Origin of the sequence: Actinoplanes solisilvae, from assembly GCF_003999975.1 — a bacterium.
In the GTDB taxonomy this organism is placed as follows: domain Bacteria; phylum Actinomycetota; class Actinomycetes; order Mycobacteriales; family Micromonosporaceae; genus Actinoplanes; species Actinoplanes solisilvae.
In genome coordinates this window covers 1-57,671 of sequence record NZ_RJAC01000001.1, presented here as the reverse complement: position 1 = coordinate 57,671, position 57,671 = coordinate 1, and the positions used below count along the sequence as shown (strand labels likewise).

50 protein-coding genes (1 of these 50 running past the window's edge) are annotated in these 57,671 nt (G+C 70.4%); 33 read left to right on the top strand and 17 right to left on the bottom strand.

Annotated features, from left to right (window positions below; genetic code table 11):
* Positions 1-3,732, bottom strand: partial view of an ATP-dependent helicase gene (locus EER30_RS00250; protein ID WP_127497085.1) — the 5' portion only. Its footprint begins 810 nt before the window's first position; 3,732 of the gene's 4,542 nt are visible here — the first part of the coding sequence; the start codon lies at positions 3,730-3,732; its stop codon lies beyond the left edge, outside the window.
* 182 nt (positions 3,733-3,914) lie between these two features.
* On the opposite strand from EER30_RS00250, the gene EER30_RS00245 reads away from it, so the two are divergent.
* From EER30_RS00245 to EER30_RS00220, 6 genes are all read left to right on the top strand, one after another.
* Positions 3,915-4,763, top strand: coding sequence for a DUF4397 domain-containing protein (locus tag EER30_RS00245; RefSeq protein ID WP_240669685.1), 849 nt, complete (start codon positions 3,915-3,917; stop codon positions 4,761-4,763).
* A gap of 10 nt (positions 4,764-4,773) precedes the next feature.
* Entirely contained in the window at positions 4,774-5,784 is a 1,011-nt protein-coding gene (locus tag EER30_RS48345; protein WP_240669684.1) for a class F sortase, read from the top strand.
* 79 nt (positions 5,785-5,863) lie between these two features.
* Entirely contained in the window at positions 5,864-7,507 is a 1,644-nt protein-coding gene (locus EER30_RS00235; protein WP_240669683.1) for a serine/threonine-protein kinase, read from the top strand.
* Between the two features lie 98 nt (positions 7,508-7,605).
* Complete coding sequence (locus tag EER30_RS00230) at positions 7,606-8,898, top strand: hemolysin family protein (RefSeq protein WP_127497081.1); 1,293 nt, start codon at positions 7,606-7,608, stop codon at positions 8,896-8,898.
* Entirely contained in the window at positions 8,895-10,034 is a 1,140-nt protein-coding gene (locus EER30_RS00225) for a hemolysin family protein (protein ID WP_127497079.1), read from the top strand. The genes EER30_RS00230 and EER30_RS00225 overlap by 4 nt, the downstream gene beginning before the upstream one ends.
* A gap of 90 nt (positions 10,035-10,124) precedes the next feature.
* On the top strand, positions 10,125-11,141 hold the full coding sequence (locus EER30_RS00220; RefSeq protein ID WP_127497077.1) for a sporulation protein: 1,017 nt from the start codon (positions 10,125-10,127) through the stop codon (positions 11,139-11,141).
* A gap of 325 nt (positions 11,142-11,466) precedes the next feature.
* On the opposite strand, the gene EER30_RS00215 is transcribed toward EER30_RS00220, so the two are convergent.
* Complete coding sequence (locus EER30_RS00215) at positions 11,467-12,723, bottom strand: bifunctional pyridoxamine 5'-phosphate oxidase family protein/GNAT family N-acetyltransferase (RefSeq protein WP_127497075.1); 1,257 nt, start codon at positions 12,721-12,723, stop codon at positions 11,467-11,469.
* Positions 12,724-12,793: 70 nt separating this feature from the next.
* Here EER30_RS00215 and EER30_RS00210 point away from each other — a divergent pair, with 70 nt between their 5' ends.
* A complete protein-coding gene (locus tag EER30_RS00210) occupies positions 12,794-14,140 on the top strand; it encodes an aminotransferase class I/II-fold pyridoxal phosphate-dependent enzyme (RefSeq protein WP_127497073.1) in 1,347 nt (448 codons plus the stop codon).
* A gap of 74 nt (positions 14,141-14,214) precedes the next feature.
* Positions 14,215-14,877 (top strand): UdgX family uracil-DNA binding protein, encoded by a 663-nt coding sequence (locus EER30_RS00205; RefSeq protein ID WP_127497071.1) that lies wholly within the window; start codon positions 14,215-14,217, stop codon positions 14,875-14,877.
* Here EER30_RS00205 and EER30_RS00200 read toward each other — a convergent pair.
* A complete protein-coding gene (locus EER30_RS00200; protein WP_127497069.1) occupies positions 14,849-15,613 on the bottom strand; it encodes a TetR/AcrR family transcriptional regulator in 765 nt (254 codons plus the stop codon). The two genes, EER30_RS00205 and EER30_RS00200, sit on opposite strands and share 29 nt — an antisense overlap.
* Positions 15,614-15,690: 77 nt before the next feature.
* Between EER30_RS00200 and EER30_RS00195 the strand changes: the two genes are divergently transcribed.
* From EER30_RS00195 to rny, 7 genes are all read left to right on the top strand, one after another.
* Positions 15,691-16,629 carry an ATP-binding cassette domain-containing protein gene (locus EER30_RS00195; protein ID WP_127497067.1) on the top strand — a complete coding sequence of 313 codons (939 nt, stop codon included), beginning with the start codon at positions 15,691-15,693 and terminating at the stop codon, positions 16,627-16,629.
* Positions 16,626-17,408, top strand: coding sequence for an ABC transporter permease (locus EER30_RS00190; protein WP_127497065.1), 783 nt, complete (start codon positions 16,626-16,628; stop codon positions 17,406-17,408). Before EER30_RS00195 ends, EER30_RS00190 begins: the two co-directional genes overlap by 4 nt.
* 9 nt (positions 17,409-17,417) lie before the next feature.
* On the top strand, positions 17,418-17,618 hold the full coding sequence (locus tag EER30_RS00185; RefSeq protein WP_127497063.1) for a DUF3046 domain-containing protein: 201 nt from the start codon (positions 17,418-17,420) through the stop codon (positions 17,616-17,618).
* Positions 17,619-17,817: 199 nt separating this feature from the next.
* Positions 17,818-18,864 (top strand): recombinase RecA, encoded by a 1,047-nt coding sequence (recA, locus tag EER30_RS00180; protein WP_127497061.1) that lies wholly within the window; start codon positions 17,818-17,820, stop codon positions 18,862-18,864.
* Positions 18,865-18,866: 2 nt separating this feature from the next.
* A complete protein-coding gene (locus EER30_RS00175; protein WP_127497059.1) occupies positions 18,867-19,637 on the top strand; it encodes a regulatory protein RecX in 771 nt (256 codons plus the stop codon).
* 172 nt (positions 19,638-19,809) lie between these two features.
* A complete protein-coding gene (locus EER30_RS00170; RefSeq protein ID WP_127497057.1) occupies positions 19,810-21,009 on the top strand; it encodes a hypothetical protein in 1,200 nt (399 codons plus the stop codon).
* Positions 21,010-21,467: 458 nt separating this feature from the next.
* Entirely contained in the window at positions 21,468-23,189 is a 1,722-nt protein-coding gene (rny, locus tag EER30_RS00165; RefSeq protein WP_127497055.1) for a ribonuclease Y, read from the top strand.
* On the opposite strand, the gene EER30_RS00160 is transcribed toward rny, so the two are convergent.
* The 5 genes from EER30_RS00160 to EER30_RS00140 all read right to left on the bottom strand — a co-directional run bounded on the left by EER30_RS00160 (position 23,163) and on the right by EER30_RS00140 (position 27,144).
* Positions 23,163-23,663 carry a DinB family protein gene (locus EER30_RS00160; RefSeq protein WP_240669682.1) on the bottom strand — a complete coding sequence of 167 codons (501 nt, stop codon included), beginning with the start codon at positions 23,661-23,663 and terminating at the stop codon, positions 23,163-23,165. The genes rny and EER30_RS00160 overlap by 27 nt on opposite strands.
* A gap of 70 nt (positions 23,664-23,733) precedes the next feature.
* Complete coding sequence (locus EER30_RS00155; protein ID WP_127497053.1) at positions 23,734-24,708, bottom strand: amino acid ABC transporter permease; 975 nt, start codon at positions 24,706-24,708, stop codon at positions 23,734-23,736.
* Entirely contained in the window at positions 24,705-25,415 is a 711-nt protein-coding gene (locus tag EER30_RS00150) for an amino acid ABC transporter permease (RefSeq protein ID WP_127497051.1), read from the bottom strand. The genes EER30_RS00155 and EER30_RS00150 overlap by 4 nt, the downstream gene beginning before the upstream one ends.
* A 45-nt stretch (positions 25,416-25,460) precedes the next feature.
* The gene (locus EER30_RS00145) at positions 25,461-26,345 is read right to left on the bottom strand and encodes a glutamate ABC transporter substrate-binding protein (RefSeq protein ID WP_127497049.1); all 885 of its coding nucleotides are present in this window, start codon (positions 26,343-26,345) and stop codon (positions 25,461-25,463) included.
* A 55-nt stretch (positions 26,346-26,400) separates the two neighbouring features.
* The gene (locus EER30_RS00140) at positions 26,401-27,144 is read right to left on the bottom strand and encodes an amino acid ABC transporter ATP-binding protein (protein WP_127497047.1); all 744 of its coding nucleotides are present in this window, start codon (positions 27,142-27,144) and stop codon (positions 26,401-26,403) included.
* 138 nt (positions 27,145-27,282) lie between these two features.
* Between EER30_RS00140 and EER30_RS00135 the strand changes: the two genes are divergently transcribed.
* Positions 27,283-27,753 (top strand): hypothetical protein, encoded by a 471-nt coding sequence (locus tag EER30_RS00135; RefSeq protein WP_240669681.1) that lies wholly within the window; start codon positions 27,283-27,285, stop codon positions 27,751-27,753.
* Between the two features lie 26 nt (positions 27,754-27,779).
* Positions 27,780-29,264: a tRNA (N6-isopentenyl adenosine(37)-C2)-methylthiotransferase MiaB gene (gene miaB / locus EER30_RS00130; protein WP_127497043.1), complete on the top strand. Its 1,485-nt coding sequence runs from the start codon at positions 27,780-27,782 to the stop codon at positions 29,262-29,264.
* Here miaB and EER30_RS00125 read toward each other — a convergent pair.
* The gene (locus tag EER30_RS00125; RefSeq protein ID WP_127497041.1) at positions 29,188-30,105 is read right to left on the bottom strand and encodes a LysR family transcriptional regulator; all 918 of its coding nucleotides are present in this window, start codon (positions 30,103-30,105) and stop codon (positions 29,188-29,190) included. The two genes, miaB and EER30_RS00125, sit on opposite strands and share 77 nt — an antisense overlap.
* Positions 30,106-30,160: 55 nt before the next feature.
* Between EER30_RS00125 and EER30_RS00120 the strand changes: the two genes are divergently transcribed.
* The gene (locus EER30_RS00120; protein WP_240669680.1) at positions 30,161-31,132 is read left to right on the top strand and encodes a threonine ammonia-lyase; all 972 of its coding nucleotides are present in this window, start codon (positions 30,161-30,163) and stop codon (positions 31,130-31,132) included.
* 158 nt (positions 31,133-31,290) lie between these two features.
* Positions 31,291-31,818: a GrpB family protein gene (locus EER30_RS00115; protein WP_205650079.1), complete on the top strand. Its 528-nt coding sequence runs from the start codon at positions 31,291-31,293 to the stop codon at positions 31,816-31,818.
* A 70-nt stretch (positions 31,819-31,888) separates the two neighbouring features.
* Here EER30_RS00115 and EER30_RS00110 read toward each other — a convergent pair whose 3' ends face one another.
* The 3 genes from EER30_RS00110 to miaA are packed head-to-tail and all read right to left on the bottom strand — an operon-like array spanning position 31,889 to position 34,372.
* The gene (locus EER30_RS00110) at positions 31,889-32,611 is read right to left on the bottom strand and encodes a glycerophosphodiester phosphodiesterase (protein WP_127497038.1); all 723 of its coding nucleotides are present in this window, start codon (positions 32,609-32,611) and stop codon (positions 31,889-31,891) included.
* On the bottom strand, positions 32,611-33,441 hold the full coding sequence (dapF, locus tag EER30_RS00105; RefSeq protein ID WP_127497036.1) for a diaminopimelate epimerase: 831 nt from the start codon (positions 33,439-33,441) through the stop codon (positions 32,611-32,613). Before dapF ends, EER30_RS00110 begins: the two co-directional genes overlap by 1 nt.
* A gap of 7 nt (positions 33,442-33,448) precedes the next feature.
* Positions 33,449-34,372 (bottom strand): tRNA (adenosine(37)-N6)-dimethylallyltransferase MiaA, encoded by a 924-nt coding sequence (gene miaA / locus EER30_RS00100; RefSeq protein ID WP_432417489.1) that lies wholly within the window; start codon positions 34,370-34,372, stop codon positions 33,449-33,451.
* A gap of 160 nt (positions 34,373-34,532) precedes the next feature.
* Between miaA and EER30_RS00095 the strand changes: the two genes are divergently transcribed.
* From EER30_RS00095 to EER30_RS00085, 3 genes are all read left to right on the top strand, one after another.
* Positions 34,533-35,741, top strand: a complete 1,209-nt coding sequence (locus EER30_RS00095; RefSeq protein ID WP_127497034.1) for a DUF349 domain-containing protein — start codon at positions 34,533-34,535, stop codon at positions 35,739-35,741.
* A 231-nt stretch (positions 35,742-35,972) separates the two neighbouring features.
* Complete coding sequence (locus tag EER30_RS00090) at positions 35,973-36,284, top strand: PadR family transcriptional regulator (RefSeq protein ID WP_127499199.1); 312 nt, start codon at positions 35,973-35,975, stop codon at positions 36,282-36,284.
* 242 nt (positions 36,285-36,526) lie between these two features.
* On the top strand, positions 36,527-37,081 hold the full coding sequence (locus EER30_RS00085) for a hypothetical protein (protein WP_127497033.1): 555 nt from the start codon (positions 36,527-36,529) through the stop codon (positions 37,079-37,081).
* Positions 37,082-37,203: 122 nt separating this feature from the next.
* Here the strand turns inward: EER30_RS00085 and EER30_RS00080 are convergent, their stop codons facing one another.
* Positions 37,204-38,667, bottom strand: coding sequence for an NAD-dependent malic enzyme (locus tag EER30_RS00080; RefSeq protein ID WP_127497031.1), 1,464 nt, complete (start codon positions 38,665-38,667; stop codon positions 37,204-37,206).
* Positions 38,668-38,844: 177 nt separating this feature from the next.
* On the opposite strand from EER30_RS00080, the gene hflX reads away from it, so the two are divergent.
* Together hflX and EER30_RS00070 are read left to right on the top strand one after the other, a co-directional pair.
* A complete protein-coding gene (gene hflX / locus EER30_RS00075; protein WP_127497029.1) occupies positions 38,845-40,263 on the top strand; it encodes a GTPase HflX in 1,419 nt (472 codons plus the stop codon).
* A 57-nt stretch (positions 40,264-40,320) separates the two neighbouring features.
* Complete coding sequence (locus tag EER30_RS00070; protein ID WP_205650076.1) at positions 40,321-42,300, top strand: hypothetical protein; 1,980 nt, start codon at positions 40,321-40,323, stop codon at positions 42,298-42,300.
* Positions 42,301-42,365: 65 nt separating this feature from the next.
* Here EER30_RS00070 and lexA read toward each other — a convergent pair whose 3' ends face one another.
* Positions 42,366-43,088 (bottom strand): transcriptional repressor LexA, encoded by a 723-nt coding sequence (gene lexA / locus EER30_RS00065; RefSeq protein WP_240669828.1) that lies wholly within the window; start codon positions 43,086-43,088, stop codon positions 42,366-42,368.
* Positions 43,089-43,488: 400 nt separating this feature from the next.
* Here lexA and EER30_RS00060 point away from each other — a divergent pair, with 400 nt between their 5' ends.
* The 4 genes from EER30_RS00060 to EER30_RS46860 all read left to right on the top strand — a co-directional run bounded on the left by EER30_RS00060 (position 43,489) and on the right by EER30_RS46860 (position 48,977).
* The gene (locus tag EER30_RS00060) at positions 43,489-43,746 is read left to right on the top strand and encodes a LysM peptidoglycan-binding domain-containing protein (RefSeq protein ID WP_240669679.1); all 258 of its coding nucleotides are present in this window, start codon (positions 43,489-43,491) and stop codon (positions 43,744-43,746) included.
* Positions 43,747-44,022: 276 nt separating this feature from the next.
* Positions 44,023-44,535: a transcriptional regulator NrdR gene (nrdR, locus tag EER30_RS00055; protein WP_127497024.1), complete on the top strand. Its 513-nt coding sequence runs from the start codon at positions 44,023-44,025 to the stop codon at positions 44,533-44,535.
* 67 nt (positions 44,536-44,602) lie between these two features.
* The gene (locus EER30_RS00050) at positions 44,603-47,503 is read left to right on the top strand and encodes a vitamin B12-dependent ribonucleotide reductase (protein ID WP_127497023.1); all 2,901 of its coding nucleotides are present in this window, start codon (positions 44,603-44,605) and stop codon (positions 47,501-47,503) included.
* 286 nt (positions 47,504-47,789) lie between these two features.
* Positions 47,790-48,977: an MFS transporter gene (locus EER30_RS46860; protein ID WP_164842194.1), complete on the top strand. Its 1,188-nt coding sequence runs from the start codon at positions 47,790-47,792 to the stop codon at positions 48,975-48,977.
* 10 nt (positions 48,978-48,987) lie between these two features.
* Here EER30_RS46860 and EER30_RS00040 read toward each other — a convergent pair whose 3' ends face one another.
* A complete protein-coding gene (locus EER30_RS00040) occupies positions 48,988-49,884 on the bottom strand; it encodes an alpha/beta fold hydrolase (RefSeq protein ID WP_127497021.1) in 897 nt (298 codons plus the stop codon).
* Positions 49,885-49,928: 44 nt separating this feature from the next.
* On the opposite strand from EER30_RS00040, the gene EER30_RS00035 reads away from it, so the two are divergent.
* Both EER30_RS00035 and EER30_RS00030 read left to right on the top strand, forming a co-directional pair.
* The gene (locus EER30_RS00035; protein WP_432417488.1) at positions 49,929-50,162 is read left to right on the top strand and encodes a C1orf53 family protein; all 234 of its coding nucleotides are present in this window, start codon (positions 49,929-49,931) and stop codon (positions 50,160-50,162) included.
* Between the two features lie 65 nt (positions 50,163-50,227).
* Positions 50,228-50,785, top strand: coding sequence for a hypothetical protein (locus tag EER30_RS00030; protein WP_240669678.1), 558 nt, complete (start codon positions 50,228-50,230; stop codon positions 50,783-50,785).
* 9 nt (positions 50,786-50,794) lie between these two features.
* Here the strand turns inward: EER30_RS00030 and EER30_RS00025 are convergent, their stop codons facing one another.
* A complete protein-coding gene (locus tag EER30_RS00025; RefSeq protein ID WP_127497018.1) occupies positions 50,795-51,493 on the bottom strand; it encodes an iron-dependent transcriptional repressor DtxR in 699 nt (232 codons plus the stop codon).
* Between the two features lie 205 nt (positions 51,494-51,698).
* Here EER30_RS00025 and EER30_RS00020 point away from each other — a divergent pair, with 205 nt between their 5' ends.
* Both EER30_RS00020 and EER30_RS00015 read left to right on the top strand, forming a co-directional pair.
* Positions 51,699-52,883 carry an acetoin utilization protein AcuC gene (locus EER30_RS00020; RefSeq protein WP_127497016.1) on the top strand — a complete coding sequence of 395 codons (1,185 nt, stop codon included), beginning with the start codon at positions 51,699-51,701 and terminating at the stop codon, positions 52,881-52,883.
* Positions 52,884-52,905: 22 nt separating this feature from the next.
* The gene (locus EER30_RS00015; RefSeq protein ID WP_127497015.1) at positions 52,906-55,452 is read left to right on the top strand and encodes a bifunctional acetate--CoA ligase family protein/GNAT family N-acetyltransferase; all 2,547 of its coding nucleotides are present in this window, start codon (positions 52,906-52,908) and stop codon (positions 55,450-55,452) included.
* A gap of 83 nt (positions 55,453-55,535) precedes the next feature.
* Here EER30_RS00015 and sigB read toward each other — a convergent pair whose 3' ends face one another.
* Positions 55,536-56,519, bottom strand: a complete 984-nt coding sequence (gene sigB, locus EER30_RS00010) for an RNA polymerase sigma factor SigB (RefSeq protein ID WP_127497013.1) — start codon at positions 56,517-56,519, stop codon at positions 55,536-55,538.
* Positions 56,520-56,767: 248 nt separating this feature from the next.
* Between sigB and EER30_RS00005 the strand changes: the two genes are divergently transcribed.
* Positions 56,768-57,556, top strand: coding sequence for a sporulation protein (locus EER30_RS00005; RefSeq protein ID WP_127497011.1), 789 nt, complete (start codon positions 56,768-56,770; stop codon positions 57,554-57,556).
* Positions 57,557-57,671: the final 115 nt, after the last annotated feature.

Here is a 57,671-nt window from a genome sequence, read left to right as displayed (position 1 = left end):
AGGCGCCAGGGTGTCGTTGGTCAACTGCCCGGCCCAGACCAGGTCCCACACGACGGCGGCCAGCGCGGTGTCGTCGGTCGACCCGACGCGGTCGGAGAGCGACCGGAAGAACAGGGCCTGACCGTCGCCGAGCGCGTCAAGCACCGACTGGTGCAACGGCGTCGCCGCGAACTCGTCGTCGGCCGGTGGCAGCAGCAGGGGAGCACTGTCGGCGTAGGCCAGGGTGATCCACCCGTCGTTCGTGCCGATCGACCCCGAACCGGCCCACAGCACCTCGCCGCCGCCACTGAGCTCGTCGAGCATCGGCGGTTGATAGTCGGCCACCCGGGCCGGCAGCACCAGCCTCTCCCAGGCCGAGGCGGGCACGGCGATGCCCTGGAGCTGCTCGATCGAGGCGGCCAGCGCGTCGATGCCCCGGGCGTTGCCGCCGATCTGGTGCCAGCGCGGCAGGAACGCGGCCAGCACCCGCGGCGGCACCGGCTCGATCTCGCGGCGCAGCGCGGCCAGCGACCGGCGCCGCAGCATGCGCAGCACCTCGGCGTCGCACCACTCGTTGCCGGCGCCGCCGGGGGAGAACTCGCCCGACGCGACCCGCCCGGTCGCCGACAGGCGTTTGAGGGCCTGTTCGACGACGAAGACGCCGAGACCGAACCGCGCCGCGCAGGTCGCCGCCGCGAACGGGCCATGAGTGCGCGCATAGCGGGCGACCAGGTCACCGAGCGGGTCGGAGACCGGTTCGAGATAGGCCTCGGGGATGCCGACCGGCAGGGCCACACCGAGCGCGTCCCGATAGCGGCCGGCGTCGTCGATGCCGATCCAGCGTTCCTCGCCGGCCACCCGGATGCGGATCGCGCGACGCGTCGATTCCAGCGTGGACACCCACGATTCCTCGACCCCGCGGGCGGCCAGCTCCAGAGGGGCGAGGTCGCCGAGCAGGCGCAGCAACTCGGCCGCGTCCTCCGCGTCGCGCGGCTGCCGCTGGGTGGAGAGCCACTGGAGCTGGGCCTCGGTCTCGGCCACGACCGTGGGGTCGAGCAGTTCGCGCAGGTCGACCCGGCCCAGCAGTTCGCCGAGCAGCGTCGCGTCGAGCGCCAGGGCGGCGGCCCGCCGCTCGGCCAGGGGAGCGTCGCCCTCGTAGAGGAACGCGCCCACATAGCCGAACAGCAGGGACCGGGCGAACGGCGACGGCCGCGGCGTCTCGACCTCGACCAGGCGCACCTTTCGGCCGGCGATCTCGCGCATCAGGCCGGTGAGACCGGGCAGGTCGAACACGTCTTGCAGGCACTCGCGGGCCGCCTCGAGCGTGACCGGGAAGTCGGCGAATTCACGGGCCACGTCGAGGAGCTGGGCCGAGCGCTGCCGTTGCTGCCAGAGCGGCTGGCGGCGGCGCGGGTCGCGGCGGGGCAGCAGCAGCGAACGGGCCGCGCACTCGCGGAAGCGCGACGCGAACAGCGCCGAGGTGCCGACCGACTCCTCGACGAGCTGGGCGATCTCTTCGGGGTCGAAGGCGACCAGGTCGGCGCCGGGCGGTTCCTCGGCCGTGTCGGGCAGGCGCACGACGATGCCGTCGTCGGAGGGCATGACCTGGCCGTCGACGCCGTAGCGCTCGGACAGCCGCCGGGCGATCGCGAGTGCCCACGGCGCGTTGACCCGGGCGCCCAGCACGCAGTGCACGGTCATGCGCCAGTCGCCGAGCTCGTCGCGGAAACGCTCGACCAGCACCGTACGGTCGTCGGGGAGGTTGCGGGTCGCCTCGCGCTGCTCACGCAGGTAGGCCATCAGGTTGCCGGCGGCCCACTCGTCGAGACCCGATTCCCGCAGCGTGGCGGTCGCCTTGTCGTCGTCGGCGCGGGTCAGCGCGCGCAGCTGGGCGCCGATCGCCCGGCCCAGCTCGATCGGGCGGCCGGGGGAGTCGCCCTTCCAGAACGGCATGCGCGCGGGGGCGCCGGGCGCGGGGGTGACGAGCACCCGGTCGGGGGTGATGTCCTCGATGCGCCAGGACGTCGACCCGAGCAGGAACACGTCGCCCACGCGGGACTCGTACACCATCTCTTCGTCGAGCTCGCCGACGCGTGAACCTCGGTCGGAGCCGGCCAGGAAGACGCCGAACATGCCCCGGTCGGGGATGGTGCCGCCGCTGGTGACGGCGAGCCGCTGCGCGCCGGGACGGCCGGTCAGCTCGTCGGTGCCGCGGTCCCAGACGAGGCGGGGGCGCAGCTCGGCGAAGGCGGTGGACGGGTAGCGGCCGGATAGCATGTCGAGGACCGCGTGCAGTGCCGACTCGGGCAGCTCGGCGAAGGGTGCGGCCCGCCGTACGAGGGCCGAAAGCTCGTCGACCGGCCAGGCGTCGAGCGCCACCATCGCCACGATCTGCTGGGCCAGCACGTCGAGCGGGTTGCGCGGGTAGCGGAGTTCCTCGATCGCGCCGGCGCCCATGCGGTCGGCGACGACGGCGCAGGAGACCAGGTCGCCCCGGTGTTTGGGGAAGACGACCCCGCGCGAGACCGCGCCCACCTGGTGCCCGGCGCGACCGATGCGCTGCAGCCCGGCCGCGACCGACGGCGGCGCCTCGATCTGCACCACCAGGTCGACGGCGCCCATGTCGATGCCGAGCTCGAGGCTCGAGGTGGCGACGACGGCGGGCAGGAGGCCGGATTTCAGCGCCTCCTCGATCTGTTTGCGCTCCTCGCGCGACACGCTGCCGTGGTGGGCCCGGGCGACGACCGGCGGCGCCCCGCCGGCCTGCCCCGCCTGGGCCATGACCTCGGCCGGCGGCCGCGACGGCTGGACCAGCTCGACGCCGGCCCGCTCGGCGGCCAGCTCGTTGATGCGGGCGCAGAGCCGCTCGGCCCCGCGGCGCGAGTTGGTGAAGACGATCGTCGACCGGTGGCCCTCGATGAGGTCGAGCACCCTTTCCTCGACGGCCGGCCAGATGGACGGGGTGTGACGCCCGGCGCCGGGGTCGTCGGGGTCGACGTCGGGCACCTCGTCGAGGCGGGTCATGTCTTCGACCGGCACCTCGACGGTGACCTCGATGGTCTTGGCCGCCGGGGGCTGGACGATCTCGACGTCGTGCGCGCCGCCGAGGAAACGGGCGGTCTCGTCGATCGGGCGGACGGTGGCCGACAGGCCGATGCGCTGAGCGGGCCGCCCCAGCAGCGCGTCGAGCCGTTCGAGCGAGAGCGCGAGATGGGCGCCTCGTTTGGTGGCCGCGACGGCGTGCACCTCGTCGATGATCACCGTCTCGACGCCGCGCAGCGACTCGCGCGCGGCCGAGGTGAGGAGAAGGAACAGCGACTCGGGAGTGGTGATCAGGATGTCGGGTGGGGTGCGGGCGAACAGGCGGCGCTCGTCGGCCGGGGTGTCACCCGTTCGCATGGCCACGGTGATGTCGGGCGGGGTGAGCCCGAGCCGGCCGGCGGCCTGGCGGATGCCGGTGAGCGGGGCGCGCAGGTTGCGCTCGACGTCGACCGCGAGCGCCTTGAGCGGGCTCACGTAGAGCACGCGGCAGCGCAGCTTCGGATCTTTGGGCGCGGGCTCGCGCGCGAGCTGGTCGAGCGACCAGAGGAACGCGGCCAGCGTCTTGCCGGAGCCGGTCGGCGCGACGACCAGGGCGTTGCGCCCGGCGCCGACCGCCCGCCAGGCACCGGCCTGCGCGGCGGTCGGCGCCGCGAACGCCGCGGTGAACCACTCGCGCGTGGCCGGCCCGAACTGCTCCAAGACTTCTCCCACACCCTCATGTTCCCTCGGGGGTATGACAAAAACGGAACCCGGCGTAGTGGTCATCCGGGCACGGATGGGACGGCCGGGAAGCGGAACACCCTGACGTCCCGGACGATGGTGCTCGGACGTGACATGCGGATATATATGGACGCCACTACAAGAGCATGAGTGTCATCTATGAAGGAGGCACCGTGTCCCTCCCCGTACGAATGCTCCGGCGTCTCACGGCGGGCGCCGCCGCGCTCGCCCTCGCGACCCTCGGCGCGACGCCCGCCCACGCGGCGGCGGGGGACGGCTATGTGCGGCTCGCCCACCTCTCGCCGGACACGCCCGCGGTCGACGTCTATCTCAAGGCCGACCCGGGCGGTGGCGAGCCCCAGGTCTTCCGCGCGGTCGCCTACGGTGACATGTCCCGTTATCTGCGGCTGCCGGCCGGCACCTACCAGGTCGCGATGCGCAAGGCGGGCGCGCCCGCGACCGAACAGCCGGTGATCACCACCGAGGTCGGCGTCGAGAACAAGGGCGCCTACACGGTGGCCGGCGTCGGCCGCTTCGCCGACCTGGGCCTGCGCGTCCTCGAGGACGACCTGCGCCTTCCCGACCCCGGCAAGTCCAAGGTCCGCATCATCCAGGCCTCGGTGAAGGCGCCCGTGCTCGACGTCGCGGGCAAGAACGGCACCGAGATCGCCGACGGGGTCGCGTTCGCCACCACGACGGCCTATCGCGAGGTCAAGCCGGGCAAGTGGAGCGTACGGGTGGAGCCCACCGGCGGCGGCCGCATGAGCGAGTTGCCGTGCACACTGGGCGCGGGCAGCGTCTATTCGCTCGTGGTCCTCGACGACGAGGCGGGCGGCCTGAAGCCCGAGCTGCACGTCGACGCCGAACGGCAGGGGACGGTCCCGCTGGGCGGCGTGGCGACCGGAGCCGGCGGCACCAGCCCGGATTCCCCACTGCCCGGTGCGTTGCTGGCCGCGGTGGCGGCGGCTGCCGTGGCCGGCGGTCTGGTCCTCGTCCTGCGCCGCCGCGCCCGCGCCGTTTGAGGAGCCTCCGGTGACCGCCGAGGATCCCACCGACAACGCCCTGGTCGTCCGCGTCCCGAACGCCCAGCCGTCCCCTTATTTCGATCCTCCGGGCCCGAGATCGGGGAGTCCGTCCCGCGACGGGGTTGCCCGCGGCGTCGCCAAGATCATCAGGCCGCGTACGGTCCGGGCGCGCGCCGCCGTGCCGGGCGCGCTGTCGATTCCGCGCCGCAAACCCAGCCGCTCGCTCCGCCTCGGCCAGCCGGCGACGCCGTTCCCCCGGCGCGTCTTCCCCAAGCCGAGCCCTGCGCCCGCACCAACCCCGCCCAGCCCGGCCGCGACGATCTGCGCGCCCAGCCTGCGTCCCCCGATCGCGCCTGAGCCCGTACGCGGGAAGGCTCTTGATCGAAAACGTCGGTCGGCTCTGCCCGTTGCCGCTGCCGTCGTGGCCGCGGTCGTGGCCGGCGCCGGATATCTCGCGCTGGCCGACCGCCCACCCGGCGGTCCGGGCCCACCGGCAGCCGTCGGGGAAACCACCACCACCAGCACCGGCGTCGCCGAACGGCCCGTCGGCGACCCCTTCGGCAGCGTGGTCGCCGCCCCAGCCGGCCCGCCGACCAGGCTGCGCATCGGCGCGATCAAGGTTGACACTCCGCTGGAGACGCTGCGGATCGGTTCGGACGGCGCCCTGCAACCGCCGAAGGCCTTCGAAAAAGCCGGCTGGTACGCCGACGGCACCGCGCCCGGCGACACCGGCCCGGCTGTCCTCGCGGGGCACGTCGACTCCCGTTCCGGCCCCGCCGTCTTCTACCGCCTGCGAAACCTCGGCGCGGGGGACCGGGTCGACGTCGTGCGCGGCGGAGTGAGCCTTCAATTCAAGGTCACGGCAATCCGGTGGTACCCGAAGGCCGAATTCCCGACGGAGGAGGTGTACGGGCCGACCCCGGACCGTCAGCTCAGGCTCATCACCTGCGGCGGTGTGTTCGACCGGTCGCTGCGGTCCTACCGGGACAACCTCGTGGTCTACGCGGTGGCCGGGTGATCGCCGTTCCGTTGCCGGGCAGGCCGTGATTATGGTGGGAATCGAGTCGACGGGTGGGGGCGGGATGGCGGTCGCACGCATGCTCGTCGCTGGTCGGTATCGTCTGGGCGAGCCGGTCGGCTCCGGTGGCATGGGCCGGGTCTGGCTGGCCCGCGACGAGATGCTCGACCGCGACGTCGCGGTCAAGGAGTTCGTGCCGCCCGACTGGATGACCGACGAGGAACGCGCCCGGCTGCGTGACCGCACCCTGCGCGAGGCTCGCAGCGCCGGCCGCCTGAACCATCCGCACGTCGTGCGCATCTACGACGTCGTGCACGCCGACGGTCTGCCGTGGATCGTCATGGAATACGTACCTTCCCGCTCGCTGCACCAGGTCATCCAGCAGGACGGGCCGTTCTCGCCGGCCACCGCCGCCCGCATCGGCGTCGCCCTGCTCGACGCCCTGCGCGCCGCGCACACGGCCGGCGTGCTGCACCGCGACGTAAAGCCGCACAACGTCCTGATCGGTCACGACGGCCGCGTCGTGCTGACCGATTTCGGCCTGGCCACTTTTGTGGATGACGGCGCCGTCACCGGTCCCGGGCTGGTCGTCGGATCCCCGCAGTTCGTGTCGCCCGAACGCGCCCGCGACGGCACCTCGACGCCCGAGTCCGACCTGTGGTCGCTGGGCGCGACGCTCTACGCCGCCGTCGAGGGCCGCTCGCCCTACGCCCGCGAGAACGCCATGGCCACGCTGATGGCACTGGCCACCGAGGAGCCCGATCCGCCGTCGCGGGCCGGAATGCTGGGCCCGGTGCTGACCGGACTGCTGCGGCGCCACCCGGCCGAGAGGCTCACCGCGTTCGAGGTCGAGCGCCGCCTGCGCATGATCGTGGCGGCCACGCCGGCGCCGCCCCGGGTGCCCTCGCCGCGCCGCGTCCGCGCGGTGGTCGGGGCCGAGATCGATCAGTCGGCCGCGGTCCGGTCGATGACGCCCAGCGATCACGCTCTGTCGATGCCGTTCGAGGAGGAGGCGCCACGGCAGGCCCGCCACCGCGCGCGGCCGGCCTTGGTCGCGGCTGGTCTCGCGGTGGTCGCCGCGGTTGGCGTCGGCGGCATCCTCGCCGGTTACCTGGTGCGCGACTCGTCGGCCGCCCCGCTTCCCCCGGTGAGCGCGGCGGCCTCGCCGTCCGCCGTCGCCGCGGGCTTCTCCGCGCTGGCCTGCGAACGTTCCGAGCCGAGCGGGCTGCCGACGGCTCCGCAGCGGGGCGCCCAGCGCGGGGTGACCGGCTGGTCGCTGCTCCCGGGCTGGTCCTACTTCTCCGACGGCTCCGGTTTCCGCATGCCGGTCCCCGACGGCTGGACCTACCAGCGGATCGGCACGTCGCTCTGCTTCCGCGACCCGGCCTCGGCCACCGTGCTGAGCCTGGACACGGGGCGCGACCCGGCCGGCGACCCGGTCGCGGCGTGCCGCAAGGAGGAGGCACGGCTGCTGGGGGCGGGGGCCCTGCCCGGGTACGAGCTGGTGACCCTCGAGAGGAAGCCGTTGCTCAACAAGGCCGCCGACTGGGAGTACACGTACGACCGGGCCGGCGTCCGGATGCACGCGCAGACCCGGTGGTTCGTCAAGGACGGCCGGGGCTTCGCGATCACCTGGGCCACCCGCGACTTCGACTGGACCAGCGACCTGGCAAAGATCAACATGGTCCTGACCACGTTCTATGCGCGGCCGACACCCGGCTGACTCACAGCATCTTTACAGCCGGGCCTGCTAGCGTTCTGCGTCATGATCGGCAGTAGTCAGCCGGGCTCGGCCCGGCTCCCCGTCAGATCCTTCCGGCCGTGTTAATCGTTTACGGCCTTCTCCTGGTGCTCGTGGTGACAGCGGTCACCGGATATTTCGTCGCGCAGGAATTCGGTTACGTCGCCGCCGATCGCGGCCGCCTGCGCCGCGACGCCGAGCAGGGCGACGAAGCCGCCGCCCGAGCCCTCAAAATCACCGAACGCCTGTCCTTCGTCCTCTCCGGCGCCCAACTCGGCATCACCGTGACGGCGCTTCTCGTCGGTTACGTCGCCGAGCCGTTCATCGGTGAGGGCCTGTCCGCGCTGCTCGGCGGGGCCGGCGTGCCCACCGCGGTCAGCATGCCGGCCTCGGTCGTCGTCGCACTGCTCATCGCCACCGTCGTCCAGATGGTGCTCGGCGAGCTCGCCCCGAAGAACCTGGCCATCGCCCGCGCCGAGACTCTGGCCAAAGTGCTCAGCCGCTCCACGCTGATGTACCTGACCGTTTTCGGCCCGATCATCCGCCTCTTCGACCGCACGGCCGCCGGCCTGCTGCGGCGCCTCGGCATCGAGCCGATCGAGGAACTGCCCGAGGGCGCTACCTCGGAAGACCTCGAGCAGATCATCCGCGAGTCGCGGGCCAACGGCGGGCTCGACGCCGAGCTCTCCACGCTGCTCGACCGCGGCCTCGACTTCCGTGGCCGCACCTCGGCCGAGGCCATGATCCCCCGCGTCGACGTGCACACCGTGCCCGCCACCGCGACCGCGGCCGACGTCGTGGCCCTTCTCGACACCCACCGATCAAGATTTCCCGTACGAGGTGAGGAACTCGACGAGATCGTCGGCGTCGTCAGCATCGCGGACATCCTCACGATCGCGCCCGCCGACCGCGCCACGGTGCCGGTCTCGTCCGTCATGTCAGCGCCGGTCCTGGTGCCGTCCTCGCTGAGGCTGCCGGCTGTGCTCGAGCGCCTGCGTTCGGCCCACCGCCAGCTCGCCTGCGTCGTCGACGAATTCGGCGGCTTCGCCGGCATCATCACGCTGGAAGACATCGCCGAAGAACTGGTCGGCCAGATCCGCGACGAGGACGACGAGGCCGAACCCGCCCCGGTGCGTCAGGCCGACGGCTCGTGGCTCGTTCCGGCCCGCTGGCGCATCGACGAGATCACCGACGCGACCGGCGTCGACCTGCCCGAGAGCGACGACTACGAGACGGTGTCCGGCCTGGTGCTGTCCCGGCTCGGGCGCATCGCCAAGGCCGGCGACTCGGTCACTCTCGACAACGGATCCCTTTCCGTACGGGTCGAGAGCGTCGACCGGCACGTTCCCCTCACGGTTCGGATCTCACGATGAACGCGCTCTGGGTCACATTGCTGCTGATCGGCAACGCCTTCTTCGTCGCGGCCGAGTTCGCCCTGGTCGCCAGCAAGCGTCACCGTCTGGAACAGGCCGCCGCCTCGGGCAGCCGGGCCGCCAAGGCCGCGCTCGACGGCACCCGGGAACTGTCGGTCATGCTGGCCGGCGCTCAGCTCGGCATCACGCTGTGCTCGCTGGGCCTGGGCGCACTCGCCGAGCCGTCGCTCGAGCACCTGTTCGGCCCGGCCCTGCACGCCCTGGGCCTGCCCGACGTCGCCAGTCACATCATCGCGTTCCTGCTCGCCCTGATCATCGTCACGTTCCTGCACCTGGTGATCGGCGAGATGATGCCGAAGTCGTGGGCGATCACCCACCCCGAGCGCTCGGCCATCCTGCTGGCGCTGCCGTTCCGCTTCTACGCCCGGCTCGTCGGCCCCGCCCTGCGGGTGCTGAACTGGCTGGCCAACTTGGCGCTGCGGCCCTTCGGCGTGCACCCGCAAGACCAGCTGGCGCAGGCGCACGGCCCGGCCGAGATGCGCATCCTGCTCGACCGGTCGCGGGCCGAGGGCCTGATCGAGGCCGAACAGAGCGAATTGCTGACCAGCGTGCTGGCCCTGGCGTCCCTTCCCGTACGCGACGTCATGCTGCCGACCGCCCAGCTCGTCTCGGTCCCGTCGTCGGCCGCGGTCGCCGACATCGAACTGGCCTCGCTGACCAGCGGCCGCTCCCGCCTGGCCGTCACCGACGGGTCGGGCGAGGTGATCGGCATCGTGCACGTCCGCGAGGCCGTCCGGGCGACCGCGACGGGCCAGGCCGCGACGGCGGGCGAGCTGATGGAGCCGGCCTTCCTGGTCGACTCGGCGCTGAACGTCGTCGAGGCCGTCGAAGCCCTGCGAGCCGGCCGCACGCAGCTGGCCGTCGTCACCGAGCCGGCCGCCTCCGAGTCGGCACCCCCCGCCGGCTCCCTGAACGGCGTCGTCGGCCCGTCCCTCGCCGGCTCCCCGAACGGCGTTCCGGGCACGCCCGGTGCCGTCGTTCAGGTCGGGTTCGTGGCCCTGGAAGACCTGTTGGAGCAGGTCATCGGGCGCTTCGACGACGAGACCGACGACCTGCCGGTCTCGTCGAGCGCCTGACCGCTCGTGCGGGTGCTCATGTCGCCCTCGGCAGGGCGTACCCCTGAAGTCCGTTTTTGATCTTCACCAATCTGTTCAAGGAGGAACTCGGTGGTTTTCAAGAAAATGATGCGCGCCTTCGGTGTCGGCGGACCGACCGTCGACACCGTGCTGGCCAACCCGAACACGCGGCCCGGTCTGGCCCTGGAGGGGCAGGTGCGGATCGCCGGCGGTGACCACGACGTCACCATCGAGGGGATCGTGCTGGGCCTGGTCACCCGGGTCGAGTCCGAGCACGGAGAGAATCTGATCGAGTTTCACCGGCTGCCGGTGTCGGGCGCGTTCCAGTTGAAGGCGGGAGAGAACCGGGACCTGCCGTTCTCGTTCCCGATGCCGTGGGAAACGCCGATCACCGACGTCTACGGGCAGCGGCTGCGCGGCATGACGATGGGGCTGCGCACCGAGCTGGCGGTGGCCAAGGCCGTCGACAAGGGCGACCTCGACCACGTGGCGGTGCACCCGCTGCCGGCCCAGGAGCGGATCCTCGACGCGTTCGCCCGTCTCGGGTTCCGCTTCAAGAACGCCGACCTCGAGCACGGCGCGATCTACGGCGTACGCATGACGCTGCCGTTCTACCAGGAGATCGAGTTCTACCCGCCGCCGCAGTACGCGGGCGGCATCAACGAGGTCGAGGTGACGTTCATCGCCGACCCGCAGGGCGTCGAGGTGGTCCTGGAGTTCGACAAGCGCGGCGGCTTCCTCGCTCCCGGGCACGACTCCTACGGCCGCTTCCGCGTCTCTCACGCCGAGGTCGACTCGACCGACTGGACCAAGGTCGTCGAGCAGTGGGTCACCGAGGCCACGGGCCGCTACCAGGGCCTGCGCTCCGCCGGCGGTTTCGGCGGCGGCCACGGCGCTCCCGGTTACGGCGCGCCCGGCTACGGAGCCCCCGGCTACGGCGGTCACGGCGGCGGCCACCACGGCCACTACCGTCGCGGCCACGGCGGCGGCATCGGCATGGGCGGCGTAGCGGCCGGCGTCGCCGGTGGCGTCGTCGGCGGCATGATCCTCGGCGAGGCGATGGAAGAGGTCTTCGAAGACGACGGCGGCGACTTCGGCGAGGAGTGACCCTGCCCGGCCGCGCGATTTCTCAGCCGGACCGCGCGTCCCACCAGCGGGCGGCTCTGCCACGGCAGGGCCGCCCGCTGGTGCATCCGCTCCCGACGCGCCATGCGCCAACGCGAAGTCGCACCGGCCCGCCGGCCCGCCGGCCCTCAGCCGACGCTGGCGGTGGCCAATTTGATGCTGAAATCGACGAACAACGCGCCCCCCCGGCCGCCGCGCCCGCGGCGAGGCGGCGGCACGTTCCTGGCCGGCCAGGAACGTGCCGCTGAAGATCAGCGCGGACAGGTAGATCGCGCTGAGTCGGTGATGCCGAGCACGGGGCCCCCAATCAGCCCGTCGTGAGGGCGACGCTGTCACCCGCCGCGAGCCGTTCCCGCAAGCGATCGCCGGCCGCGGGCCACTCGTCGACGGTCATCCCGAACACCACGGTGTCACGCCACGAGCCGTCGGGCCTCTTCCGGTGGCGCCGCAGCACGCCCTCGCGCACCGCGCCGAGCCGGGCGATCGCCTGCTGGGAGCGCTCGTTGCGAACGTCGGTGTACCAGAACACGCGCTCGGCCCCGAGCACGTCGAAGGCGTGCTCGAGCATCAGCAGCTTGGCCTCGGTGTTGACCCCCGAGCGCCACCAGGGGCGGCCGACCATGGTGTGGCCGATCGCCAGCGCTTTCTGCTTCGGGTCGATGTCGTGATAGCTGGTCGTGCCGATCACACGGCCGGAGACCGGGTCGACCTGGGCGAACGCGATCTGGTTGCCGGCCCAGCGGGCGCGCAGCAGACCGGCGACGTAGTCGCGCATCGCCTCGACCGTGGCCGGACGGCGGGTCATCAGGTGTTCCCAGACCTCGTCGTCGCCGAGTGCCTCGAGCAGACCGGCGGCGTGCCCGAGCGTGAGCGGTTCTAGCCGCACGTGCCGGCCGCTCAGCGCCACCGGGTTGGCCCACGGCAGCTCGCCGCCGGGCAGGTAGGCGGGCTCAGCAACGGAGGCGGCGCTCTCGGCCGGCCCGAACACGCGCCGGACGGGCAGCACGCCGGCCCAGTGCGGCAGGGTGAGGTCGGCTTCCTCGTCGATCACGCCGCCGGCGCGGGCCCGCGCGGACACCTCTTCGAGGGGGAGCGCCAGCACGCTGGTCTCGGCCAGCTCGCGCTTGTTGGGCGGGCGGCTGTCGGCGGACCGGCCGGCGCCGACCTTGTCGACCAGCGCGTCCATCGCGGCGCGCTTCTCTTCGGGGTCGGTGACCAGCCGGGCGGAGCCGTGCACCACCACCGAGCGGTAGTTGGCGCTGTGGTGCACGTGGGAGCGGGCATAGACGATGCCGTCGAGCAGGGTGACCCCGACCGCGACCGGCACCTCGCCACCGCGCGCCGACAGGCCCATGCGACCGCCGGAGGAGCCGTGGAGATAGAGGGTCTCGCCGACGCGGACGTGCAGGGTGGGCAGCACGCGGGGTTCATCGTCGACGACCAGGGCGACAGTGCAGTCGAACGCCTCGTCGAGAATGGCGTGCGCCAGGTCGCGGTCGTAGCTCATGCGCTCGCGGTAGCGGGTGGCTGTCGTGCGGCTGGTCCGCGGATAGGTCTCGGACATCGGCCCTCCCTGCCGTCTTCGTACAACCTAAGGCTTGCGTTCGTCTCTGTACTAGTACAGTATTTCTTGTGTGTCAGCACAGTATCAGGTCGAGGGTGACAGCGCCGCTTCGATTTCCGCCAGCATCGAAGAGGGCGTCCGCAAGGGCGATTGGGTCTTCGGCGCGGCCCTTCCCTCCGTCCGCGTCCTCGCCGAGTCGCTGCGCGTCAGCCCGGCCACGGTCTCGAAGGCCTATCAAGAGCTGCGCCAGCGCGGCGTCATCGAGACCGAGGGCCGCCGCGGCACCCGCATCCGTTCGCGCCCGCCCGTCGCCGGCCCCCGCTCCGCGCTGCTCCTCCCCGTTCCCGACGGGGTGCGCGATCTCTCCTCCGGCGAGCCCGACGTGCGGCTTCTGCCCCCGCTGGGCCCTGCTCTGCGGGCGGTCGCCGAGACCAACGGCCCACCCCAGGGCTACGCGTCATCGGCCGCTATGCCCGAGCTGATCGAGGCGGCCCGGCCGCGCCTGGTCGCCGACGGCATCCCGGCCGCCGACGCCGAGATCACCGTCACCTCCGGCACGCTCGACGCCGTCGAGCGCCTCCTCACGGCTCACCTGCGGGCCGGTGACGCGGTCGCCGTCGAAGATCCGGGCTGGGCCAACCTGATCGATCTGCTGGCCGCCCTGGGCCTGCGCCCGCTCCCGGTCCCCGTCGACCGGCAGGGCCCCGACCCGGCCGCGATGGCCGCCGCCCTGCAGTCCGGTGCCCGCGCGGCCGTCATCACGGTGCGGGCGCAGAATCCGACCGGCGCCGCCGTCAGCGAGGCTCGCGCCGAAGCCTTGCGGGCCGTCTTCGCGAGCCATCCCGGCGTCCTGGTGATCGAGGACGATCACGCCGCCGAGCTGGCCGAGGAACCGCCCCACTGCGTCGGCCCGGTCACCGGATCGTGGGCGCTGACCCGCTCGGCCTCCAAGCCCTTCGGCCCCGATCTGCGCATAGCCGTGCTGGCCGGCGACGAGGCCACGATCGCCCGCGTGGTGGGCCGCATGCGCGTCGGCTCCGGCTGGGTCTCCACGGTCCTCCAGCGCCTGCTCCTGCACCTGTGGCGAGACGACGAGGTGACCGCCGCCGTGTCCGAGGCCGCCGCGGCTTACGGTCGCCGCCGCCGGGCCCTCTGCGACGCCTTGCAGGCCCGGGGTCTGGCCGCCGCGGGCGACACGGGCATCAACGTCTGGGTGCCCGTCAGCGACGAGACCCGAGCGGTCGGCCTGCTACGCGAGGCCGGCTACGCCGTGGCCCCGGGTTCCCTGTTCCGGGTGTCGGCACCCCCGGGCGTACGTATCTCGGTCGGTCCTCTCGACGAAGAGGAGATCCCCGCCCTGGCCGACGCGGTGGCTGCCGCCGTCCGTCCGCCGGCTCTGTATGCCCCCACCCGTTAGTCCGCGCCGAGTGGAGGGACTCGATAGGGTGCCGCCGATGCTTTCCCGCGACCTTTTGGGGTAGAACCTTCTCCATGCCTAGGACCGACGCGCCGGTCGGCGCACAGCAGTGGGTGCCGTCCGAGCCGAAGAGCATCGACGAGCTCAAAGCGGCCGCGGCCGGCTGCGAGGGCTGCGAGCTCTACGCCGACGCGACACAGACGGTCTTCGGTCGCGGCGCCGCGAACGCCCGCCTGGTGCTGGTCGGCGAGCAGCCCGGCGACGTCGAAGACCAGAAGGGCCTGCCGTTCGTCGGTCCGGCCGGGCGCCTGCTGCGCGAGGCGGTCGACGACGCCGGCCTCGACGCGACCGACGTCTACATCACCAACGCCGTGAAGCACTTCAGATTCGAGCTGCGTGGCAAGCGGCGCATCCACCAGAATCCCGGCCCGGCCCACATCACCGCCTGCCGTCCCTGGCTGGTGGCCGAGTTCTCGCTGCTCAAGCCCGAGCTGGTCGTCATCTTGGGTGCGACCGCGGGCCGGGCGCTGATCGGCCCGTCGTTCCGTGTCACCCAGCAGCGCGGCAAACTGATGCCCTGGCCCGCCTCGGCCCAGCACCCGGGTGACTTCCCGGTCGCCGAGATCCAGGCGCTGGCCACCATCCACCCGTCCGCGGTCCTGCGCGCCGACGATCGCGAGACGGCGTACCGCGGCCTGGTCGACGACCTCAGGATCGCGGCCGGCGCCCTGACGTGAGCAGCACCTCGAGTCCGTCGAGAATGCGTTCCAGTCCGAACCGGAACGAGCGCTCGGAGTCTCGTACGGCGTTGTATTCCTCGCCGGCCGTGGTGCCGACCCGGCCCGAGATCGGGTAGGCCGCGGGCGGCATCAGGCGTTCCAGCACGGGCGCGTTGACCTCCCACCATTCGAGGTCGGTGATGCCGGACTGCTCGGCCGTGCGCAGGGCGGCGACGTCGGCCCGCGCCGACGCGCCGGTGAAGTCGCCGATCAGCGTGATCGTCTGATCCATCTCGAGATCGGTGAAGCCGGCGCCTTCGATCGCCGCCAGCTGCCATTCCCACCGGTCGGAGCCGTTCGGCCCGATCCACGGCCGGCTCTGCTCGACCTGCAGCAGCCACGGATGCCGATGGAACTCGTCCCACATCTGCCGGGCCACCACGGTCAGCCGCTCACGCCAGTCACCGGCGTGCGGTGTCAGCTCGGGCTCGCCCATCACCTCGTCGACCATCAGGCCGATCAGCTCGTCGCGGCTCGGGACGTAGGTGTAGATCGACATCAGCTTCAGCCCGAGCCGGTCGGCCACCTTGCGCATCGAGAACGCCGGCAGGCCCTCCTCGTCGGCCACCGCGATGCCGGCCCGGATCACCTCGTCGACGCTGAACCGCTGCTTCGGCCCTCGTGACCCCTGCGGCGTCCCCAGCACGCGCCGCCACATCAGGCTCAGCGTTCTGTCGACGTCCCGATTTTCCATGTGCCGAGATTACCCCGTGGGGTGTACGGTGTACCGCGCACCAAATACCGTAAGGCATACGGAGTTAGGAGCAGCGAGTGAATCTCGAGGCAGAGGGTCTACGCAAGAAGTACGGGGACGTGCGGGCGCTCGACGGCTTCGACCTGGCCGTGCCGCCCGGCGTGATCCACGGTCTGCTCGGTCCGAACGGGGCCGGCAAGACCACGGCGGTCCGCGCGCTGGCCACCCTGATCGACGTCGACGGCGGCGTAGCGAAAGTCGCCGGATTCGACGTACGGACCCAGGCCGCGCAGGTGCGCCGGCGGATCGGGCTGATCGGCCAGAACGCCGCGGTCGACGAGATCCTCGGCGGCCGGCAGAACCTGGTGATGTTCGGCCGGCTCTACGGTCTCGGCAAGTCGGACGCGCGCACCCGCGCCGATCACCTGCTCGCCATGTTCGGCCTGGCCGAGGCGGCCGAGCGGGCGGTGTCGACCTACAGCGGCGGCATGCGGCGGCGGCTCGACATCGCGGCCGGCTTCATCCTCACCCCGGCGGTGCTCTTCCTCGACGAGCCGACCACCGGGCTCGATCCGCGAGGGCGTAACGAGGTCTGGGGCGCCGTCCGCGAGGTCGCCGACAGCGGCACCACCGTGCTGCTGACCACGCAATATCTCGACGAGGCGGACAACCTGGCCGCCCGCATCTCGGTGATGAACCACGGCCGGGTCGTCGCCGACGACACCCCGGACGCGCTCAAGCGGCAGATCGGCGGCGGCCGGGTCACCGTGACGATCGCCGGGGAAGCGCCGCTGCAGACCGAGCAGATCTCCGCCGCCGTCGGCATCCCGGCCGTGGCCGACGCCGTGGCGCGCAGCCTCACCTTCGAGATCGGCGCCGAGGTCGCCGCGATCGCCCGAATCGTCCGCGCCCTGGACGAGTCGGGCCTCACCCCCGAGGATCTGGTGCTGCGGCGGCCCACTCTCGACGAGGTCTTTCTCACCCTGACCGACAACTCGCGGGAGGCCGTCCGATGATCGCGCTCCGAGCCGGCTGGATCCTCACCCAGCGAAATCTGGCCCATTGGGTACGTCAACCGTGGGCACCCATCTTCGGGCTCATGTTCTCGATCATGCTGTTGCTCGTGTTCGGCTTCCTCTTCGGCGGCGCGATCACGGTGCCCGGCGGCGGCGACTACCTGGCCTTCCTGCTGCCCGGCATGCTGGCGCTGAGCATGATGTTCGGCGTCGAGAGCACGGCCACGGCGATGACGAACGACGCCCGCAAGGGCATCACCGACCGGTTCCGCTCGTTGCCGATCGGCAGTTCCTCGGTCGCCCTCGGCCGGGTCGGCGCCGACCTCGCCAACTCGGCCGTCGAACTGCTGGTCCTCATCGCCGGCGGCCTGCTGATCGGGTGGCGGATCACCTCGGACCCGGGGTCGGCCGCCCTGGCCGTACTGCTGCTGTTGTTCTTCCGGTTCGCCATGCTCTGGATCGGCATCTTCGTCGGCCTGGCCTTCCGCGGCGAGGGTGCCGCGATGGCCGTGCAGGTGCTGGTCTGGCCGATCGGCTTCCTGTCGACGGCCATCGTCTCCGTCGAGACGATGCCGGGCTGGCTGGGCGCGATCGCCGCCTGGAACCCGCTGTCGGCCACGGCCACCGCGGCGCGCGAGCTCTTCGGCAACCCGACCGGCATCACCGAGGGACCGCTGGCCGACTCGGCGGTGTGGCTGGCGGTCGGCTGGCCGGTGGTGCTCACGGCGGTGTTCCTGCCGCTCTCGGCGCGGGCCTACCGCCGATTGCGGGCTGGGTAGGCTCAGGGGGTGCGGTTGACGGATTTCTGGACACGGCTGGAAGAGGCCTTCGGCGCCCCCTACGCGCGCAGCATCGCGGCCGACCATTCCTTCACCGAGCTAGGCGACCGCACCATCAATCAAGCGATAGCTGACGGTATCGATACGGCCACCATCTGGCGGGCGGTGGTGGCCGCGTACCCCGATCGAGTGCCCTCCCGCCTGCGATAAGGCGACTTTCGTACACCCGTTCTGGCGTGTCACTCGATCGTCGTACACGTGTTCGGCTATTGTCCACAGCGGCCTGCTTATCCACAGGCCGGGGCAGGGCGGCGAATTTTTGTCATACCCACCGCCTACCTTGATGCCCGTGGTGAACAGAAGCGCATCGGCGAAGACGCCCGCGAAATCGAGTACAGGGGTGGCGGACATGGTGGCAGGACCTGACCGGGACAAGGCGCTCGATCTGGCGTTGGCACAGATCGACAAGCAGTTCGGCAAGGGCTCGGTGATGCGGCTGGGCGAGCGACCGGTCGTGGAGACCGCGATCATCAAGACCGGCTCCATCGCTCTCGACGTGGCGCTCGGCGTCGGCGGCCTGCCGCGCGGCCGCGTCATCGAGATCTACGGCCCCGAGTCCAGCGGTAAGACGACGGTCGCCCTGCACGCGGTGGCCAACGCCCAGCGCAACGGCGGCATCGCGGCGTTCATCGACGCCGAGCACGCCCTCGACCCGGAATACGCGAAGGCCCTCGGCGTCGACACCGACGCGCTCCTGGTCTCCCAGCCCGACACGGGTGAGCAGGCGCTCGAGATCGCCGACATGCTGATCCGCTCCGGCGCGCTCGACATCATCGTCATCGACTCGGTGGCCGCGCTCGTGCCGCGCGCCGAGATCGAGGGTGAGATGGGCGACAGTCACGTCGGTCTTCAGGCCCGCCTGATGAGCCAGGCGCTCCGCAAGATCACCGGCATTCTGAGCAACTCGGGCACGACCGCGATCTTCATCAACCAGCTTCGCGAGAAGATCGGCGTCATGTTCGGCTCGCCCGAGACCACGACCGGTGGCCGCGCGCTGAAGTTCTACTCCTCGGTCCGGCTCGACGTGCGCCGCATCGAGAGCCTGAAGGACGGCACCGACGTGGTCGGCAACCGCACCCGCGTCAAGGTCGTCAAGAACAAGGTGGCCGCGCCGTTCAAGCAGGCCGAGTTCGACATCATGTACGGCAAGGGCATCTCGCGCGAGGGCTCGCTGATCGACGTCGGCGTCGAGCAGAACATCATCCGCAAGTCCGGCGCCTGGTACACGTACGACGGTGACCAGCTCGGCCAGGGCAAGGAGAAGGCGCGCGAGTTCCTGAAGGAGAACCCCGACGTCGCGGCCGAGATCGAGAAGAAGATCCTCGAGAAGCTGGGCGTCGGCCAGACGACCGGCGACGCTGCCGGCGGCCCCGAACTCCCGCCGGTTGACTTCTGATCATGCCTGGCCGCCGGGGCGCACGTTCCGGGCGCGGGTGGGACGCGATCCCACCCCGCCCTGCCCGTGCCCACGATGACCACCCCTCCGGCGAGCTCCCCGCCGGCGACGATCCGGAACGCGGCAACGTTCCTACCCGTCGCCGGCGGGCTTCCGGGGGGTTCGGCGCCGACGGGCGCGAGCGAGGCGCCGGCGGACGCGAACCGGGTGCCGACGGGCGTGAGCCCGCCAAGCCGGCGCAGAGCGAGGGCGAACGGGCGCGCGAGATCTGCCTGCGGCAGCTTGCCGTGCGCCCGCGCACCCGGGCCGAGCTGGCCAAGGTGCTCGCCCGCAAAGAGATCTCCGACGAGGTGATCGCCGAGGTCCTCGACCGCTACGACGAGGTCGGCATCATCGACGACGCCGCGTTCGCGCGGGCGTGGGTGTCCAGCCGTCACCACGGCCGGGGCCTGGCCCGCCGGGCGCTCGCCAACGAACTGCGCCAGCGCGGCGTCGACGCCGAGGTGGCCACCGAGGCCCTCGAATCGGTCGACGACGACGATGAGGCGGCGACGGCCCGCGCCCTGGTCGACCGCAAGCTGCGCACCGCCACCGGCGCGCCCGACGCCGTCTTCCGCCGCCTGGTCGCCATGCTGGCCCGCAAGGGCTACCCGGCGGGCGTGGCCTTCCGCGCGGTCAAAGACGCCCTGGCCGCCCGCGACGCCGAAGCAGCCGAGTTCGCCGACCAGATAGACCCCGACGCCCTGGCCTCAGACGCCGACCCCACCTCCTGACCTCGCCCTCCGACTCCTGCCCTTGCTCTCCACCTGCCTGCCTTCACCTCTTTCGTCTTTGGTCTGCCGTCCACCCGCCCCCGCCCGCCTCGTGCCTGCCGCATGCGCGGGCGATCGATGGTGCTCTACATGAGACATCGGCGTTCGCCACTGGTTGGTAGGATGCGACCTTGTGACCGAGCACTCGCAGAGCGGCATGCGGGGTAACGGTCCCTTCGAGGAGGGTGCCGACCCGGCCGCGCCCTCCGGCGCGCAACAGCCGGCCAAACCAGGCGCCTCCGATGCTTCGCCGCACGACGAGCAGGCTGCGGCTTGGGTGACTGAAGACGGTCCTGAGCCGACTGGCGGCCCAAACCCGGCGAGCGGCAGCCAGCCCAACCCGAGCGCCGACCCGCGGCCCGCGAGCGACGGCCCCTACCACCCGAGCGCCGACCCGCGGCCCGCGAGCGACGGCCCCTACCACCCGAGCGCCGACCCGCGGCCCGCGAGCGACGGCCCCTACCACCCGAGCGCCGACCCGCGGCCCGCGAGCGATGGCCTCTACCACCCCGACGCCGACCCGGGCCCCGTGAACGACCGTTCCTATCCGGCTGCGTCGTCCTACCCCGCGAGTGACGCGACGCCGAGCTACGGCCCGTTTCACAACAGCGCTGATCAACCGGAAGGCTGGGCGGACACGCCGTACGGCCTCGCGGCTCCTCCTGGGCGCCGGATCGAGCCCTCCCCGCCACCCCGACGCAGCCGCCTCGGTCTCGGGCTCGTCGCCGGGCTGGTTGCAGGTCTGCTGGTCTTCGGCACCGGCGGGTTCTTCGCGGGGCGCTTCACGGCCCCTGAGGCCCGGTCCAGCGGCGCCACCCAGCCGGGTCAGCCGGGTGTCTTCGAGCGGAATCAGGCCGCGATCAACCGGCCCGACTTTGCCGGTTCGCGGCTCACCGCGATCGCCGAGGGCTGGCTGCCGTACCTGTCGACCTGTTCGCGCAGTGGTTCCCCGGGCGGCCCGAGGCTCGGCGACGGTGAGAAGGTCCGGGTCCGCTGCACGCTCGACGGCATGAGCGCGATCTTCGTCGAGTACAGCTCCACCGCCGAACGCGACAAGGCACGCGCCAAGGTCCTGGCGCAGGCGGACGACGCCCGAACCCTTACGAAAGGTGTCGCCGCGCCCACCGAACGGGATTCACCCTCCGGGCGCACCAACGGCAACTACCTAGAGTACGCATACCGTCTCACGGAGAGTGGTGCGACCAGAACGATCAGTGCGCTGTGGTGGGATGACGCACAGAGCCCCGTTGCGGGCTACCTGCTGGCGTACTGGGCGGAAGGTCTGGGCGAGAAGTGGGAGCCGATCCGCGATCTCTGGTCCCGGTACGCCTGAATTGCCCGCCACTATCGTGAGCTGGGCGTAAGCAAGTCTGTGCCCTAAGTCCCATCCGCTGCCGAATCATGGAACCTTGACCGAAGTGGCACTTGCGACCTAGCCTCGCGTTACACAAGGTTTGTTCGACCATCGCATGCAACACGCACAACATAGATCGCATCACATTACGGCATCACTTGGCCGCCGCCGCGAAAGCCAGCGCAAGTAAGCGACAGCAAGCGACAGCGAGCTGACGCAACACGAACATCGCGAAAAGCGACCCACGGCAGCGAAGAGTGACGCCGCCCCGGCACCCGACCGCAGTGCCGAGGCCCCGGATATAGAGCGCGGTCGGCCCCGCACACCCCCGAGGTGTCGCGGACCGATGACGCCTGCGGTCGCCGTGCCTTGGTCGGGCATCCCGCAACGGGTCCACGCGCGTGAGACGCGCGTGCGGCGAAGGGAGACGCGGCGAGATGACCGCCCTGGACTGGGTGCTGGTGGTGGCGATCGTCGTCCTCGGCGTCCTCGTGGTCGCCGGCATGCTGCTCGGCGCCCGCGCGCTGCGCCAGCTGCACAAGGTTCGCGCGGACGCCCAGGGACAGGGCCAGGCGGTCGACGACGCGCTGGCCAAGGTCGACGACGCCAACGCCAAGGCCGCTTCCGTACGGGCCGAGACCGCCGCCGCCAAGGCCGAGGCCACCGCCGCGCGCGCCGAGGCCCGCCGGGTTCTCGAGGCCGCGCACAGCGAGGCCGACACGATCCTCGAGCACGCCCACCGTCAGGCTGAGGCCGACGCCGAGCAGGTGCGCATGGTCGCCCGTCGTCAGGGCGAGCGCGAGATCTCGCTGCTCAACACGACCGCGAAGGAACAGGCGGCCGAGGTCGAGCGCCGGGCCGCCCGCATCGACGAGCGCGAGCGGCTGCACGCCGAGGAGGTCGAGCGGCTGGTCGAGCGCGAGCGCCGCCTCGCGACGATGGACTCCGACCTCGCCGGCCGCGAGTCCGCCCTGGCCGAGCGGGAGTTGACGCTGGCCGGAGCCGAGGAGTCGAAGCGCCGCGAGCTCGAGCGGATCGCCGGCCTGACCGCCGACTCGGCCCGCTCCGAGCTGGTCGAGAGCATCGAGGCGCAGGCCAAGCGCGAGGCCGCGATTTTGGTGCGCGACATCGAGAGCGACGCGAAGAGCACCGCGGACACCCGGGCTCGACACATCGTCGTCGACGCCATTCAGCGGATCGCCAGCGAGCAGACCGCCGAGAGCGTGGTCAGCGTGTTGCACCTGCCCAGCGACGAGATGAAGGGCCGGATCATCGGCCGTGAGGGCCGCAACATCCGGGCCTTCGAGTCGGTCACCGGGGTCAACCTGATCATCGACGACACCCCGGAAGCCGTACTGCTCTCCTGCTTCGATCCGGTGCGGCGCGAGGTCGGCCGGCTCACCCTCGAGAAGCTGGTGCTGGACGGCCGCATCCACCCGCACCGCATCGAGGAGGTCTTCGAGACCGCCAAGAACGAGGTCGACCAGCTCTGCGACCGAGCCGCCGAGGAGGCGCTGGTCGACGTCGGCATCACCAACCTGCACCCCGAGCTGATCAAGCTGCTGGGCCGCCTGCGCTACCGCACCAGCTATGGCCAGAACGTGCTCAAGCACCTGGTCGAGACCGCGCACATCGCCGGCATCATGGCCGCCGAGCTGGGCCTGGACGTCCCGTCGATGAAGCGGGCGGCGTTCCTGCACGACATCGGCAAGGCGCTCACCCACGAGGTCGAGGGCAGCCACGCGCTGATCGGCGCCGACCTCGCCCGCAAGTACGGCGAGTCGGAAGACGTCGTGCACGCGATCGAGGCGCACCACAACGAGGTGCAGCCGCAGACGATCGAGGCGGTGCTGACCCAGGCGGCGGACGCCTGCTCGGGTGGCCGGCCGGGAGCACGGCGCGAGAGCCTGGAGGCGTACGTGAAGCGCCTCGAGCGTATCGAGGAGATCGCCGCGAGCAAGGTCGGCGTCGAGAAGGTTTTCGCGATGCAGGCCGGGCGCGAGATCAGGGTGATGGTGCGCCCGGACGACATCGACGACATCGGCGCCGCGGTGCTGGCCCGCGACGTCGCCAAGCAGATCGAGGAGGAGCTGACCTATCCGGGTCAGATCCGGGTCACGGTCGTCCGCGAGTCACGCGTCACCGAGCTCGCTCGTTAGTCCGAGCTGCTCGCGCAGGATGTCGGCGTGGCCGCAGTGCTGCGCCAGTTCCCGCAGCATGTGCAGGTAGACCCAGCGCAGCGGGATCGGCCCGCGCCGGTTGCCGGGCAACTTGTCGTCCAGGTCGAGGTCGGCCACCGCGAGCCGCGAGGCCTCGGTTGCTTCCACATACGACGCGCGCACCGACGCGATGGTGTCCGAATCGTCCAAGACAAAGGATTCGTCCGCATCGGCGGGAATGCCGATCGATGCGCGAGAACGCCCGGTCACGGCCTCGTCGAACCACACCTTCTCGACGAAGGTCGCGTGCTTCACGAGACCGAGCAGGGTCGTGCGTGACGGCACCAGCGACCGGCGAACCTGTTCCTCGGTGAGGTCGTCGAGGCAGTCGTGCAGGGCCCGGCGATGCTCGTCGAGGAAGACCTCGAACTGGGCTCGTAACGGCAGGTTGATGGCGTCGTCCGCGGAGATCACCGAGGAAGCCTCTCAAGCACGATGGCCCCGGAGCAAGCTGCCGGGGCCATCGTGAAGGAACAGCAACGAGTCAGACGGGATTGACCTCGTCGGCGCCGGCCGCCGCGGCCTGCACCGCCGGAGCCGTGGGGCCCCGACCGGTCACTCCGGCCGTCTTGCGGCCGCGGGCCAGGCGGCGCTGGATGTACTGCGCCAGCTTCGAGAGCGAGTAGTTCACCGCGATGAACAGGACGGCGATGATCGTGTAGGTCTGGATCGGGTTGCCCAAGGCACCGATGATCTGCTTGCCGATGTTCAGCAGTTCCTCGTAGCTGATGATGAAGCCGAGCGAGGTGTCCTTGAGGACGACGACCAACTGGCTGATCAGGGCGGGCAGCATGATCCGGAACGCCTGCGGCAGCAGGATCGTCACCGTCGTCTGCAGCGGGGACAGGCCGATCGCGACCGCCGCCTCGCGCTGGCCCGGGGGCAGACCCTCCATACCCGAGCGCAGGATCTCGGCTATCACCACGCCGTTGTAGATCGTCAGGCCGATCACCAGGTACCACAACGTGTCGAAGGTGATGCCGAACTCGGGGAAGCCCCGGGCGACGAAGAAGATCGTGATGACGACCGGAAGACCACGGAAGATTTCGACGCAGGCCCGGGTGAGCGCGGTCAGGGCCAGGCTGAGACCGCGCAGCAGGATCGACACCGGAGCGGCCAGGCCGGTGAAGCGGCGCCGGTTGAGCTCCTTGAGCTGCAGCCGCAGAACGGCGACCAGGGTGCCGATCACCAGCGAGGCGACGATGGCGAGCACGGCCGCGATCAGAGTGTTCTTCGCGCCGATGCCGATGCGCTTCCAGACCTGGGAGAAGTTCTCGTTGCCCGGATCGATCAGCGGGCCCCAGAGCTCCAGCGAGAACTGGCCTTTCTCGTCGAGCGGCTTGTAGACGAGGAAGTAGAGGCCGGCCAGCACCACCAGCGCGGCGACGGCGCTGAAGATCTGGGTGTACCGGCGCTGACGTGGGCCGGGAACGTCGTAGAGGACGGCCTGCTGGCTCATCGGGCCGCCACCGCCTGCCGGCGCTCGATCCGGTCGAGGAGGGCGCCGAGCGGCACGGTCATAATCAGGTATCCGATCGAGATGCCGATGGCGACGGGGATGAAGGCGTAGCCCTCGGCGCCGGTGAGCTGGTCGGCCGTCGAGGAGAGGTCACCGACGACGCCGAAGAAGCCGATCAGCGCGGAGTTCTTGATCATCGCGATGATCACCGAGCCCAGCGGCACGATCGAGGCCTTCCAGGACTGCGGCAGCACCACGTATCGCAGGTTCTGTCCGAAGGTGAGACCGAGTGACCGGGCGGCCTCGGCCTGGCCGGGGGAGACCGCGTTGACGCCCGAGCGCAGCGCCTCGCAGACGAAGGCCGCGGTGTAGAGGATCAGGGCGATCAGGGCGAAGCGAAAGTATGGAAGGTCCGTGCCGAGCCGGGTGAAGATCGCGTCGATCACGGGGATGCGCAGGAAGTTGGCGTTCGATCCGAGAGCGGGCAACCCGAACGCGGCGAAGAACATGACCACGGTCAGCGGCATGTTGCGGAACACGGTGACGTAGGCCGTGCCGAGTGCCCGCAGCGGCGGCACCGGCGAGATGCGCAACACCGCCACGACGGCGCCCAGGATCAGGGCGCCGATCGCAGCGAGTATGCAGATCTGAAAGGTGAGCCAGAAGCCGCCCGCGAAGACGTCGAACTTATCGATGAGTACATTCACGGGTTCGGCTTCTCCCCAGTCCTTCGAATCAGGTATTCAGGTGGATCAGTAGCGGTTGACGGCGGGAGCGGTGCCGAGCTCGGCACCGAACTTGCCGGCGGTGTCGTCCCACGCCTTCTTCCAGGAGCCGTCCTGGAAGGCCTTGTCCAGCGTGTCGTTGATGAAGCCACGGAACGCGGTGTCGTCCTTCTTGACGCCGATGCCGTAGGGCTCCTTGGTGAAGTTGTCACCGGCGAGCTTGAACGACGTCTCGTCCTTGGCGATGTAGCCGAGGAGGATGACGTTGTCGGTCGTCACGGCGTTGACCTGGCCGCCCTTGAGCGCGTCACGGCACTTGTCGTAGGTGTCGAAGAGCACCACCTGGCTGGCGACGTCCTTGACGTGCTTCTTGATCTCCTCAGCCGGGGTCGAGCCGGTGACGGAGCAGACCTTCTTCGTGCCGTCCTTGAACGAGTCGGGGCCGGTGATCGAGGTGTCGTCCTTCTTCACCATGATGTTCTGGCCGGCCTCGTAGTACGGACCGGCGAACGCGATCCGCTCCTTGCGCTTGTCGTTGATCGTGTAGGTCGCCACGACGAAGTCGACGTTGTCGTTGATGATCACGTCTTCGCGGACCTTCGAGGGCGATTCGACAAACTCGATCTTGTCCTCGGGGATGCCGAGCTCCTTGACGATGATCTTCGCGATCTCGACGTCGAAGCCCTCAGGCTTGCCCGACAGGCCCTTGAGACCGAAGCCGGGCTGGTCGAACTTGGTGCCGACCTTGACGACCTGAGCCTTGTTGAGCCGCTCCATCGTGCTGCCCGCGGCGAAGGACTTGCCGCCGCTCACCGCGGCGTCGTCGCTGCCCGCGTCGTCGCCACCGCAAGCGGCCAGGCCGAACGCCAGAGCCGAGGCTGTTGCCAGTGCGGCTACCCGTGTCAAACGCATGATTTCTCCTTTATCGATCGGGACGCCGTAAACAGTCTGCGAGCCCGAGGGCGGTTCAGTGCGTGAGGATCTTGGAGAGGAAGTCCTTCGCCCGCTCGCTCCGCGGGTTGGTGAAGAACTCCTCCGGGGGCGCCTGCTCGACGAGCTGGCCGTCGGCCATGAAGACCACCCGGTTGGCCGCGTGCCGCGCGAAGCCCATCTCGTGGGTGACGACGACCATCGTCATGCCGTCGCGGGCCAGCGAGGTCATCACCTCGAGCACCTCGCCGACCATCTCGGGGTCGAGAGCGCTGGTGGGCTCGTCGAAGAGCATCGCCTTGGGCTGCATCGCCAGGGCCCGCGCGATCGCCACGCGCTGCTGCTGACCGCCCGAGAGCTGTGCCGGATATTTGTCGGCCTGGTTGGCGATGCCGACCCGGTCGAGCAGGGACATGGCCCGCTCGCGCACGATCGCGGACTTCTCTTTGCGCACCTTGACCGGGCCGAGCATGACGTTCTGAAGGATCGTCTTGTGCGCGAACAGGTTGAAGGACTGGAAGACCATGCCGACCTCGCTGCGCAGCTTCGCCAGCGGGCGGCCCTCGGCGGGAAGCGGACGACCGTCGAACGTGATGGTTCCGGTGTTGATCGGCTCGAGCCGGTTGATCGCACGACAGAGCGTGGACTTCCCCGATCCGGAGGGTCCGATCACGACCACCACCTCGCCCTTGGCGACGGAGAGATTCACGTCGTCGAGAACGTGGAGGGGGCCGAACCACTTGTTCACTTCGTCGAGGACGATGAGAGCCTCGTCGGACACTGCTGGACCACCGTCCTGTCTACGGATCACCCGGATGGGCACACTCTATGTGTGCCCTTGTATCGGTTCACACCGAGAATGGTCACGGAGCGGTAACACAGAGAGTGCGGAACGAGGGCATTGTCCACCATGTTCGGTATGGCTGACAGCGATCCGACAGGCGGCCTTTGGAACTGGGCGGCCCAGTCGTCCCTTTCCGGCGATCGGGTTCACGGCGCGCTCGCCGGGGCCCTGGAGCGCACGGTTGTGCCGCTCGGGCCCGATCCGGTCGACGGAGCGGTGCTCTGCGACGTCTACCGGGTCGGCGGTGACTTCCCGACGCTCATCGATGTCTACCTGGCGCCCGAGAACATCGCCGAGTCCACCGCGGCGAGCGCCGTCGCCGTCCGTTTAGAGATCGAAATCATGCTTCCGGACGACACGCTCGACCCCACCCGCTACGTCCTGGCCGCCCCGGACGGCAGTCTGCGACCGGTGCACGTCGACGAGGTCGAGACCGACGACGGCCCGGAACGCCGGCGGGCGCGCCCCTGCACCGCCGCCGGCACGGCCTGCGGCGGGTCCCGTTACAAGCCGGTCGACGACCCGGGCAGGCCTGCTGCCGCCTGAGGGAGGCAGTACCCTGGTCAATTGCCATGACTACCGAAACGCAGGGCACCGCGCGCACCTACGACGTGCGCACCTACGGCTGCCAGATGAACGTGCACGACAGCGAGCGCATCTCCGGTCTGATGGAAGATGCGGGCTACGTGCGCGCCGCCGATCCGGAGGCCGCCGACGTCGTGGTCTTCAACACCTGCGCGGTTCGGGAGAACGCCGACAACCGCCTCTACGGCAACCTCGGCCACCTGCGCCCGACCAAGGTCAAGAACCCGGACATGCAGATCGCCGTGGGTGGCTGCCTGGCCCAGAAGGACCGCGGCGACATCGTCAAGAAGGCCCCCTGGGTCGACGTCGTCTTCGGCACGCACAACATCGGCTCGCTGCCGGCCCTGCTCGAACGCGCCCGGCACAACGCCGCGGCCGAGGTCGAGATCCTCGAGTCGCTGGAAGTGTTCCCCTCGACGCTGCCCACCAAGCGCGAGTCGACGTACGCGGGCTGGGTCTCGATCTCGGTCGGCTGCAACAACACGTGCACCTTCTGCATCGTGCCGTCGCTGCGCGGCAAGGAGAAGGACCGTCGTCCGGGCGAGATCCTGGCCGAGGTCGAAGCGCTCACGAAAGAGGGCGTCCTCGAGGTCACCCTGCTCGGGCAGAACGTGAACTCGTACGGCGTCGAGTTCGGCGACCGGCTCGCCTTCGGCAAACTGCTGCGGGCCACCGGCGAGATCGAGGGCCTCGAGCGGGTGCGTTTCACCAGCCCGCACCCGAAAGACTTCACCGACGACGTGATCGCCGCGATGGCCGAGACGCCGAACGTCTGCCACTCGCTGCACATGCCGCTGCAGTCCGGCTCCGACCGCGTGCTCAAGGCCATGCGCCGCAGCTACCGCCAGGAGAAATACCTCGGCATCATCGACAAGGTGCGGGCCGCGATGCCCGACGCCGCGATCACCACCGACATCATCGTCGGCTTCCCCGGTGAGACCGAGGAAGACTTCGAGCAGACCCTCGAGGTCGTGCGCCGGGCCCGCTTCTCCAGCGCCTTCACGTTCCAATACTCGAAGCGCCCCGGCACGCCCGCCGCGGTCATGGAGGAGCAACTGCCCAAGGCTGTCGTGCAGGAGCGGTACGAGCGTCTGATCGCCCTGCTCGAAGAGATCACCTGGGCCGAGAACAAGAAGCTCGTCGGCGAGAAGGTCGAGGTGCTCGTCGCGGTCGGTGAAGGCCGCAAGGACGAGCGTACGGGCCGGATGAGCGGCCGGGCCCGCGACGGCCGGCTCGTGCACTTCGCAACCGGCGACCTCGCCCCGCGCCCCGGTGACATCGTCGAGACCATCGTGACCTACGCGGCCCCGCACCACCTGAACGCCGACGGTGCCCCGCTCAGCTTCCGGCGTACGAGGGCCGGCGACGCGTTCGAGGCCGGCCGCACGCCGAAGCTCAAGGGCGTGTCGCTGGGCCTGCCGACGATCGGTGTGCCGGCGCAGCTCCCGGCGGCCGAGGGCTGCTCGCTCTGATCCGTTCCACCAGGGCGCGCGTCGCGGGCGGGTCGGGAGGCTCACCCGCGACCGCGACGCTTATCCGACGGGCCCGGCCCGGCAACGGCACCACGCGAACGTTCGCGTTGCGATGCCCGGCCAGGGCGAGCGCGGGCAGCGTGGTCACCCCGAGGCCGCTCGCGACCAGCTGCTGAGCGGCCACGTAGTCGTCGGTGGTGAACCGGATGTCCGGTGTGAACCCTTCCGCGGCGCACGCCCGCAGCAGCTCCGCCCGGCAGCGCTCACACCCGCCGATCCATCGCCGCTCCGCGTGGTCGGCGAGCCGGTCACCGGCCCAGTCCAGCGGGGTGACCAGGCACGTCTCGTCCTCGAAGAGCTCCTCGGCACGCAGCCCGGCCAGGTCGGGCCCGCCGTCATGGGCGAAGAGCACGGCCACGTCCACCTCGCCGCGGCGCAACAGGTCGACGGCCTCGGGCGGCTCGGCCTCACGGAAACTGAGCTCGACTCCCGGATGGTTGAATCCCGCGGCCGCGACCGGCACGAAAGTTCCCAGCGCCGAGGGAAAGGCCGCCAGCCGAACGCGTCCCGCCCGCAGTCCGGTGTGCGCCGCCAGCTCCTGTTCGGCCGCGTCGAGCCGCCCCAGGATCTCTTCCGCGCGATCGGCGAGCACCCGCCCCGCCTCGGTGAGCCGGATGCCGCGCCCGACCCGCTGCACCAGCCGGCTGCCGGTCTCGGCCTCGAGCCGCGCGAGATGGTGACTGACCGACGGCTGGGCGTAGTGCAGCGCCCTCGCCGCGGCGGTGACCGACCCGTGCCGGGCCACCGCGACCAGCACCCGCAGACGAGCGACGTCGAGCATGCGGCCAATCTATCGACCGCGTCTATGAATTCGGCCGCGATCCGGCATTGGACCGATGGACCGGTTCACCCCGACCATCAAGAGCATGCATTTCTCGTACGCCTCCATCAGCGCCGCCGCCACGACGGTCGCCCGCCACCTGCCGCCCACCACCATGTGGTCCTACCCGGTGCTCAACGCCGCCGTCGGTGCGGACGTGTACGTCAAACACGAGAACACCCAGCCGGTCGGCGCGTTCAAGGCTCGCGGCGCCCTGAACCTGATGTCGTCCTTGCGAGCGGGCACGGTCACCTATTCGACCGGCAACCACGCGCAGTCGATGGCATGGGCCAGCCGGCTGTTCGGCCTGCCGTGCACGGTCGTCATGCCCTCCGACGCGAACCCGTCGAAGGTCGCCGCCGTACGCGCCTGGGGTGCTTCGGTGATCCTGACCGGCACCGTCCTGGCCGACGCAGAGGCGCACGCCGTCGAACTGGCTTCGCAGACCGGGCAGCGCCTCGTGAGCCCCGGTGACACGCCGGAACTCGTGGCCGGCGTCGGCACGCTGTTCGTGGAGATCCTCACGGCCCGCCCGGACCTGTCGGCGATCCTCGTCCCGGTCGGCAGCGGCACCGGTCTGGCCGCCGCCACGGTCGTCGCCCGCGAGCTGGCCCCCGGCTGCGAAGTGATCGGCGTCCAGTCGACCTCGTCACCGGCCGCACACGATTCGTGGCGCGCCGGTTCCCTCTGCACGCGCCCCAACCGCACCCGCGTCGAGGGCCTGGCCACCGGCCGCGGCTACGACCTGCCCCAGCAGATCATGAAGGGCGGCGTCAGCGACTTCCTGCTGGTCTCCGACGAACGCATCGCCGAGGCCCAGCGCCTGCTCGCCACGTCGGCCCACACACTCGCCGAGGGCGCCGGGGCTGCTGGGCTGGCCGCGATCCTGGAGTTCCCCGAGCGCTTCGCCGGCCGTACGGTCGCGGTGGTCTGCTCCGGCGGCAACGCCTCCCCGCGCGAACTGGCCGTCCTCGCGCCCGACAGCTAGCGGAGGTTACGCATCAGGTCTCGCAGGATGGTGCTCGACACCTCGCTGCGCTCCTGGACCTGCACCTCGCTGACCACCGGGTCCGGGAGCATGGCACAGCCGGTGCGCCTGTCAGTGGCGGGGCGGCGAAGAGGACGATGCTGCGGCAGGGTGGGAGCGTGACGGACGAAGCGATCAGCCTGCACCCTTACGACCCCGCGTGGCCGGCGCGGTTCGAGAGCGAGGCCGCGGTTCTGGCCGAGGTTCTCGGGCCGTACGTCACCGGCGGCATCCATCACGTCGGCAGCACGGCGATTCCCGGGCTGAGCGCGAAGCCGATCGTCGACATCATGATCGGTGTCACCGACCTCGACTCGTCGCGGGCGTGCATCGAGCCGCTCGCCGGCCTCGACTACTGCTACGCCCCCTATCGCGAAGACGTCATGCACTGGTTCTGCAAGCCGAACCCGGCCCGCCGCACCCACCACCTGCACCTGGTCCCGACCGGCTCGGCGCGGTTCGTCGATGTGCTGGCGTTCCGCGACTACCTGCGGGCCTATCCGGAGGCGGCCGAGCGCTACGAAGCCCTGAAGCAACGGCTGGCCGCCGAACACGCCCACGACCGCAACGCCTACACCGACGGCAAGACCGACCTGGTCGCCACCCTGACCGCCGAGGCCCGCCGCTGGGTCACCGCCGGAACCTGAATGCGAGCCCTCACCGCTCCCGGACGGACGTCAGCCGCGAACGCCGAACTCGATATGCGGAAGTTGTGAATCAGCGGGTCGTGGACCAGCCCGTCAGCTCGGCCACGCGGTCGGTGATCAGGCCGGCCACGCCCGCGGCGGCCAGTTCGGGCCAGACGGTCAGGTCGTTCGCGGTCCAGGGCATCAGGTCGACGCCGCGAGAGGTCAGCTCGGCCACGGTCGCCGGGTCGCCCAGCACATCGGCGATCGACGGGTTGCAGAAGGCGACCTCCAGCTCCTCGACCAGCGGCACTGTTTCGGCGTCGAAGCGCAGGCGCAGCAGGGCGCGTCTCACGGAAGGGGCGACCTCGCGCGCCAGGCGTACGACCTCGGGGTCGAAGCTCTGCACGATGGTGCGGTCAAGCAGGCCGTACGAGCCGACCATCTCCATGATGGTCTTGACCTGGGGCAGCGTGGCCGGGCGCTTGATCTCAAGCAGCAGGTCGGGCCCGGGCGCGGCCAGCAGCGACAGGGTCGCGTCCAAGGTCGGCACACGCACACCGGCGTAGGCGGGCGAGAACCACGAACCCGCGTCGAGAGCGGCGATCGCCGAATACGAAAGGTCCCAGACGTAGCCCGAACCGGAGGTGGTGCGGTCGACCGTGCGGTCGTGGATCACCACGGGGACGTCGTCGAGCGTGGTGCGGACGTCGAGCTCGACCAGGGTGGCCCCGCCCCGGACGGCGGCGGCGAAGGCGGGCAGCGTGTTCTCGGGGGCGACCGCGGAGTAGCCCCGGTGTGCGACACGGTGCATCAGAAGAGGTCCACCTCGCCCGTCGCGATCAGCACCGCCGGACCGGCCAGCCACCAGCGGTCGTCGGCGTCGTGGGTGACGGTGAGCCGGCCGCCGGGCACGTCGACCGCGACAACGCCCATGGCCAGGCCGGCGTCGCGCAGCGCGGTCGCCCCGACCGCCAGCGCGCCCGAACCGCACGACAGCGTCTCGCCCGCGCCGCGCTCGTAGACGCGCATCGCGACGTGAAGATCAGCGTCGTCGAGCGGCTCGGCGCCCACGACGAACTCGACGTTCACGCCGGCCGGGAACAGACCACGGTCGAAGGCGGGCGACACGTGCAGGTCGAGCGACGACAGCGCCAGGCCGTCGTGCAGCGAGCAGACCAGGTGGGGGTTGCCGCAGTCGACGGCCACGCCCGGGAACGTCAGCGGGCCGGTGGAAGCGGTCGAGGCCCCGTACACCCGAGGGCTTCTCATGTTGACCCGGATCTGATCGCCCTCAAAAACCGCGTGCACCACGCCGGCCCGCGTCGCCACGGCGAAACCGGACGAGGGAGCCAGATCGTGCGTCACCAGGTAGCGAGCGAAGACGCGCACGCCGTTGCCGCACATCTCGGCGATCGAACCGTCGCCGTTGCGGTAGTCCATGAACCACTCGGCCTCGCCGGCCATCCCCGCGGCGGCCGGATCTTTCGCACCGCGCACGACGCGCAGCACACCGTCGGCGCCGAGCCCGAACCGTCGATGGCACAGGGCCGCGACCTGGGCGGCGGTCAGATCGAGGACGCCGTCAGCATCCTCGATGATCACGAAGTCGTTGCCGGTGCCGTGGCCCTTGGTGAAATGCACGCGTCCATCATCCCGTAAGGGCCAGCGCGTCTGCCAACAGCGTCGGGGAGGCGCCGTCGAGCCAGGTCACCGACGGGTCACGCCGGAACCAGGAGCGCTGACGACGGACGAAGCGGCGAGTCCCCCGTACGGTGTCGGCCTTGGCCTCTTCGGTCGAAAGGTCGCCGTCGATCTCGGCGAGCGCCTGCTGATAGCCGAGCGCGCGACTCGCCGTACGCCCCTCTCGCAAACCCTGGGGAATGAGAGCGCGCACCTCGTCGAGCAGGCCCGCCGCCCACATCAGGGAAACCCGCGTCTCGATTCGTTCATCAAGATCAGAACGATCGACGCCGATCTGCACCGACGGGTAACGGGGCGTCGGCGCGGGGAGGGCCGCGGTGAACGGCAGGCCGGTCAGCTCGATGACTTCCAGCGCCCGCACGATCCGCCGCCCGTTCGACGGCAGGATCGCCGCCGCCGCCGAGGGGTCGCGGGACCGCAGCCTCTCGTGCAACGCGCCGGATCCCACCGCCGCCAGCTCCTCCTCGAGCCGTGCTCGGATGCCGGGATCGGTGCCGGGGAACTCGAACTCCTCCAGAACCGCCCGCACATAGAGCCCCGACCCGCCGACCAGCAGCGGAACCCGCCCCCGGGCCGCGATGTCGTCGATCGCCGCCCGGGCCAGCCCCTGATATTCGGCGACCGCGGCCGGAAATCCGACATCCCAGATGTCGAGCAGGTGGTGCGGAACGCCCTCGCGCTCGGGCAGGGTGAGTTTCGCCGTGCCGATGTCCATGCCCCGGTAAAGCTGCATCGAGTCGGCGTTGACGACCTCGCCGCCCAGCTCATGGGCGAGGGCGAGGCTCAGAGCCGACTTGCCCGCCGCCGTCGGCCCGACGACAGTGATCACGCGCGGAGCTGTCGAGAACGGCACGGAGCAACGGTAGGACAAGGTTTGGCCACGGTCATCGGCGGGCGCTTCCCCGTAACCGGGTTGGACCTGTGACAATGCGCGAGAAAGAATGCCGTAGAAAAGCTTGGCGTTCGACTGTGCTGTGGCGGTTGTCACCGATCAGGCGTGATCGGTGACGCCGGGAAGACGAGGATGGGTCATGAACGACTGGACGGCCTTCGGGCGCGTGGATGCCGACGGCACCGTGTACGTGAAGACCGCGGAGGGCGACCGCGTGGTCGGCTCCTGGCAGGCAGGCACGCCCGAGGAGGGACTGGCCCACTTCGCGCGGCGCTTCGCCGACCTGGTGACCGAGGTCGACCTCGTCGAGGCCCGCCTCAAGTCCGGAGCGGCCGACGCGTCGCATTCGCTGAGCAGCGTGAAGCGCCTGCGCCAGCAGCTCGACGAGGCGCACGTGGTGGGCGACATCGACGGGCTCTCCGCCCGGCTCGACCGTCTCGCCGGGCTCGCCGACGAGAAGGCCGGCGAAGCTCGCGCGGCCCGCGAGGTGGCCCGCACCGAGGCGCTCGCCCGCAAGACCGCGCTGGTCGAAGAGGCGGAGAAGATCGCCGCCGACTCGACCGGCTGGAAGTCGGCCGGCGACCGCCTCAAAGAGATCCTCGACGAGTGGAAGACCATCCGCGGCGTCGACAAGAAGACCGACGGCGAGCTGTGGAAGCGCTTCGCGACCGCCCGTGACGGCTTCACCCGCCGCCGCGGCGCCCACTTCGCCACCCTCGACGGCCAGCGCAAGCAGGCCCAGACCGCCAAGGAAGAGCTGGTCAAAGAGGCCGAGAGCCTCTCCGAGTCGAGCGAGTGGTCGGCGACGGCCAACCGGCTCAAAGAGCTCATGGCCGAGTGGAAGGCCGCTCCCCGCGCCGCGAAAGAGGCCGAGCAGCGCCTCTGGGAACGCTTCCGGGCTGCGCAGGACGCCTTCTTCACCCGCCGCAGCGAGGTCTTCTCCGCCCGCGACGCCGAATACAAGGGCAACCTCGACCGCAAGCAGGCGATCCTGACCGAGGTCGAGGCGCTCGACGTCGACGCCGACCCGCGCGGCGCCCAGAACAAGCTCCGTGACGCCCAGGCCGCGTGGCACGAGGCCGGCCGCGTTCCGCGCGAGTCGTCCGCGTCGCTCGACCGTCGCTGGCGGGCCGCCGAGGAGCGCATCCGCGTCGCGATGGACTCGGCCTGGCGCAAGACCACCCCCCAGGACAACCCGCTCCTCCAGCAGATGCGCGAGCAGGTCGCCGAGGCCGAGCAGCGTCTCGAGCGCGCCAAGACGGCCGGCGACCAGCGCCGCATCAAGGAAGCCGAGCAGGCGCTGAACTCGAAGAAGCAGTTCCTCGCTCTCGCCGAGCAGGCCAACTGAAAACATGAGGTACGGGGGTCCGGCGCCTCTTCGCTAACCCGAAGGGCTCTCGACCCCCGCCCCCTGCTTCCGCCCGGCCCGGCCCCGTGGGGGTCCGGGCCGTAGTGCCCTTTTCGCGTTATTGCATGGCCAGGCGACGGGACAACAGAATCGCCGGATTCACTCGTCCGGGCGTATATCGAGTACGACAGACGCTGCTACGGTGAGCCGATGTCCAGCAAATGGCCACGGATGACGCAGCCGACGCGATCGGTGCTGGACGTGCTTTCCGATGCCAGCGAAGACGAACCGGTCTTCGGGCTGGGCATCTGCGAGGAAGCCGACCTCGGCCCAGGCACGGTCTACCCCATTCTCGAGCGACTGGCCGAGCTGGGCTGGGTCGATTCGCGGTGGGAGACGGAGCAACCGTCCGGTCGGCCGCGAAGGCGCTATTACTGGCTGACCGGCGTCGGCCGCGTCGAGTCGGCTGCGGCACTCGCCGCCCGTGCTGCCCGGCGGAGCCGCTGGACGACTTCCGGTCCGATTCCCGGAATGTCCCGATGAGCGAGGTCGCACGGAGACGCGGCAGTGCGTCGCTCGCGTACCTGGCCGGTCTATGCCTCGGCCTGGGCCTTGGCGTCCTGACTTGGAGATACATCGGCCGTCAATGGTTCCCCTGGACGCTCGTAGCGGTGGACGTGGTTTGGATCGCGGCCTCGCGGCTATTGGGCCGGTCTCGCCCGCAGGCAAGGCTCGTGCGTTCCGCACGCTGGGGGACGGTCGCGGGCGGGGTCGTCTACTCAACCTTGACGATCTCGGTGACTGACGATGTGTGGCGCGTCGTCTCCATAGTCGGAGCCGGGCTCAGCATCTGGCAATCGTTCTGGGGCGCGCGATCGGTCGATCGCTCGACGAGGTCTCGATGGTGGACGTCCGGTTTGTTCCGTCGCTTGCCACTGATCATTGCTGAGCTGGCGGCTTCGTTGGCCGGGCCTCGGCGGGCGAGTGATGCCGAAGCGTGGCGAGCCCACCTGCTCGGCGACCCTGACCGTGGTGTCGCGCTGACCCGACGACAACAATGGAGCACCGCCGTCGGGTTTCTGTTCGCGGCAGGCCGGATGCGCTGGAACGATCTGTGTCGGCAGATGTGCCGTCCGGCCGATTGGATCGTCGCGTCGGAGGTGCGGATCGCGAAGTTCGTCGTCACGGCCGGTGTCGTGGCCGGAGTGTCGCTGCACCAGCACGGCGGGTGGGCGCGCGTCTGGGACGACTTCGAGCAGTTGGGCGTGCTGGTCGGCGTCCTGTCCGGCGCTTGTTACGGGTGGCGTCGGCTGCGAGGAATCGACCGAAGCCCTGGGTGAACTCCAAAAAACGGCGGGTGCCGGAGGCGCCCGCCGTTTTCGTTTCGCTTCAGCCGGTCGTCGCGACGGCCCGGAGTACTGATCAGGCCGCCGCGAAACCGGGAACTTTCCCCATGCCGCACTTAAAAGGTCTCTTCGGGCGCTTCGTCCAGTTCCGCCTCGGACAGCGCGGCCGAGTTGTGGGACGACGCGACCGGGCCGCGGACCGCGGCGCGGATCGCCGCGGCGACGGCCGGGGTGACCTTGGGGTCGAAGACGCTCGGGACGATAACGGTGGGGTTCAGCTTGTCCTCGCCCACGACGTCGGCGATCGCGCGGGCCGCGGCCAGCGCCATCTCCTCGGTGAACTCGGTGGCGCTCACGTCGAGCATGCCGCGGAAGACGCCGGGGAAGGCCAGCACGTTGTTGATCTGGTTGGGCTGGTCGGAGCGGCCCGTGGCGACGACCGCGGCGTGCTGGCGGGCGGCGCGCGGGTCGACCTCGGGGTCGGGGTTGGCCAGCGCGAAGACGATCGACTTGTCGGCCATCTTGGCGATGTCGTCGCCGGTCAGCAGGTTGGGGGCGCTCACGCCGATGAAGACGTCGGCGCCCACGATCGCGCCGGGCAGGTCACCGGAGTAGTTGCTCTTGTTCGTGTGCTCGGCCAGCCACTGCCAGGTTTCCGACATGTCGGCCATGCCGCGGTGCAGAGCGCCCTTCCGGTCGTACGCGATGATGTCGCCCACGCCCTGGCGGAGCAGAAGCTTCATGATCGCCGTGCCGGCCGCGCCCGCGCCCGAGACCACGACTCGTACGTCCTGCATGCGCTTGCCGACCACGCGCAGCGCGTTGGTCAGCGCGGCGAGCACGCAGATCGCCGTGCCGTGCTGGTCGTCGTGGAAGACCGGGATGTCGAGCTGTTCGCGCAGCCGCGCCTCGATCTCGAAGCAGCGAGGAGCGGCGATGTCCTCGAGGTTGATGCCGCCGTAGGCCGGGGCGATGGCCTTGACGATCGCGACGATCTCGTCGGTGTCCTGCGTGTCGAGCACGACCGGCCACGCGTCGACGCCGCCGAACCGCTTGAACAGGGCGGCCTTGCCCTCCATGACCGGCATCGCGGCGGCCGGGCCGATGTTGCCCAGGCCGAGCACGGCCGAGCCGTCGCTGACCACGGCGACCGTGTTGCGCTTGATCGTCAGCCGGCGGGCGTCGGCCGGGTTCTCGGCGATGGCCATGCAGACGCGGGCCACCCCCGGGGTGTACGCCCGGGAGAGCTCGTCACGCGTGCGGAGCGCGACCTTCGGCGTCACCTCGATCTTGCCGCCCAGGTGCAGCAGGAAGGTGCGGTCGCTGACCTTGCGGACGTCGACGCCGTCCTGCTCCTCCAGGGTCTTGACGACCTGGTCGGCGTGGTTCGAGTCGGCGGTGTCGCAGGTGAGGTCCACCAGCACGCGGGTGGGGTCGGAGTCGACCACGTCGAGTGCCGTCACGATGGCGCCGGCCTCGCCGACACAGGTGGTGAGCCGGCCGATGGACGAGGCGTCCGCGGTAACGGCGATCCGGATCGTGATCGAGAATCCTGCGCTGGGCAGGCGGGTGGTCACCACGGTGTTCCCTCCGACATTGGTGGGTGCGTCCCCGCTATCTTGCCTCCGAGGAATATCGCGTTCCATCCGGGTCGTTGTGCTACGCACCATCACTTTCTCTTCAGAACGCCAGGCCGCGATATGTGGATGCGCCCGACCAGGGAAACGTGCCACGATCGAGGCCTAGGAGGTCACCTTTTGCGAAACACTTACCAGGCACCCGTACTTGAACTTGATGAGCAGGACGTCACGTCCGGCGAGCTCGAGCTCGAGGAGCGTCACTCGCTGCGGCGGGTCGCCGGTCTCTCCACCGAGCTCACCGACGTCACCGAGGTCGAGTACCGCCAGCTTCGTCTCGAGCGGGTCGTCCTGGTCGGCGTCTGGACCGAGGGCAGCGTCGCCGACGCCGACAACTCCCTGACCGAGCTGGCCGCGCTCGCCGAGACCGCCGGCTCCCAGGTGCTCGAGGGTCTCATCCAGCGCCGTTCCCGGCCCGACACCGCCACCTTCATCGGGCGGGGCAAGGTCGACGAGCTGCGCGACGCGGTCATCGCCACCGGCGCCGACACGGTCATCTGCGACGGCGAGCTCTCGCCCTCCCAGCTCCGCAACCTGGAGCAGCAGGTCAAGGTCAAGGTCGTCGACCGTACGGCCCTGATCCTCGACATCTTCGCCCAGCACGCGAAGAGCAAAGAGGGTAAGGCGCAGGTCGAGCTGGCCCAGCTGCAATACCTTCTGCCGCGACTGCGTGGCTGGGGTGACTCGCTGTCCCGTCAGGGCGGCGGCGCCGGCGGTGGTTCCGGCGGCGGTGGCGTGGGCACGCGCGGTCCCGGTGAGACCAAGCTCGAGACCGATCGACGCCGCATCAACCAGCGCATCGCCAAGCTCCGCCGTGAGATCAAGGCCATGCGGACCGTACGCCAGACCAAGCGCTCCCGTCGCGCCAGCAGCGGGACGCCGGCCGTGGCGATCGCCGGCTACACCAACGCCGGCAAGTCGAGTCTGCTCAACCGTCTGACCCAGGCGGGCGTGCTCGTCGAGGACGCGCTGTTCGCCACCCTCGACCCGACCACCCGCCGTACGGCCGCCGAGGACGGGCGCGTCTACACGCTGTCCGACACGGTCGGTTTCGTACGCCACCTGCCGCACCAGATCGTGGAGGCGTTCCGCTCCACGCTCGAGGAGGTGGCGTTCGCCGATCTCGTCGTGCACGTCGTCGACGGCGCGCACCCCGACCCCGAGGGTCAGGTCAGCGCCGTGCGTGAGGTGCTGGCCGAGGTCAACGCCGACCGCATCCCCGAGCTGCTGGTCATCAACAAGACCGACGCGGCCGACGAGGAGACGATCCTGCGGCTGAAGCGCACCTGGCCGGAAGCGGTCTTCGTGTCCGCCCGGTCCGGTCAGGGCATCGCCGAACTGCACCAGGCGATCGCCGACAAGCTGCCGAAACCGGCGGTCGATCTGCGCGTCCTGCTGCCGTACGACCGGGGTGACCTGGTCGCCCGCATCCATCGATCGGGGCAGGTGCTCCAGACCCGCCACGTGGACGACGGAACCGAGCTGCGGGTCCTCGTCGACGAGCGCCTCGCGAGCGATCTGGAGTCGTTCCGGCACTGAGCGTGGGTTGACTGACGCGTAACACCAGCACGGGACGCCGCATGCGACACTGATCGGATGCGGCGTTTCGTGCTCCCGGCGATCGTGGCCTCCGGGCTGGTGATGATCGGCCCCTCCACTGCGTTTGCCGAGGACCCGGCTCCGACCGTCAGCGTCCCGTCGGTGGCGGGCAAGAAGATGTGCAAGATCACGAACGACAAGATCGACGAAGCCTCCGGGCTGGTCGCGACCAAGTCGGGCTATGTCGTGATCAACGACAGCACCGAGATCAAAAGCCACAAGCGCATCTTCTTCCTCAACACCAAGTGCGAGGTCACCAAAGAGGTCCAATACAGCGGCGACGGCCCCAAGGACCCGGAGGACGTCGTCCTCTCACCCGACGGTGCGAAGCTGTGGATCGCCGACATCGGCGACAATAAGTACGACACCGATGAGCGCCGGTCGACCGTCGGCCTCTGGTCGATAGCGGCCACCGGAGCGGGCAAGCCCGTGCTCCACCGGCTCAGCTATCCCGAGGGCGACCCGCACGACGCCGAGGCGTTGCTGCTCAACGGCGACGGCACCCCGCTCGTCGTCACCCGTGAGATCGGCAAGCCGGCGTACGTCTACCAGCCGACCGCGCCCCTCAAGGCGAACAACGAGTCCGGCGTCCCGATGAAGCGCGTCGCCGAGCTCACACTCTCGGCGACCGAGACCGACAGCGGCCCGTTCGCGCGCATCGGCAACCGCACGATCAGTGGCGGGGCGGTCGCTCCCGGCGGCGGCAAGGTCGTGCTCCGCACCTACACCGACGCCCTCGAGTGGGATGTGTCCGGTGGCGACGTGGTCGGCGCACTCAAGAACAAGCCGCGCACCACCGGCCTGCCCAACGAGCCGGGCGGCGAGGCGATCACCTACAGCCCTGACGGCAAGTTCTTCTACACCGTCTCCGACCTCAACGGCGCCAAGGACCAGGACAACTGGATCCTTCGCTACACGCCGGCCACCAAGGTCGCCACCGTCAGCAAGGACGGCGGCGAGGAGGCGGGGGACAAGTGGTACGCCAACCTCGAACTCAGTGACATCCAGTTCGCGGTGGGTGGCGTCGGCCTGATCGGTCTCATCCTGGTCGGCGCGGGCGTGTTCGGCATCGTGCGCTACCGCAAGCGCAACCCGGCCTCCATCCTCGACTCGGACGAGGGCAGCTTCAAGAACCCGCTCGAGGGCGACCCCGAGACCGAGCTGATCGGCGTCGGTGGGCCGGCGCCGGTCTACGGCTCCGGGGCGCGGTCGGGGCCGGCGGGCAACGGGCCGGTCTACGGCAGTGGCGGGCCGGCCTCGCGCGGCGGCAACTACGGCGGTGGCACGGGCCGGAACCCTCGCGCTCCGCAGGGCCCGCCCGCTCGTGGCCCCCAGGGTCAGCCGGCCGGTGGTCCGCAGGGCCAGCCGCCGCGCGGACCGCAGGGACAGCCCGGCGGGCCGAAGGGACAGCCCGGCGGGCCGAAGGGGCAGCCCGGTCGTGGGCCGCAGGGGCAGCCCGCCGGGCCTCAGGGGCCGCCCGCGCGTGGCCCGCAGGGTCAACCGGCCGGTCAGCCCGCTCGTGGCCCGCAGGGTCAGCCTGGTCGTGCTCCCCAGGGGCAGCCGCCGCGGGGGCCGCAGGGCCAGCCCGTGCGTGGTCCTCAGGGCCAGCCGCCTCGTGGTCCTCAAGGCCAGCCGGCCCGTGGCCCGCAGGGTCAGCCGCCTCGCGGACCGCAGGGGCAGCCGCCGCGCGGACCGCAGGGTCAGCCTTCGCGTGGTCCTCAGGGCCAGCCCGCCCGCGGCCCCCAGGGCCAGCCTGGGCGTGGTCCCCAGGGGCAGCCGCCTCGCGGGCCTCAAGGGCAGCCCCCGCGCGGTCCGCAGGGGCAGCCGCCTCGTGGTGGCCAGCCACCGCGTGGTGGTGGCGGTGGCGTCTACGGCGGCGGGCCGGGCCAGCCGCCCTCGGGGCGCAACAACGCCTACAACGACTTCCGCCGGAGCCCCGACGACCGTTTCGGCACCCCGGGTTACGGCCCGCGGTAACTCTTCTGCTCGCTCGATCCGGGCCCGACGGCGATGCCGGCTCGGGCCCGGTTTCGGTCGTCCACTCAGACGCGGCGCAGGACGGCCACCACGCGGCCCATGATGGTCGCGTCGTCGCCGGGGATCGGGTCGAAGGCCGGGTTGGCCGGCATCAGCCACACGTGGCCCTCGCGCTGGCGGTACCTCTTCACGGTCGCCTCGCCGTCGATCATCGCGGCCACGATGTCGCCCGCGTTGGCCGTCGGCTGCTGGCGCACCACGACCCAGTCGCCGTTGCAGATGGCCGCGTCGATCATTGAGTCGCCCTTGACCTCGAGCATGAAGACGTCGCCCTCGCCGACCAGTTCGCGCGGCAGCGGGAAGAACTCTTCGACGGCCTGCTCGGCCAGGATCGGACCACCGGCGGCGATGCGGCCGAGGAGCGGCACGTAGGCCGGCTGGGGCCGCGCCGAGCGCATCGTCTCGTCGTCGACCAGCTCGTTGGGGGAGCGCACATCGACGGCGCGCGGCCGGTTGGGGTCGCGGCGCAGGAAGCCCTTGGTCTCGAGCGCCTTCAACTGGTAGGCCACGCTCGAGGGGGAGACCAGGCCGACGGCCTCGCCGATCTCGCGGACGCTCGGTGGGTAGCCGTAGCGCTCGACCCAGCTGCGGATGAACTCGAGGATGCGGCGCTGCCGGGCGGTGAGGTCGGCGGTGACCGGCTCGGGGAACTGGCTGACCACCGGGGTGACCGATCGCAGTTGCGGCGCGTCGGCGGCACGAGCACGGCTCGGCGTCCGGCGGCGCAGGGCGGCCTGGTTGTCTGGCTTGGTCTGTTGTTGCCGGCTGCTCGTCCGGTCGTCGGTCGACACGTCCGCCCTCCCTGTCGGCCAGTGCCTCGTCGGCACGTGGTGCTCGCTTCGCGGAGCCGGAGCGCGACGCCGTGGGGATGGCGTGTGCCCGGCTGACCCCTTTGAGGGAGAACCGTAATCGTGGGGTACGACATATTCAAACATCTGTACGACATTCTTGCGGCGTGTCGCCCGGAAGTGCTCGACTTCCGTACGCCTGTTCTGATAAACCGTCGTACGGGCGTTCGATCGAACGCCTGTCCGAAGATCGTCTTCCGGTGGGGAGAACGCCATGGTGGCGAACGGGGTAAGGCAGGCTCAGCCTCCGTTGCGATTGACTCGGCGAGGGCGTGCCGTCGTGCTCGGTCTCCTCGTCCTGCTGGCCTCTCTGGCGAGTGCCGTGTTGTTCACCACCGCGTCCCGGGCCGAGGAGCCGCCGACCGGTCCGCCGCCTACGATCGTCGTCCGGCCGGGTGACACGCTCTGGGACATCGCCGCACGCACGCTGCCCAGGGGCGATGGTCAGGGGGCGGTCGACGAGCTGCGTCGTCTCAACGGCCTGTCGAGCTCCGTCGTGCACCCGGGCGATGTTTTGATCTTGCCGCGGGCGGCATGATCGCAGCGGTCCGTGAACGCCCGGTCAACCGCTCGTGTTGAGTCGCAAAATACGGCGCGTCGCCGGGCTTCCTGGCTTGCGAACGCGTCCGCCGAGGCATAGCGTCTACCCCAACATCTAGTAGTTACAAGGGTGTAAGTCATCCACAGGTTGGGGTTGACCTCCCCGGTTATCCACAGGCCGCGAACGGCGCGAGCTGGCGAGTCTTGCCAGCGGGTCGCCGTGTTTTCGTGTGCCCGAAAGATGCCGGGGGAGCCTTCCCGGAGGGGGTTCCCGGTGCGCTGTCCGTACTGTCGTCACGCCGACTCGCGCGTGGTCGACTCTCGTGAGGCCGACGACGGTCAGCTGATCCGGCGCCGTCGCTCGTGCCCCGAGTGCGGCAAGCGGTTCACCACGGTCGAGGAGGCCGTGCTCGCCGTCGTGAAGCGCAGCGGGGTCACCGAGCCGTTCAGCCGCACCAAGATCATGAGCGGCGTCCGCAAGGCCTGTCAGGGCCGCCCGGTCGACGAGGACTCGATCGCGCTGCTCGCGCAGAAGGTCGAGGAGACCGTCCGGGCCAAGGGCGCCGCCGAGGTGCCGAGCCACGAGGTGGGGTTGGCGATCCTCACCCCGTTGCGGGAGCTCGACCAGGTGGCTTACCTCCGGTTCGCCAGCGTCTACAAATCCTTCGACTCGCTCGACGAGTTCGAGAAGGAGATCAGCGCGCTGCGCGAGGCGGCGATCGCACGCGAGACCGCGGCACGGCATCCCGTGGCGCCCCGGTCCGGCGGTCGCGCACCACGGGTCTGAGGGAACACGGCTGAGACAGATGGCAAAGAAGCGACGAGTGGCAGAAGCACTTTCGAGGGGGAGCAGTATGGCCGGGGACGGCATCACAGCAGGTCGGCAGCGCAGCCGTGCGAACGGCAGCAGCGCGGCCACCGGGGGGCTGCGGGTCGAGCGGGTCTGGACGACCGAGGGCGTCCACCCGTACGACGAGGTTGAATGGGAACGCCGCGACGTCGTCATGACGAACTGGCGCGACGGCTCGATCAACTTCGAGCAGCGGGGCGTGGAATACCCGACCGCGTGGAGCGTCAACGCGGCGAACATCGTCACCACGAAATACTTCCGCGGCGCGGTCGGCACGCCCGAGCGGGAGTGGTCGCTCAAGCAGCTCATCGACCGGGTGGTCTCGACCTACCGCAAGGCGGGCGAGGACCACGGTTACTTCGCCACCAAGGCCGACGCCGAGGTGTTCGACCACGAGCTGACCTGGATGCTGCTGCACCAGGTGTTCAGCTTCAACTCGCCGGTCTGGTTCAACGTCGGCACCAAGTCGCCGCAGCAGGTCAGCGCCTGCTTCATTCTCTCGGTCGACGACTCGATGGACTCCATCCTCGACTGGTACAAGGAGGAGGGGCTCATCTTCAAGGGTGGCTCCGGCTCCGGCGTCAACCTGTCGCGCATCCGCTCGTCCAAGGAACTGCTGTCGTCCGGGGGGACCGCCAGCGGACCGGTGAGCTTCATGCGCGGCGCCGACGCGAGCGCCGGAACGATCAAGTCCGGTGGCGCCACCCGCCGGGCCGCCAAGATGGTCATCCTCGACGTCGACCACCCCGACATCGAAGAGTTCGTGTCGACCAAGGCGCGCGAGGAAGACAAGATCCGCGCGCTGCGGGACGCCGGCTTCGACATGGACCTCGGCGGCTCCGACATCGTGAGCGTGCAGTACCAGAACGCCAACAACTCGGTCCGCGTCAGCGACGAGTTCATGCGGGCGTACGAGGAGGGCACCGAGTTCGGGCTGCGCGGCCGGCTCGACGGCGAGGTCATCGAGACCATCGACGCCAAGAAGCTGTTCCGTGGCATCGCCCAGGCCGCGTGGGAGTGCGCCGACCCGGGCCTGCAGTACGACGACACGATCAACGACTGGCACACAAACCCCGAGACGGGCCGGATCACCGCGTCCAACCCCTGCTCGGAGTACATGTCGCTGGACGACTCGTCCTGCAACCTGGCCTCGCTCAACCTGATGAAGTTCCTCAAGGCCGACGGTGGCTTCGAGGTCGAGAAGTTCGTCAAGAGCGTCGAGTTCATCATCACCGCGATGGAGATCTCGATCGCGTTCGCCGACTTCCCGACCGAGAAGATCGGCGTCACCACCCGGGCCTACCGTCAGCTCGGCATCGGCTACGCCAACATCGGCGCGCTGCTGATGGCCTCCGGCCTGCCGTACGACTCCGACGGTGGCCGCTCGGTCGCTGCCGCCATCACGTCGCTGATGACCGGTACGGCCTACCGCCGCTCGGCCGAGATCGCCGGCGTCGTGGGGGCGTACGAGGGCTATGCCCGCAACGCCGACGCCCACAAGCGGGTCATGCGCAAGCACGCCGCGGCCAACGACGAGATTCGTCCCACTGGCACCGTCGCCACCGAGATCGCTCGCGAGGCGAGCAAGCAGTGGCAGCAGAACACCAAGATCGGTGAGAAGAACGGCTGGCGCAACGCGCAGGCGTCGGTGCTCGCCCCGACCGGCACCATCGGCCTGATGATGGACTGCGACACCACCGGCATCGAGCCCGACCTGGCCCTGGTCAAGTTCAAGAAGCTCGTCGGCGGCGGCTCGATGCAGATCGTCAACCAGACGGTTCCGCGCGCCCTGCGCAGCCTCGGCTACCCCGAGGAGCAGGTCGAAGCGATCGTCGAGCACATCTCCGAGCACGGCAACGTCGTCGACGCGCCGGGCCTCAAGCCCGAGCACTACGCGGTCTTCGACTGCGCGATGGGCGAGCGCGTCATCGCCCCGCTCGGCCACGTGCGCATGATGGCCGCGGTGCAGCCGTTCATCTCGGGCGCCATCTCCAAGACGGTCAACATGCCCGAGTCGGCGACCGTCGAAGAGATCGAGGAGATCCACTACCAGGGCTGGAAGCTCGGCCTGAAGGCGCTCGCGATCTACCGCGACAACTGCAAGGTCGGCCAGCCGCTCTCGGTCGCCAAGAAGCCGTCGGCCGCGGTCGAGGCCGCGCCGGCCGCCACGACCGAGGTCGAGAAGGTCGTCGAGAAGGTCATCGAATACCGCCCCGTCCGCAAGCGCCTGCCTAAGAAGCGCCCGTCCGAGACGGTGTCGTTCTCGGTCGGCGGCGCCGAGGGCTACCTCACCGCGTCGTCCTACCCCGACGACGGCCTCGGCGAGGTCTTCCTCAAGATGTCGAAGCAGGGTTCGACGCTCGCCGGTGTCATGGACGCCTTCTCGGTGGCGATCTCGATAGGGCTCCAGTACGGCGTCCCGCTCGAGACGTACGTCAGCAAGTTCACCAACATGCGCTTCGAGCCGGCCGGCATGACCGACGACCCGGACGTGCGCATGGCGTCCTCGGTGATGGACTACATCTTCCGTCGCCTGGCGCTCGACTTCCTGCCGTACGACACCCGGGCCGACCTGGGCATCTTCACGGCCAAGGAGCGTGCCGCGCAGGTGCAGGCCGAGGCCGCCGCCGAGGCTGCCGCGGTCGACCTGGCCGGCATGGCCGCCTCCGCCCCGGTCGCGACCCCGGCCGAGGCCGCCCCGGTCGAGGCCGCCGTGGTCAAGCCCGCGCCGGTCGAGGTCGAGAAGGCCGCCCCCGTGACGGCCGGCTCGTCCACCGAGCTGCTCGAGATCGTGATGGGTCAGTCCGCCGACGCGCCGCTCTGCTTCACCTGCGGCACCAAGATGCGCCGCGCCGGAAGCTGCTACGTCTGCGAGGGCTGCGGCTCCACCTCGGGCTGCAGCTGATCTTCTAGGAAACAGCGGTGGAGGGGTTCGGCTTCGTGGCCGGACCCCTCGCCCGGTTGACGACGAGATTGGACTTTCCGAGAGTGGGCCGGTCGGTGATGCCGACGACGCCCAGGAATTCACCGGCTGGTGATGCGGCCGGAGAAGCTGCTCGGCCCGCAGAACGTAACCCCGCGCGGTCAAACGGTCAGCCGGATCGCCGACACGATCCGTTACCGGCTTGTCACGCGCGAGATCCCTCCCTCGCCGCCGTGAAAGACCTCGGACACCCGGGTAAGTTCGACCGGTGACCGGGACGGAGCTCGATCGGCAGCGCCTCGACCGGGCAAAGGTCGCGGTCGGGTTCACGTTCGCCACCAACGGATTGGCCGTCGCCGGCTGGCTCGCTCGCGCCCCGGCGGTCCGCGACGGTCTCGAACTGTCGGCCGCCGGGTTCGGGTTGCTCCTGCTCTGCCTCTCGGCCGCCGCGATCGCCGCGATCCCGCTGGCCGGCCCCCTGGTGCAGCGCGTCGGCCCGGCCCGCGCGGTGCTGATCGGCAGCACGTCGATGGTTCTCGGCCTCACCGGCCTGGCCACCGGCGTTCTCGTCGGCTCGGTCGCGCTGGCCGGTCTCGGTCTGGTGCTGGCCGGCGTGGGCAACAGCACGTGGGACGTCGCCATGAACGTCGAGGGCGCCGACGTCGAGCGCCGCCTCGGCCGCACGATCATGCCCCGCTTCCACGCCGGCTTCAGCATCGGCACCGTGCTCGGCGCGGCCATCAGTGCCGTGGCCGCGGCCACCGGGCTGCCGATCTGGTTGCAGCTCTATCTGACCGCCGCCCTGGCCGCGGCGGTCAGCGCCCCGACCGTGCGCAACTTCCTGCCATATCAGCCCCGGCCGGCCGGTCAGAAGCCGGCGATGAGCGTCGGCCAGGCCTGGCGCGAACCCCGCACCATCCTGATCGGCCTGGTCATGCTCGGTTTTGGCTTCACCGAGGGCACCGCCAACGACTGGCTGGCCATCGGCCTGGTCGACGGCTACCACGCCGGCGAGACCGTCGGCGCGATCGCCTTCGGCAGCTTCGTCACCGCGATGACCTTGGGCCGGCTCTTCGGCGGCTACGCCATCGAACGCTGGGGCCGCGTGGTCACCCTGCGCGTCACCGCGGTCTCGGCCGCTGTGGGCCTGCTACTGGTCGTCACCGAGATCGCCGTCCCGGTCGCCATCGCCGGCGCCCTGCTCTGGGGCGTCGGCGCCTCTCTGGGTTTCCCGGTCGGCATGAGCGCCGCCGCCGACGACCCCGTCCGAGCCGCGATCCGCGTCTCTGTGGCCGGCTCGATCGGCTACGGCGCCTTCCTGGCCGGGCCACCCCTCATCGGCCTGCTGGCCGAGCACGTGGGCGTGCTGCGCGCCATGCTCTGCGTCTTCGCTGCCCTGGCTATCGGCCTCGTCGGCTCCGGGGCGACCAGGCCCCTCCCGTCGAGCCGCGATTGAACGACCGCCGCTACGACTGCAGGAAATCGGTGATCAGGCCGGCCAGCACGGCGGGCTGCTCGATCACCATGGCCTGCGACGCGTCGGCGAGCTGGATGTAGCGAGGGTGACCCGCGGCGCGCACCTGCTCGAGCTGGAAGCGCCGGTGGGCCTCGTAGAGCTCGGCGAAGGGTTCCTGCTCGGGCCGGTTGCGGGTGGCCAGCACGACCAGCTCCGGGCACGAGGTCCCGGCGTACACCGGGCCAAGGTCAAGTTCGTTCATGAGCGTACGGAGTTGGCCTGTGACCGCGGCCGACGGACGGATCGACGTCTCGCCGTTCTCGTGCGCGAGGTTGCGCCGGAAGCCCTCGATCCACACCTTCTCGTTGGCGCCCATGTCGCGGGCCGCCGCCTGCTGACGCTCGACGAGGTCGGGCAACTGGTCGGCCTCGATGACCCGGCCCGCCTGGGACTCGACCTGGTCGAAGATCGTCCGCAGCCGGGCGAGCTCGGCCGCCGCCTTCTCGGGGTCGAGGCCCGGAAGCTGCGAGACCTGGGTCGGCGGCGGGTTGCCGTCGAGGCTGACGACGCCCGGCGCCTCCGGATGCCGCTGGCCCCACAGGGCCGCCAGCATCCCGCCGAGCGAGTGGCCCACCACGGCGGGTCGCTGGATCTCCATCTGGACGCAGACCGCCGCCAGGTCACCCAGCGCGGTGTCCCACGTCCAGGTGCCCTCGCCCGACCGTCCGTGCCCCCGCAGGTCCACTGTGATCACGCGGTGGTTCGGCCGCAGGGCCCGGGCCAGCGTCGTCATCGTCGCCAGGTTGCCCCCGACGCCGTGCAGTAACAGCAGCGGAGGCTGGTCGCCGCCGAAGTCGCGCACCGCGAGCGGCACATCGCCAGCATCGATCAGCCGGTCATTGATCATCTTTATCTCCTAGCGCTTCCGAATAAGTAGATAGCATGGAGCCGGTGGACGAGCGCGCGCCGAGGGAGTTGACCGAGCCCCATCCGTCCCGCCTCCCGCTCGACCATCCCCGCCGCGCCCAGATACTCGCCGCCCACGATGCCGCTTTCGAGGCGGGTGAGGCGGGCTATCTCGACCCCGATACGGGCCTCTTCGTGCTGACCGCCGGCTTCCTCGCGCGCCGCGGCACCTGCTGTGGTCGCGGGTGTCGTCACTGTCCGTACACCAATGGTGCCTGACGCGGACTTTCGCTCGTAGTGCCGGGGAAGTACGGTGTGCCCCGGATCTCTCGGGAGGATCACTCGTGCTTTCGCGTTCCCTCGTGCTCGGCGCCGTCCTGCTCCTCGCGCTGACCGCCTGCGACAAGCAGGACGAGGATCCGGCCGCCGCCAACGTGCCGCCCCTCGCCGTCGAGCAGCAATCCGCCGCCTCGGCCGGTGGCGCCTGCATCCTCTGGGACTACGGCTTCATCAAAGACACGATCGGCGTCACCTTCGACGTGGCCGCCTCCGACCAGGTCGACGACGTGTCGACCTGTGTCGTGCAGACCTCGGCCGGCGACTATCCCGACCTGATGCTCTCGGTCGTGGAGAGCACCAAGGCGAGCCCCGAGCAGTTCCTCGACGACCTCAAGCCCTCGAAAGCGACCACGGTCAAGGGCCTCGGCCGGGCTGCCTATCGGCTGAACGGCGCGGCGACGGCGGGGCACGGCCCCAGCATCGAGGTCGGCTGGCTCAGCGAGGCGAAGCAGCTTCAGACGTTGCGCTTCACCTTCGACAAGAAGGCGTCAGCCGCCGCCGTGTCCGCGATGAACCCGAAGCTCATCGCGCTCGCCAAGGCGATGAACACGACAGACGGCTGACAAACGTACCTAGTGCGCGGCGACGAACACCCGCGACGCGACCTCGCGCGGCAGGCGGATCTTGTCGCCCAGGCGGTCGATGGTCACACCATCGCGCTCCTGAGCCACGGTCACCGTCGTGCCCGGGTCGATGCCCGCCTCGTGCAACTGACGCAGCACGTCGGCGTTGGTCTGCACGCTCTCGCAGATGCGCTGGACGACGACGCTGCCGCTCAGGCCCGGGAACGCCAGGTTGCGCTCGCCGCTGTCGGCCTGCTCGGCGCCCTCGGAGAGGCCGAGCGCCTCGAGACCCGGGATCGGGTTTCCGTACGGCGAGCGGGTCGGCTTGTTGAGCAGCTCGTAGACCTTCTTCTCGACCGAGTCGCTCATCACGTGCTCCCAGCGGCAGGCCTCTTCGTGCGCCTCCTCGTAGGGCATGCCGATGACGTTCACGAGCAGCAGCTCGGCCAGGCGGTGCTTGCGCATGACGGAGACGGCGGTGTTGCGCCCCTCCGCGGTCAGCACCAGGTGGCGATCGTTCTCAACCGTCAGCAGGCCGTCGCGCTCCATGCGCGCGACCGTCTGGCTGACCGTGGGACCGCTCTGGTGAAGCCGCTCGGCGATGCGCGCCCGAAGCGGCGGCACACCCTCTTCCTCGAGCTCGAGGATGGTGCGCAAATACATCTCGGTGGTGTCGACGAGGTCATGCTTGTGCAGCGACGTCTTCATGCTCCGACCTCCCGGCGGTCTCGGTGAACCGCCAGCGTCTGCGGGCTGACGACGAGTTCATTCACGGTGCGGCCCTCCCAGCAGCGATAATACCTCGTTACCGGGGGTTGACAGGCGCCCCGTGCAGGTGCAAGAGAGCCTACCTGACAGTCTGCTCCGGCGGCGTGCGTGAAACCTGTCGGAGGCGCGTGAAAGAGTGACCGTCATGGCGGATCCGACGACCACGGTGGTGTGGGATCGAGCGCTGCTCGACTACGACATGGGCGACCACCCGCTCAACCCGGTGCGCGTCGAGCTGACCATGGCGCTCGCCCGCGCATTGGGCGTTCTCGATCGTCCGGGCGTGCGCATGGTCACGCCCGAGCCCGCCACCGAGGCCGACCTGACCCGCGTCCATCGCGCCGACTACCTCGAGGCCGTCCGGCACGCCCCGATTGATCCGTTCTTCCGCGGCTGGGGCCTCAACACGCCCGACAATCCCGTTTTCGACAACATGCACGAAGCGTCCGCGCGCATCTGCGGCGCCACCATCGCCGCCGCCGAGGCCGTCTGGCACGGCGTGACCAAACGGGCCGTCAACATCGCCGGTGGCCTGCACCACGCCATGTCCGCCCGGGCCGCCGGCTTCTGCGTCTACAACGATCCCGCCGTGGCCATCGCCCGCCTTCTCGACCAGGGCGCCCAGCGGGTGGCCTATGTGGACGTCGACGTTCACCACGGCGACGGCGTGCAGGCCGCGTTCTACGACGACCCCCGCGTGCTGACGGTCAGCCTGCACGAGACGCCGCTCACCCTGTTCCCCGGCACCGGGTTCGCCGACGAGACCGGTGGTCCCGGGGCCGAGGGCACCTCGGTCAACGTCCCGCTGCCCCCGGGCACGGGCGACGCGGGCTGGCTGCGCGCCTTCCACGCGATCGTCCCCTCCGTTCTGCGCGCCTTCGCCCCCGAGATCATCTTCAGCCAGTGCGGCGCCGACTCCCACCGCCTCGACCCCCTCGCCGACCTGCGTCTGTCCGTCGACGGCCAGCGCGCCGCCCACCTGGCCATGCGCGACCTGGCCGACGAACTGTGCGACGGCCGCTGGGTCGCGACCGGCGGCGGGGGCTACGCCCTGGTCGAGGTCGTGCCCCGCACGTGGACCCACCTGCTCGCCACGGCCACCGGCGACCCGCTCGACCCGCGCACCCCCATCCCGGAAGCCTGGCGTTCGCTGGCCGCCGAGCGGTGCCCGCACTCCGACGTTCCCAAGACGATGACCGACGGCGTCGAACCGCCGGTCGAGCGCTGGCAGCCGGGCACCACCCCCGACGCGGTCGACCGCGCCATCCTGGCCAGCCGCACGGCGGTCTTCCCTTTGCACGGTCTCGACCCGCAAGATCCCCGCGACTGATCGCCGAGAGGAGGAGAGCGAAATGGACATCAGCGCCGACGTCCTGCTCTCCGACGGCCATGCCGTCCATCTTCGACAGATCCAGCCCACCGACGCGCCCGCCATCGTCGAGTTCCACTCCCGCATGAGCGACCGCACGCGCTACCTGCGCTATTTCTCCCCCTACCCGCGCATCCCCGAGCGCGACCTCGAACGGTTCGTCAACGTCGACCATCGCGACCGCGAGGCGTTCGTCATCGTCAGCGGCCCGCGCATCATGGCCGTCGGCCGATACGAGCGCCTCGGCCCCGGCTCGCTCGAGGCCGAGGTCGCCTTCGTGGTCGAGGACGCCCATCAGGGCCGAGGCATCGGCTCGGTGCTGCTCGAGCACCTGGCCGAGGCCGCCCGCGCCCACGGCATCACCCGCTTCGTCGCCGAGGTCCTCCCCGAGAACGGCGGCATGCTGCGCGTCTTCAGCGACTTCGGCTATCAGGTCGAGCGCAAATACGCCGACGGTGTGGTCCACCTGAGTTTCCCGATCGCCCCTACCGAGAAGTCGCGTGAGGTGCAGGAATCCCGCGAGCACCTCACCGAGTCCCGCTCGATCGGGCGTCTGCTGGCTCCGCGCGCGGTCGCGGTCTACGGCGCCAGTGCCAGCGGTCAGGGCATCGGTGCGGCCATGCTCGGCCACCTGCGTGACGGCGGCTTCACCGGCGCGCTCGTCCCGGTGCATCCCAGCGCCGAGCGGGTGGCCGGTCTGCGTGCCTGCCGGTCGGCCACCGAGTCGGGCGAAGACATCGATCTGGCCCTCATCGCCTTGCCGCCCGAGGGGGTCGGTGCCGCGCTGTCCGATGCCGCCGCCAGCGGCGCGAGCGGTCTGGTGGTCATCTCCGCGGGCTTCGCCGAGACCGGCCCCGACGGCGCCGCCGCGCAACGGGCGCTGACCGAGGGTGCGCACGCGGCGGGGTTGCGCGTCGTGGGGCCCAACAGCATGGGGGTGGCCAACACCGACCCCACCGTACGGCTCAACGCCACGCTCGCCCCCCGTCTGCCGGCCGCCGGGCGGGTCGGATTCTTCAGCCAGAGCGGTGCGCTCGGTGTCGCGCTGCTGGCCGAGGCCGACCGTCGCGGGCTGGGCCTGTCGACCTTCGTCTCGGCCGGCAACCGGGCCGACGTCTCCGGCAACGACCTGCTGCAGTATTGGCGCGACGACCCCGGCACCGACGTCGTCCTGCTCTATCTCGAGACGTTCGGCAACCCGCGTAAGTTCGCCCGCCTGGCCCGCCGCATGAGTCGGGTGAAACCGGTGGTCGCGGTGGCCAGCGCCACCCGTCCGCCGGGTCTCGCCGGCGACCTGCCCGGCCCCGACGCCCACGCCGTCACCGCCCTGTTCGCGCGGTCCGGAGTGATCCGGGTCGACACCGTGCAGGAGCTCTTCGACGTCGGCCTGCTCCTGGCCCACCAGCCGCTGCCGGCCGGCCGGCGCGTCGCCGTCGTCGGCAACTCCTCCGCGTTGTCCGAGCTGGCCGTGGCTGCCTGCCGCGCGAGCGGCCTGACCGTGGCCCAGGGCTACCCCGTCGGCATCAGCCCCCAGGCCGGCGCCCACGACTTCGCCGACGCCCTGGCCGACGCCGCCGTCGACGATCGTGCCGACGCCCTCGTTGTGGTCTTCGCGCCGCCGCTGCCGGGCCAGCTCGCCGACGACGATGCCGACTTCGCCGCGGCCCTGGCCAGTGTCGCCCTGGCCGGTGAGAAGCCGACCGTAGCGACATTCCTGCTCGGTAGCCTGCCGCCGCGCGTCCCGGCCTACCCCTCGGTCGAAGAGGCGGTGCGCGCCCTGGCCCGGGTCGCCACCTATGCCGACTGGCTGCGCCGGCCGCCCGGGGTGCTCCCAGAGCTGGCGAGAATAGATCCCGCCGCGACCACCATCGACGGTCCGCCCGCCGACCTGCTGGCCGCCTACGGCATCGACATCGTCCCGTCCACACTGGTCGCCCAGGCCGACGAGGCCGTCGCCGCCGCGAAATCGCTCGGCTATCCGGTCGCGCTCAAGGCGGCCGGCGGTGCGCTGCGGCACCGCATCGACCTCGGCGCGGTCCGCCTCGCCCTGGCCGACGAGGACGACGTCCGCGCCGCCTACGCGGAGTTGCGAACGGCCTTCGGCCCCGACGTCCTGGTGCAGACGATGGTCCCGGCCGGGGTCGCCTGCCGCGTCGAAGTGACGGAAGATCCGGCGTTCGGCCCGATCGTCGGGTTCGGCCTCGGCGGCGTGGCCAGCGAGCTGCTCGGCGACCTGGCCTGGCGGGCCGCGCCGCTGACCGATCGGGCCGCCGAGGCCCTGGTCGTCGAGCCCAGGGCGGCCCCGCTGCTGCACGGCTACCGCGGTTCGGCCCCGGTCGACCGCGAGTCGCTCATCGACCTGCTGCTGCGCGTGGGCCGCCTGGCCGACGACCACCCTCGCCTGCGCGGCCTCTCGCTCAACCCGGTGCTGGCCCGCCCCGACGGCTATTCGGTGCTGCACGCCTCCACCGAGATCGGCGACCCCGCCCGCCGCCCCGACACGGGCCCACGTCGCCTCCGCAGCCCGTAGTGCTCGGGCCGCGTGAACGCGCGCGAAAACGCGACCGCCCGGCCGGGCCGAAGCCCGCCGGGCAGAAAACGTAGGAAAGAAGATCAGCCCGCGTACGCCTCGAGACGCGACGAGCGCTCGGGGTCGCGCAGCTTGAGCATCGTGACCTTCTCGATCTGGCGGATGCGCTCGCGGCTCAGGCCGAACTCGCGGCCCACCTCGTCGAGTGTGCGCTGCCGCCCGTCGTCGAGGCCGAAACGCAGCCGGATCACGGCCGACTCGCGCTCGCTCAGCGTGGCCAGCACGATCTCGACCTCGCTGCGCAGCTCGCCCGAGCCGGCGGTCGCGCCCGGGTGGTTCTGGTCGACCGACGCCACGAAGTCGCCCAGGGCGCTCTCCCCGTCCTCACCGACCGCCTGGTCGAGGCTGACGGGCTCACGGTCGTACGAGATGAGCTCGATGACCTGGAACTCGGGAACGTCCATGGCCTTGGCGATCTCGGCGATGCTGGGCTCGCGGCCGAGCGTCGCGGCCAGGTCGCGCCGGCTGCGGACCATGCGGTTGACCTGCTCGACCATGTGCACCGGGATGCGGATGGTGCGGGCCTGGTCGGCCATCGCGCGGGTGATCGCCTGGCGGATCCACCAGGTGGCGTACGTGGAGAACTTGTAGCCCTTGGTGTAGTCGAACTTCTCGACCGCGCGGATCAGGCCCAGGTTGCCCTCTTGGATGAGGTCGAGGAAGGCCATGCCGCGGCCGGTGTAGCGCTTCGCGATGCTGACGACGAGGCGGAGGTTGGCCTCGAGCAGGTGGTTCTTGGCGCTCTTACCCTCCGCGACGATGATGTGCAGGAGGGGAGCGAGGTCCTCGCCGGCCCCCGGGAGCTTCTCCTCCGCGTACAGCCCGGCCTCGATGCGCTTGGAGAGCTCGACCTCCTCGACCGCGGTCAGCAGCCGGGTGCGGCCGATGCCGTTGAGGTAGGCGCGAACCAGATCGGCGGAGACACCCCGCTCGTCCGTGGCGTCCAGGTCGGTCAGGAGCTCGACACCGTCGGTCACGCTGTTGTCCATGGACTCCGACGCCTTCATCTGCAGGACCACCTTTCAGTCCCCTCCCCGCTGATAACCGTCTGTCGTGCGTTCCGGCGCGCCTTGCGTGCCGGTGATCGATAGCTTGGCCTGGGACGCGTTAAACCGAGGTGAGGCAAGCGTCCAGGTGGCATGAATCAGGGAGAACCCTGACGTCGCCAAGCCGACAAGTGTCCGGATTGCCGGTACTCGCCGCGTGTAGCGCGCCGATACTGTTCGGCAAACGCCCTTGAGGAGGAGATGGTTCAGTGGTCTTCAAAAAGATGCTGCAGGCACTCGGTGTCGGCGGCCCGTCGGTCGAAACTGTGCTGGCCAACCCCAGTTGCCGCCCCGGCGGCTACCTCGAGGGCCAGGTCCACGTGGTGGGAGGCGAGCACGCGGTCGACGTCGAATATCTGGCCGTCGGGCTGGTCACCCGGGTCGAGGTGGAGAGCGGCGACAGCGAATACAACACCGACCAGGAGTTCCACCGTCAGCGCCTGACCGGTTCGTTCCGGCTCGACCCAGGCGCGAAATACGACGTACCTTTCCGATTCGACGTGCCGTGGGAAACCCCGATCACCGAGGTCTACGGGCAGCACCTGCACGGCATGACGATGGGCCTGGCCACCGAGCTCGAGGTCGCGCGGGCGGTCGACAAGTCCGATCTGGACGCGGTCGCCGTGCACCCGCTGCCGGCCCAGGAGCGACTGCTCGACGCGTTGCTGCGGCTCGGTTTCCGCTTCAGCCGGGCCGATGTCGAGCGTGGCCGGGTCTACGGCGCCGAGCAGCACCTGCCGTTCTATCAGGAGATCGAGTTCTACCCGCCGTCGGCCTACGCGAGCGGCATCAACCAGCTCGAGCTCACGTTCATCCCGACGCCGCAGAAGCTCCAGGTGATCCTCGAGATCGACAAGCGCGGCGGCCTGTTCACCGAGGGGCGCGACGCGTTCGGCCGTTTCGACGTCGACTACGCCACCGTCGACCACACCGACTGGGGCGGTCAGCTCGACAACTGGCTGCGGCAGTCGGCCCAGCGCCGGGGCCTGTTCTTCTAGTCCTGGACTTCGCACATGCTTTGGAGTGAATGCCCGTCACTCTGATCATGATCGATGTGTTGGTCTGGGTATGGGTGTGACAGGTGCTCCACGTCGTAGTGCTGTGCGTCCTCGT

Coding starts and splice junctions, on each gene's coding strand:
- EER30_RS00235 (WP_240669683.1), top strand. CDS start 5,864: ATGCTCGTCGCTGGTCGGTATCGTCTGGGCGAGCCGGTCGGCTCCGGT.
- EER30_RS00225 (WP_127497079.1), top strand. CDS start 8,895: ATGAACGCGCTCTGGGTCACATTGCTGCTGATCGGCAACGCCTTCTTC.
- EER30_RS00215 (WP_127497075.1), bottom strand. CDS start 12,723: ATGTCCGAGACCTATCCGCGGACCAGCCGCACGACAGCCACCCGCTAC.
- EER30_RS00205 (WP_127497071.1), top strand. CDS start 14,215: ATGCCTAGGACCGACGCGCCGGTCGGCGCACAGCAGTGGGTGCCGTCC.
- EER30_RS00200 (WP_127497069.1), bottom strand. CDS start 15,613: ATGGAAAATCGGGACGTCGACAGAACGCTGAGCCTGATGTGGCGGCGC.
- EER30_RS00190 (WP_127497065.1), top strand. CDS start 16,626: ATGATCGCGCTCCGAGCCGGCTGGATCCTCACCCAGCGAAATCTGGCC.
- recA (WP_127497061.1), top strand. CDS start 17,818: ATGGTGGCAGGACCTGACCGGGACAAGGCGCTCGATCTGGCGTTGGCA.
- EER30_RS00175 (WP_127497059.1), top strand. CDS start 18,867: ATGCCTGGCCGCCGGGGCGCACGTTCCGGGCGCGGGTGGGACGCGATC.
- rny (WP_127497055.1), top strand. CDS start 21,468: ATGACCGCCCTGGACTGGGTGCTGGTGGTGGCGATCGTCGTCCTCGGC.
- EER30_RS00155 (WP_127497053.1), bottom strand. CDS start 24,708: ATGAGCCAGCAGGCCGTCCTCTACGACGTTCCCGGCCCACGTCAGCGC.
- EER30_RS00145 (WP_127497049.1), bottom strand. CDS start 26,345: ATGCGTTTGACACGGGTAGCCGCACTGGCAACAGCCTCGGCTCTGGCG.
- EER30_RS00135 (WP_240669681.1), top strand. CDS start 27,283: ATGGCTGACAGCGATCCGACAGGCGGCCTTTGGAACTGGGCGGCCCAG.
- miaB (WP_127497043.1), top strand. CDS start 27,780: ATGACTACCGAAACGCAGGGCACCGCGCGCACCTACGACGTGCGCACC.
- EER30_RS00125 (WP_127497041.1), bottom strand. CDS start 30,105: ATGCTCGACGTCGCTCGTCTGCGGGTGCTGGTCGCGGTGGCCCGGCAC.
- EER30_RS00120 (WP_240669680.1), top strand. CDS start 30,161: ATGGACCGGTTCACCCCGACCATCAAGAGCATGCATTTCTCGTACGCC.
- EER30_RS00110 (WP_127497038.1), bottom strand. CDS start 32,611: ATGCACCGTGTCGCACACCGGGGCTACTCCGCGGTCGCCCCCGAGAAC.
- EER30_RS00095 (WP_127497034.1), top strand. CDS start 34,533: ATGAACGACTGGACGGCCTTCGGGCGCGTGGATGCCGACGGCACCGTG.
- EER30_RS00090 (WP_127499199.1), top strand. CDS start 35,973: ATGACGCAGCCGACGCGATCGGTGCTGGACGTGCTTTCCGATGCCAGC.
- EER30_RS00070 (WP_205650076.1), top strand. CDS start 40,321: ATGCGGCGTTTCGTGCTCCCGGCGATCGTGGCCTCCGGGCTGGTGATG.
- EER30_RS00050 (WP_127497023.1), top strand. CDS start 44,603: ATGGCCGGGGACGGCATCACAGCAGGTCGGCAGCGCAGCCGTGCGAAC.
- EER30_RS00040 (WP_127497021.1), bottom strand. CDS start 49,884: ATGATCAATGACCGGCTGATCGATGCTGGCGATGTGCCGCTCGCGGTG.
- EER30_RS00025 (WP_127497018.1), bottom strand. CDS start 51,493: ATGAAGACGTCGCTGCACAAGCATGACCTCGTCGACACCACCGAGATG.
- EER30_RS00020 (WP_127497016.1), top strand. CDS start 51,699: ATGGCGGATCCGACGACCACGGTGGTGTGGGATCGAGCGCTGCTCGAC.
- EER30_RS00015 (WP_127497015.1), top strand. CDS start 52,906: ATGGACATCAGCGCCGACGTCCTGCTCTCCGACGGCCATGCCGTCCAT.
- sigB (WP_127497013.1), bottom strand. CDS start 56,519: ATGAAGGCGTCGGAGTCCATGGACAACAGCGTGACCGACGGTGTCGAG.